Genomic DNA, 56783 nt, shown 5'->3' with positions numbered 1-56783 from the left:
CGGCAGCCTCTGCCCGATGGGCTGGATCTTGTCCATGTTCATCATGGCGACGGGAACGACGGGCGCGCCGGACTCGAGCGCGAGGCGGGCCACGCCGGTCTTGCCGCGGTACAGCCGCCCGTCGGGCGACCGGGTGCCCTCCGGGTAGATGCCGAAGATGCCGCCCTCCCGCAGGATCTTGAGGCCCACCTCGAGCGCCGCCCGGGCCGCCTTGCCGCCGGAGCGGTCGATGGGGACCTGGCCGGTGCCGGCGAAGAACAACTTGGTGAGCCGGCCCTTGATCCCCTTTCCGGTGAAATACTCGGCTTTGGCCGGGAAGGTGACGCGACGCTTGACGCTCAGCGGCATGAAGATCGAGTCGGCGAACGAGAGGTGGTTGCTGGCGATGATCACCGGCCCCTCGGCCGGGATGTACTCAGCCCCCTCCACCTTCGGGCGGAAGACCAGCTTCAGCAAAGGTCCGAGGACGATGTACTTGAGGAGCCAGTAGAGCACCGGCCGTCCTTTCGCCAGTCGCGCGACAATCGGTGATGACCGTCGCAAAGAGCCTACGAAGCAGTACGGCACACCACAACGCACTCCCGGAACGACGGCCGGGCATGTCAGGATTTCGGTCAGCGGTTTTTTCGCGGCGCACCGGACGCCGCGATGGCGGCCGCGGGGAGGGGCGAGCTGTGCCAGGGGGTGGGGCGCGGCGCGGCCGGCGGGACAACGGCCTGGTGGCGCAGGAGTACGCGGTGGTGGGCGACGTCGACCCGCGGGTCGGTGAGCATCTGCTGGAGATGCTGGCCGAGGGCGGCATCGCGGCGTACCTGCAGCCCGCCTCCGATCTGCATCCGCTGACCCGCACCACGACGCTGCCGGCCCGGCCGACCGACCGGCTCTACGCCGACCGGGAGCACCTGGCCACCGCGCGGGACTACTACGCGCAGCTCACGTCCCTGCCCGAGCAGCACACCCCGGCCGTCGGCACGCCGCTGCCGGCCCCGGTGGAGAGCAAGACCCCGGCCGCGCAGTCCGACGAGGACGCCTTCGCCGCGATCGTGGCCGGTTTCCACACCACCGTCGACCCGACCGCCGCGGTGCCGTGGCCGGCCGCCGAGAACGTGGACTCCTCCAGCACCGCCGCGGCGGACATGGACACCGAGCCGGCGCCGCGCGCGCCGCTGCGCCGGCCCTCCGAGGCGGTCGACCGGTCGCTGCTGGACAGCCTTGACACCTTCGGCAACGACCTGCCGGACGACGAGGAGACCGAGGAGGGGTACACGCCGCCTCCCCCGCCGCCGCTGCCGCGGATCGCGCCGGTCACGATCGCGGCAATCCTGGCCCTGGCCGCCGGGCTCGTCCTGCTGTTCTGGCCGGACGTGCTGCCGCTGGGCGCGCAGGCCACACTGTTCCTGGGCTTCGCGGGCGTGCTCGCCGGCTTCGTGACCCTCGTGCTGCGGCTACGCCCCGGCGACGAGGAAGACGACGACCCCGACAACGGCGCCCGCGTCTGACCCGTCGCGGAGCTAGGACGACACCTTCTCGAGCCAGTCGGCGATGGCGTCGATCGGCTCCTGCCAGCGGGCGTCGAGCATCAGGTCGTGCCCCATGCCGGGGAACAGCAGCGGCGAGCCGCCGTAGCGCCGCGCCACCCACTCCAGCGCCGAGCCGGACACCACCCGGTCGTGCGGGCTGCCCACCACGAGCACCGGCGGCGAGCCGACCGGCGCCTCCGGCTGGCGGCGGCGGATCAGCTGCCGCTGGGCGCCGCTCGGGACCCGCTGGAGGCGCTGGGTGTACGCCTGGGCCTGGTTGCCCGGCAGCGCCCGGCTGAACAGCTGCTCCCGGCGCAGGGACACCCGGCCGCCGAACAGCCCCGGCAGGGTGCCCGCCGGGTTGCGCCCCAGCAGGCCGAACGCGGTGCCGACGCCGCCGAAGACGGGGGCGAGCAGCACGCCCGCCCGCACCGGGTAGCGGGCCATCGCCATCGCCACCACCAGCGCGCCCGCGCCGTGCCCGACGAGCACCGCCTGCCGCGGCAGGGACGCCGCCACCTGGGTGACGTCGTGGACGTAGTCGCGCAGCCGGGCCTGCGGATCCGGGCCGCTGCCGCCGTGGCCGCGCAGGCTCATCGTGTACGCCGGGAAGCCGCGCTCCGCCGTGTGCTCCAGCCAGTGCTGCGCGAACGCCCAGGCGCCGTGGCCGTACCCGGGCACGAACAGCACCGGGGACGCGGTGCCGGCGTCCCCCGAGGGCTGCGCGTCGAGCACCTCGCGGCGCACCGGATTCGGCGGATCGGCCCACTCGCCGGAACGCATCACCCGCGTGGTCAACGGACCGCCTCCAGCTCGTGCAGGGTCTTCTCCAGCTCACGCAGGTACACGACGTGGCTCACCTCGAACCAGTGGCGGGTCGAGTCGGTGACCTTCCGGGAAGAGTAGCGGCGGTCGCCCTCGGCCCGCAGCCGCGCCCAGATCTCCTGTGCCCGGTTCGGCGACGCGTCGAGCACCCGCAGCCACTGCGCGATGAGCACGGTCTGCCAGTGCGACAGCGTGAACAGCGCCGAGTCGGGCTGCAGCAGGCCCGCCACCGCGAGCGTCGGGTGCGTGCGGGACAGCATCTGCAGGGCCAGCCGCGGCCGCCCCGCGGCGTCGGTGGACAGCAGCTCCGGGGCGAGGAACTCGAACTTCGGCAGATATCCGGTGGCCAGCACCACGAGGTCGGGGTCGATCACCCGGCCGTCGGCCAGCGCCACCCCGTGCGCCTCGAAGTGCTTCACATCCGGTACGGCGGTGATGTCGCCGTGCCCGAGGTAGTACGGCAACTGGCTGTTGATCAGCGGGTGCATCTCCAGGATGCCGTGCTCCGGCTTCGGCAGCCCGAACCGGGTCAGGTCCCCCACCGTCATGTTGATCGTGCGGTGCAGCAGCCATTGGCGCACCCGCACCGGCAGCCGCATCGCCAGGATCTTGTCGTTGACCTGGTCGGCCGGGCGGCCGAGGGCGAACTTCGGCGCGTACCAGTACCCGCGGCGGGTCGAGTGCCAGCACTTGGCCGCCTGCTGGGCCGCCTCGACGGCGATGTCGCAGCCGGAGTTGCCCGCCCCGACGACGAGCACGCGGCGCCCGCGCAGCTGGGCGGCGTCCTTGTACTGGCTGGCGTGGATGACCTTGCCGCGGTACTCCGCCAGGCCCTCGTACTCGGGCATCTTCGGCGACCAGTTGTGTCCGTTGGCGGCGACCACGGCCGCGTAGCGCATGGTGCGCGGCGCCCCGCCCCGCGACCCCTTGACCGTCACGTCCCACCGCGGCAGCGCGCCGTCGGCGCCCTCGGCCGGCTCGACCCGGGCCACCTCGGTGCCGAACCAGATGTGCTCCCGCAGCCCGAAGTGGTCCGCGTAGCGTTCGAAGTACGCCAGCATCTGCGAGTGGTGCGGATAGTCCGGCCAGTCGTCGGGCATCGGGAAGTCGGGGAACTGGGTGAAGGGCTTGGACGAGATCAGGTGCGTGCTGGCGTACACCGGACTGCGGTCGTGCCGCCAGTTCCACCCGCCGCCGACGCCGGTCTCCCGCTCGTAGCAGTCCACGCCGAACCCGGCCTCGCGCAGGTTCTTGATCGCCGTGAGCCCGGTCCCGCCGGCGCCGATGACGCAGACCGTGTCGCCGCGGTCGTACACCGGCTCGCCGTCCCGCCAGTGCGTCGCATTCCCGGCAAGATCGCCGAACTGGCCTTCAGTACTCACCGCGTCGTCTCCCCACTCCCCGGTGTACCCGGCGCAGATCTTCTCCGCGAAAGCCGCATTTGTCCAGTCGACCCCTTGCCTGAACCGGACCGGAATGATCACCCAAGGGCTGTTTCCATGATCAGCCGGGGTCGATGCCGACCCGTGGAGCGAACGTGCTGTTCCTTGTGCATTTTTGCTCCGTGATCACGGCGAACCTGAAGGTTGAAGCTCAAGCTAGGCGTCCAGCTCCAGGTCGGCGACGATCGGGAAGTGGTCGCTCGCGGCGCGGGTCTGCGGGGTGTCGATCACGTCGTACTGCAGGACGGTGAAGCGCCGGTCGACGAAGATCGCGTCCAGGCGATCGCGGGCCGCCGTCGCCGGGAAGGTCGGGCGCTCGTCGGGGCCCGCCGCGTCGGTGAGGCCGTCGGCGATCATGCGCCAGGCGGCGCCGCCGGAGTTCTCGTTCAGGTCGCCGGCGAAGAGCAGGGGCTCGGCCACCTCGTCCATGTGCTGCTTGAGCAGGGCCGCCTGGGCCGGACGCTCGGCCGCGTCGGTGGACAGGTGCGAGCCCGCCGCCACGAACGTGGACCGGCCGACGCGGCACCGCACGAAGGCGGCGCCGCGCATGTGCCGGCCGGGGGTCAGCGGGTAGCGCACATTCCACTCGGCGAACGCGTGCACCCGCAGGTTGGTGAGGATCAGGTTGCCCAGCGCCGGCAGCCCGCCCCCGCCGATGACGAGCTCGAAGCCGCGGGCGAGGTCCGCGGACTTCTGCCGCCACCGGAAGCGCCGGGGCGCCTCCTGCAGGATCGCCAGGTCGGGCGCGGCCTCCCGGACGGCCGACGCGAGCGCGCGCCGGTCGTCCTTGAGCCCGTGCAGGTTGTACGAGAGCACCCTGATCTTCGTCATTCGCCAACCCTCATGTCCGTGCCAGGTCCGCCGCTCCGACGACGCCCGCCAGGTTGCCCATCAGCGCCGGGCGCACCTCGGCCACCGGCAGCCGGCCGCGCTTGGCGAGCTGCTCCTCGTAGCTGGCCCGGGCGGGCTTGAGCAGCAGGTCACCGGCGTCGATCACGCCGCCGCCGACCACGATGACCTGCGGGTCGAGCGTCTGCACGAGGTCCGCGAACGCGACGCCGAGCCAGTGTCCGATCTGCTCGAAGGCGCCGATCGCAACCGGGTCGCCGAGCCGGGCCGCCTCGGTGACCGCCGGGCCCTTGATCGCGTCCGGGTCGCCGCCGGCCATCCGCAGGAGGCGCTCGGCGGCCTCGGGCCGGGCACGGGCGTCCGCGCGGGCGAAGCGGACCAGGGCGTTGCCGCTGGCGTACTGCTCCAGGCAGCCGTGCCGGCCGCAGCCGCACGGGTGGCCGTCCGGCACCATCGTCGTGTGGCCGAGCTCCCCGGCGACGCCGTGCGCACCGCGGATGAGCCGGCCGCCGATGATGATCCCGCCGCCGATGCCGGTGCCCACGGTGTACAGCACCATCGAGTCGTCGGCGTCGTGCGCCGCACCGAAGCCGAACTCGGCCCAGGCCGCCACGTTGCCGTCGTTCTCCACGACGACGGGCAGCCCGACGGCCTGCTGGATCCTGTCGCGCAGCGGCTCGTCGCGCCAGGCCAGGTTGGGCGCGAACTGCACGATCGAGCGGGTCTCGTCGACCCATCCAGCTGCGCCGATACCGATGGCCTGCACCTCGTACGCGGCCGTCAGCTCCTTGATCACCTCGATGATGCGGCCGGCGGTCTCGCCCGGGTCCTGCGCCGGTGTGTCCCGCCGCGTCTGGACGAGCACGTCGCCCGCGGAGTCGACGACACCGCCGAGCACCTTGGTACCGCCGATGTCGACGCCGATGGTCAGCCCCACTGCGGCAAGCTCCTCTCGTACCGGCTTACGCCTTGTCTGGGGTCAATCCGTTGCGACGTCGCTGTCGGTGGTTGACGTTTCCTGGGTGGCCGAGCGCCACACGTCCGGCTCCTCGCCGGGGCCGGGGCCTTCGGGGCGTCCACCCGGGGCTTTGAAATGCGGGGCCGCGCGCTCCCCGAACGCCCGCAGCACCGACGCGAGACCGGCGGCGAGGTCCCCGGCGCCGGTGGCCAGCCGCTCGGCGACGTCTGGGTCGGGCTCACGGGCGGCGGCGATCGCCTTGCACAGCGGGCACACGCAGCACTCGGCCGACCCGGTGGCGAAGCCGGCGGTGCTGCGCGCGGCCGTCGACATGGCGGCGAGCGCCGCGGCGACCAGGCGCTCCGCCTCCTCGCGGGGGTCTCTCATGGCCCGGCCTCGACCCGGCGCTTGAGCTCCTTGAGCGCATTGTCCATGATCATCTTTTCGGCCTTGCGTTTGAACATGCCGAGCATGCCGATCGCCAGCTCCACGGACAGCGAATAGGTCACCGTGGAAGTCCCGTCGGGGTTGGCGGTAATGTCATAGCTGCCGTCCTGCTGCTTCTGCATCTTCGACGGTGCCACGAGGCTCCACTCGATGCGACCCAGGTCTTCGGCGTACTCATACTGCAACGTGTATTGATCGGACACCGGGCCCGAATCGAGGACGAAGCGGACCTGACTGGCGTATCCGTCCTCGTATTCCTCGACCACCTCGACCGACTTCACGGCCGCGACCCACTCCGGGTAGCGGATGAAGTCGGCGATGACCGCGGCGACCCGTTCCGGGGGCGCGTCAATGACGATCGACTGCGTCGAAGTGTCGGCCATGCGTGGCAGGCTACCTCTGTCGCCACGGCCGCGGAGCGTCGGCTCGCCGCCTGGCGGGCGCTCGCCGGGCCCGGTATGCATACGGGTAGGTTCCCGATATGGAAACAGAGCCGAAATAAGGAGTCGGACGTGCGCGAGTTCTCCGTCCCTGCCGCGGTCGTCATCGCCGAGACAGCCACGCTGACCGACCCCGTCTGGGACAACGCCGCCGTCGCCCCTGGCGCGGTGCAGTTCCAGCGCCTGGTGGACGACGCGTGGCAGGACGTCACCTGCGCACAGTTCCTCGACCAGGTCGTGGCGCTGGCCCGGGGTCTGCTGGCGGCCGGCATCGAGCCGGGCGAGCGGGTGGCGCTGATGAGCAAGACCCGCTACGAGTGGACCCTCATCGACTACGCGATCTGGACCTGCGGCGCGGTGACCGTGCCGATCTACGAGACGTCCAGCCCCGAGCAGGTGGCGTGGATCCTGCAGGACTCCGGCGCGGTGGCCTGCTTCGTGGAGAGCGACGCGCACCGCGACGCCGTGGCGCAGATGCGCGGCCACGCCCCGGAGCTCGTGCACGTGTGGCAGATCGACGGGGCCCGCGGCGCGGTCGAGGAGCTCGCCGCCGACGGCGCCGGGGTGCCCCGCGAGGACGTGGACCGGCGGCGCACCGCGACGAAGGCGGACGACCTCGCCACGATCATCTACACCAGCGGTACCACCGGCCGCCCCAAAGGCTGCATGATCACGCACCGCAACATGCTCTCGGACATCGTCAACGCCGTCCCGGAGCTGCGCTCGCTGTTCAACGAGGGCGCCCGCACCCTGCTCTTCCTGCCCCTGGCGCACTCCTTCGCCCGGCTCATCCAGATCGGCGTGGTCCAGGCGCGGGCCACACTCGGGCACACGGCCGACACGAAAAACCTGGCCGACCTGCTGAAAAGCTTCCGGCCGACGTTCGTACTCTCCGTGCCGCGCGTGTTCGAGAAGGTCTACAACACCGCCAAGCAGCGCGCGCAGGCCGACGGCAAGGGCGCGATCTTCGACCGGGCCGAGCGCGTGGCGATCGACTACAGCGCGTCGCCGTCGCCCGGCCTGATGCTCAAGGCGCAGCACGCGTTGTTCAACCGGCTGGTGTACAGCAAGCTCCGCGCCGCGCTCGGCGGGCAGTGCACCCACGCGATCTCCGGCGGCGCCCCGCTCGGCGAGCGCCTGGCGCACTTCTACCGCGGCATCGGCGTGACCATCTACGAGGGGTACGGGCTGACCGAGACCTCCCCGGCCACCAACGCCAACCGTGACACCGGCGTGAGGATCGGCACCGTCGGCCGGCCGCTGCCCGGCGTCACGATCCGCATCGACGAGGACGGCGAGATCCTGGTCCAGGGCGACATCGTGTTCCAGGGGTACTGGAACAACCCCGAGGCCACCGCCGAGGCGATCGACGCCGACGGCTGGTTCCACACCGGCGACCTCGGCGAGCTCGACGACGACGGCTTCCTGCGTATCACCGGCCGCAAGAAGGAGATCATCGTCACCGCCAACGGCAAGAACGTGGCCCCGGCCGTGCTGGAGGACCGGGTCCGGGCGCACGCGCTGGTCAGCCAGTGCATGGTCATCGGCGATCGGGAGCCGTTCATCGCCGCGCTGGTCACCATCGACCCCGACGCCCTGCCGACCTGGAAGCGCAACAACGGCAAGCCCGAGGACGCCGGCGTCGAGGACCTCGTCGCCGACGAGCAGCTGCGCGCGGAGCTCCAGAAGGCGATCGACGAGGCCAACCAGGCGGTGTCGAAGGCCGAGGCGATCAAGGTCTTCCGCATCCTGCCGCGCGACTTCACCGAGGCGACCGGGGAGCTGACCCCGTCGTTGAAGGTGAAGCGGAACGTCGTGATGAAGGAGTACGCGGGCGACATCGCCGCGATCTACGAACGCTGACGAAGTGAAGGAATCGCTGTTGACGGACCTGCCGGACACGCCCGCGCACCCCGCGGGCCCCGACGACCGTTCTCCGACCGCCCCGACCCCGGGCACGCTCCCGCAACAGTCCGTGGTCGCCGTGCGCGCCATCATGCTCGCCCTCGTCGCGGTGTTGCTGCTCAGCGACGGCGTGCGCGGCGCCGAGCTGACCTGGCTCGCACTGCTGGTCGCCGCCGCGGTCATCGCGACGGCCGCGCCCCAGGGGCACCAGGTGGCCCGGCTGGGTCGCACCGCCGAGGTGCTGATCACCGCCTTCGCCGCCTCGACGCTCAACGGGGACGCCAGGGCCCTGCTGGTGTACCTCCCGGTGCCGATCGTCGCCGCCGCGCTCGGCGAGGGGCGCCGGATCGCCGGCGCGTACCTGGCCACCTCGGCGGCACTGCTGGTCGCCGGCGGGGCGGTCGCGGGCCGGCTCGACGAGCGGGAGTACCTGACCGCGGGCGTCGAGTGGCTGGTGATCGCCGGCGTCGCCGCGTTCACGGCCACGATCCTGCAGCGGATCCTGCTGGCCCGCCGCCCCGACGACGCCCCGCAGCCCTACGCCGAGGCGACCCGGCTGCTCACCCAGCTGCGCAGCGTGGCCCGCCAGCTGCCCGGCGCGACGCTCGACCCGGGCGGGCTCGCCGAGCACCTGCTCGACGAGGTCCGCGCGATGGTCCCCGCCACCCGCGGCGCCGTGCTGTCCGGCAGCGGCGGCGGCCGGCTCGTGGTGCTGGCCCAGGCCGGCGTCGAGCGGCTGGACTGGGAGACCGCGCTGGACACCGAGAGCGCCGTCGCCGACGCCTGGGCGACGCAGCAGCCGGTCGTCTCCGGCCGCTCCCAGGCCCGCTCGGTGACCGGCGGGCAGAGCATCTCCTCGATGGTGGTGCCGCTGATCGCCGGCGTGCGCACCGTCGGGCTGATCGTGCTGGAGAGCGACGGCGCCGGGGCATATCCGCCGTCGCTGGTCGTCAAGGTCCAGTCGGTCACCAGCGCGGCCGCGCTGCGCCTGGAGGCCGCGCTGCTCTTCGACGAGGTGCGCTCCCTGGCCACCACCGAGGAGCGGCAGCGGCTGGCCCGCGAGATCCACGACGGCGTCGCCCAGGAGCTCGTCATGGTCGGCTACGGCATCGACAACGCCGTCGCCGCGCTGCCCGACGCGGAGGCCGCCGAGGAGGAGCTGCGGATCCTGCGGGCCGAGGTCACCCGGGTCATCACCGAGCTACGGCTGTCGCTGTTCGAGCTGCGCAGCGAGGTCGACCGGTACGGCGGGCTGACCGCCGCGATCGCCGACTACGCGCGCACCGTCGGCGCCTCGGCGGGCCTTCGCGTCCACCTGTCGCTCGACGAGACCACCGCCCGGCTGCCCGCCGCCGTCGAGGCGGAATTGCTGCGCATCGCCCAGGAAGCCATCACGAACGCCCGCAAGCATGCCGGTGCGGAGAATCTTTGGGTAACGTGCGCGGTCGATCCACCCTTCGCACAGGTGGAAATCTCCGACGATGGCAGCGGCATCGGTGAGAACCGCCCTGATGGACGCTATGGTCTTGCGATCATGGCCGAGAGGGCGGAGCGTATCCGGGGCCGGTTGGAGATCACACCACGTGTGCCGAATGGGACCACAGTGGCGGTTGTGCTCGGAACCGCACCGCGTGCGCGGTAGCGTGAAGGCACCCAGAGGGAGAGAGCACCGGGAATGTCGACTACCGCGACCCCGACGACTCGCACGAAAGTGCTGCTCGTCGACGACCACGATCTCATTCGCCGAGGACTGCGGCACGCGTTCGAGCGCGACCGCCAGTTCGAGGTGGTGGGCGAGGCCGCCACGGCCGCCGAGGCGATCCGCCAGGCCGGCGCACTGCAGCCCGACGTCGTGATCATGGACCTACGCCTGCCCGACGGCAGCGGCCTGGAGGCGACTCGCGCCCTGCGCAAGACCAGCAACAGCATGGGCATCGTCGTGCTGACCATGTATGCCGGCGACGATCAGCTCTTCGGCGCCCTCGAGGCCGGTGCCTCGGCCTTCGTGCCGAAGACCGCGCCCGCCGACGAGGTGGTGGCCGCCGCCCGGCACGCCGCCTCGGCCCCCAGCGCCTTCACCGCGGCCGACCTGGCCGAGGCGATGAAGCGCCGCCTGGCCCCGAGCGGCCCGCAGCTGTCCCCCCGCGAGGGCCAGGTCCTGCGCCTGCTCGCCGACGGCATGAGCGTGGCCGGCATCGCCAAGCAGCTGTTCGTCTCGGAGTCCACGGCGAAGACCCACATCTCGAAGCTCTACGAGAAGCTCGGCGCCGCCAACCGCGCCCAGGCCCTCATGACGGCGCTGCGCCTGGGCCTGCTCGAGGCGCCCGACGCCCCGAGCTTCTGACGTCGCGTTTCCGATCCCTCGAATCGCACGGACGGCGCCCGGTCTGGGTCGGCCTCGTCAGGCCGCCGAACCAGACCGGCCGCGCCATTCCCCGAACGGGTTCGCCCGTTTGTCGCATTGCCCGCGCTGATCGGCTATTCGCGGGCAAGCAGCGCGTGCAGCCGGGCGGCCTGCGTTTCCCAGCGCCACTCGGATTCGACCCACGCGCGCCCGGCCGCTCCCATTCGGGCGGCCAGGTCACGGTCGCGCAACAGGGCGATCAGCCGGTCGGCGACGGCGTCGACGTCGCGCCCCGGCACCACGAACCCGGTCTCGCCCTCCCGGACCGCGTCCGGGGCGCCCCCGGAGTCGCCGGCGAGGACGGGCAGGCCGGTGGCCGAGGCCTCGAGGTACACGATGCCCAGCCCCTCGACGTCCAGCCCGCGCCGGCGGGTGCGGCACGGCATGGCGAACACGTCCCCGGCCGCGTAGTGCGCGGGCAGCTCGGCCCAGGACACCGACCCGGTGAACACGACGTCGCCGGCGACCCCCTGCTCGCGGGCCAGCCGTTCCAGCGCCGGCCGGTAGGGCCCGCCGCTCACGATCAGCAGGGCCGCGTCCGGGACCGCCCGCCGTACCTTCGGCAGCGCGCGGATGAGCACGTCCTGCCCCTTGCGCGGCACCAGCCGGGACACGCAGACCACCACCGGCCGCCCCGTCAGCCCGTGGCGGGCGCGCACCCCGGAGCCGTCCACGTGCGGCGTGTACGTGTCCACGTCGACGCCCGGCGCGAGCCGCTCCAGCGCGGTCAGGCCGCCGATCGCCCGGGCCAGCCGGATCCGGGTGTACTCCCCCAGGTACGTCACGACGTCGGCCCCCCGCGCGACGCGCCGCAGCAGCCCCCGGGCACCGGGTAGAGCGGCCCAGCCGACCTCGTGCCCGTGCGTGAGCGCGACGATCCGCTCCACCCCCGCCCGGCGGCGCAGCCCGGCCCCGAGCAGTCCGAGCGGCGCCGCGGCGCCGAACCAGACCCGATCACACCCGCGGCTCCGCGCGATCTCCGCGGCCCGGCGCGCGACCGCCGGCGTGGGCAGCAGCATGCCGGTGGACTCCCGCACCACCTCGAACGGCTGCTCGGCGTCGAACTTGTCCGCACCTTTCCACGTCGAGGCGTACACGACCACCTCGTCGCGCGGCTGGCGGACGGCCAGGTTGTGCACGAACTGCTGGATGCCCCCCGGCCGCGGCGGAAAATCATTGGTGATCAGCAGCGACGCGCCCATCCAGGGAACGCTACACAGTTACCGGCTGGCGCACGCCTTCGGCGCGGGCGCGGCGGGGGGGTCCCCACCCCGCACCCCCCATGCCGCGCTGCGCGCGGCACCGGCCTGCCTCCGGCGGCCGGATCACCGGCTCGATCGGCGGCTTTACCATGCCCTGCGCCCTGGCTGGACGAGCCACCGGCCGGGCCGTCCGGGAGCGCGAACCGTCCGCGGGTGCTCGCCTTCTCGCCGCGCTCTGTGCCCTACGCCCGGCCTTTGTTCTCGGTCGGCCCGCGATCCTGGACCCATTCGTCCCAGGCGGGCGCCACCAGATACGCGGGCGCCTCATAGCCGCCGGCCCCGGTGTGCGCCGTCACCCTCGCGTACCTCCCGCGCCCATCCCGCATCGCGGACCAGCCCGTCGCAGCCCGCGAGCAGCCGACGGGCTGGTCACCCGGCTTACCACCGCGCCGGCACGTCGCGCGAGGCAGCCCGCCCGATCCCCACGTCCGCCGGCACCGCCCCATTCCGGCAGATGATCGCGTGCCGTCCACGGTGGCGTCCGAGGCGCGTCGCACCTGCGGCTTCGAGGATCAGTGAATTGGACGCCGATCCTGCGAGGATCGGGGCCGGCAATCGAGCCGATCAGCACTCGCCCAGTCGCGTGCAGCGAGTCGCATACGCCCAACCCACCCGAGCCAGGGCAGCCTAGATCCGACCAAACGCACAGAACGCAGACCGGAGCGACGGCACGGCGCGGCCGGCACGGCGAGGTCAGCGGTGGGCTCGGGCCCAGGCTCGGGCGGCGGCCATGCGTTCCACGGCCGTCGGGTGGGAGCCGAACAGGAATTGTTCCACCGGGTTGGGGTCCGGGTCGCCCAGGTTGACGAGGGCCAGGCGGCCCTGCATGGCCTCGAACTCGGCAGGGTCGCCCGTCAGCCGCAACGCGTGTTCGTCGGCGCGGGCCTCGACGCGGCGCGAGACCAGGGACTGCACCGGGCCCGCGAAGAGGCCGGCGACCGTGGCCACGGCCAGGAGCAGGGCTATGGCTCGGGGCTCGGCGATCGACTCGACGCGAGCCAGGCGGAGCAGGGCGGACCACGAGCCCAGCAGGTAGAGCGCGCAGACCGCGGCGGCCGCGCCCAGCGCGCCGAGCAGGGTGCCGGTCAGCACGTCGCCGTCCTTGGCGTGGCCCAGCTCGTGGGCGACCACGGCCTCCACCTCGGCCGGCGGGGCCTTCTCGAGCAGGGTGTCGTAGACGACGATGCGGCGGGTCGGGCCCAGGCCCGACACATAGGCGTTGACGGACCTCGTGCGCCGGGACGCGTCGGCGATGAGCACGTCGCGGACCGGCACGCCGTCGCGGGCGGCCATCTCCATCAGCTGGGTGCGCTGCTCGCCCGCGGGCATCGGGGTGAACTTGTTGAAGACCGGCTCCACCAGCACCGGGAAGACGAAGCTGAACAGGATGGCGAGCGCCGCGGCGCCGGCCGCGGCCCACGCCCACCACCAGCGCGGGGCGAAGTGGGTGACGGTGAAGAAGCCGACGAGGACGATGGCGCCGATGACGGCCCCGACGGCGTAGCCCTTCAGCAGGTCGACGGTCCAGGCACCCCAGCCCTGGGTGGACAGCCCGTAGTGGCGCAGGATGGACTGCCGCCACGCCGCCAGCGGCAGGGCGACGATCTCGCCGACGAGGGTGACGGCGAACCCGCCGAGCAGGGCCCTGGCCAGCCAGTGGCCGCCGAACGGACGGCCGGCCTGCTCGACGATCCAGGAGCCGGCGGGGGTCAGGCCGAGCAGTAACGCGACGACCAGGCCCAGCGCCAGCGACAGGTAGGTGCCGGGCCGCAGCGCGGCGTGGAAGGCGCGCCCCTGGGCGACGGCGTCGCGCGGCAGCGAGTCGAGCGCGGCGATCTGGTCGGCCCGCGGCGCGGACGGCGCCGCCCACGGCACCCGCAGCAGCGCGACGACGGCCGCCGCGATGATCAGCGCGACGAGCGTGATCATGGCCCAGAAGCGAGGGGTCATCGGGTCAGCCTATGCGGCGCGCCCGCGACGGTGCCGGGGCGCGGGGACGGGGGTGACGGGCACGGTCTCGAAGTGGGTGGGATCCAGCACGGTGACCTCGAACCCGGCCAGCTCGAGGACCTCGATGGCGCGCACCTCCTCAGCGCCGAGCTGGTGGAAGATGCCGGACTGGGCATACGGTGAGGTGTCGAGCAGCAGGGTCACCACGCAGTCGCCGCAGGCGGTGCCGCGCACCGAGCAGCTTTCGCAGTCGACGAGCATCGCTCCTCCAATACCGATCCATCGGTGAACCCGATAGCACTAACGGTAACGGTGGGGTACGACAAAAATGGGAAACCCCAGGTCAGGAGCGTGACAGGCGGCGCAGCAGCGTGTCTGAGGACAGCGGGTACGCCCCGTGGCGGCGCACCCCGTCGATGACCTCCTTGTCGGAGGAGATCACCACGATCGGGCGGCCCGGCGGCTCGGCACGCACCAGGCGGCGGATGAGCTCGTCGGCGGTCTCACCCTTCTTGGAGAACAGCACGCGCACCCCGCGCGGCGCCGGCGGCAGCCCGTGCACCCGCTCGGCGCCGTCGAAGACGACCGTGACCTCGGCCCGCGTCTGCGCCACCAGCCCGCCCACACCGGCGATCAGCCGGTTGCGCTGCTGCTCGAGCGAGATCTCCGCGTATCCCTTCTTGGTCACGTTGTAGCCGTCCACGATCATGTGCGCCTTTGGCAGGCTCAGCAGCTGGTCGAGGCGGGCCGGGTCGTCGGCGTCCAGCGCGCGAGCCGCGCCGGCGCCGGAGGCGCTCTCGGGCCGGTCGGCGGCGGTGTCGGCGACGAAGTCGGCGGGGAGCTTGTCGGTCGGGTCGAGGGCCAGCTCGCGGCGCAGCCCGACGGCGGCCTGGCCGATGGTCTCCAGCAGCAGCCACAGCCGCGCGTCGTCGACGGCCCGGGCGTCCTTGGCGCTCTGCCGCTGCGCGCCCGCGGCGGTCTCGGCCTCGGCCAGCTTGGCCCGCAGCCTGCGCAGCTCCGCGTCGTGGTCGGCGGTGGACCGCGTCGCTCGGCCCTTCTCGGCCGCGAGCATATCGGTGGCCTTGCGCTCCTTCGCCTGCGACTCGCGCAGCGCCTTGCCCAGCGAGCGGACCTCCTCACGCAGGCCGGCGGCCTCGTCGCGCAGGCGCGCCAGCTCGTCGCGCAGCTTGTCGGCCTCGACACGGGCCACGGCCCGGTCGTGCTCGGCCCGGACGAGCCGCTGCTCCACGTCGCGGAAGCGCTCGGAGGCGATGGCGCCCTCGGCCTCCGCGCGCAGGGTCTCCGTGGCGTCGGTGACCAGCCCTCGCCAGCCGTCGGGGCGGGCGAGGTAGGCCAGCGCCGCCACCTCGACGGGGTCGGCGGCGGCCGGCGCGGTGCCCTCCAGGATGGCGGCGCCCAGGTCACCGGCCTCGTTGACGACCCGGGTGGCGAGCCGCTGGCGCAGGAGCGGGTCGCCGGAGAGCTGCATCGCGATCACGGGCCCGCCCAGGCGTGCGCGGCGGTTCGGGGCGAACTTCGCCACCCGCCGCAGTGGCATGGGCAGCTCCTCCAGCGGCAGGCCGGTCATGGCGCCCGCGGCCAGTGAGATCACCCGCTGCCGGACCGACTCGGGCAGGATCGGCTCCTGCTCGTCGGACGTCTGCGCTGAGTCGACCGCAGCCTCGACCGAGGCCTCGGCCTCGAGGTCGTCGGGAGCGTCGTGCGCAGACATCACTCCAGTGTCGCATTGTCGACCACATTCACCCGGGATGGTGCCCCGGAACGCCGCCTTCCCCCCAAAGACCAAAAGCTGACATATCCTTATTTCACCTGATTGGGTGTACGGCTTGGGAGGCGGGGATGGCGGCACCGGTACCCCAGAACGAGGCGGATCGACTCTCCGCCCTGCGCGCGATGGCCGTCCTGGACACGCCGCCAGAGGCCGATTTCGACGACATTGTCCGGATCGCCAGCGAGATCTGCGGCGCGCCGATCTCGCTCGTCACGCTCGTCGACGCCGAGCGGCAGTGGTTCAAGGCCAAGTTCGGCGACGTCGACGCCGACGAGACACCGCGCGAGGTGGCGTTCTGCGCCCACGCGATCATGGGCCGCGACCTGATGGTCGTGCCCGACGCCACCGCCGACGCGCGCTTCGCCGACAACCCGTTCGTGCTCGCCGACGACGGCATCCGCTTCTACGCCGGCGCGCCGCTGCTGACCAGCGGCGGCGCCGCGCTCGGCACGCTCTGCGTGGTCGACCACGCCCCGCACCGGCTCAACCTCGACCAGATGCGCGCGCTGCGAGCCCTGGCACGGCAGGTGACGGAGCTGCTGGAACTGCGCCGGCTGGTGGTCACCGACGAGCCGGAGCCGAGGCCGCAGCCGCGCTCGGTGGACCTGTCGTACCTGACCGAGGCCCGCATCCACGAGCTGCGCGGGATCGCCGACGCGCGCAACATCGCGATCACACTGGGCCTCACCGACCCGGCCTTCGTGCACGCGGACCCGGCCAAGCTCTCCCCCGCCCTCGACTACGTGATCTTCAGCGCGCTGAAGGTCGCCCCGGCCGGCGGGCGGATCGCGGCGCGGGTCCTCGGCACGCCGGTGCCCACGATCGAGATCGGCCACGCCGGTGGCAGCATCCGGCCCGAGTGGCACACCGATCTCGCCGGGCTCCGGGAGGCCGACGAGCCGGTACCGCGGGCGGTCGCCGGCATCCTGCGCGCGCACGACGCCACCGTCATGGACACGTCGGCGATCGTCAGCTCGCCCGACGTGCGTTTCGAGCTGCGTTTCCCGCCGCACTGACGATTTTTTGTCACACCCGGGTCGTAGTGTGCGGCCGTGTCCGATTATCACCAGGAAACGCTCGACGCGCTGTTCGGCGACCCGCGCGCCGCGACGCTCTTCTCGACCACGTTCGTCGTGGTCGACCTGGAGACGACCGGCGGAGCGCCCGACGGCGGCGGCATCACCGAGATCGGCGCGGTCAAGGTCCGCGGCGGCGAGGTCCTGGGCGAGTTCGGCACGCTGGTCAACCCCGAGGAGCGGCTCCCGGCGTTCATCACGGTGCTCACCGGCATCACCGAGATGATGCTGGTGGAGGCGCCGAAGCTCGACACGGTCCTGCCCAGTTTCCTCGAGTTCGCCAAGGGCGCCGTCTGGGTCGCGCACAACGCGCCCTATGACACCGGCTTTCTCAAGGCGGCCTGCGCCCGGCACGGCTACCCGTGGCCCAAGCCGATCGTGCTCGACACCGCCGCCATCGCCCGGCGCGCGCTCATCGCCGGCGAGGTGCCCAACCACAAGCTGTCGACCCTGGCCCGGCACTTCCGGGCGGCGACCCAGCCGATCCACCGCGCGCTCGACGACGCGCGCGCCACCGTGGACGTGCTGCACGGCCTGTTCGCCCGGCTCGGCAGCCTCAAGGTGCACACGGTCGGCGACACGATCGAGTTCGTCAAGGCGGTCAGCCCGGCCCAGCGGCGCAAGCGGCACCTCGCCGAGGGGCTGCCCGACGCCCCGGGGGTCTACGTGTTCCGGGGGCACAAGGACCGGCCGCTGTATATCGGGACGAGCTCCTCGATCGCGACCAGGGTGCGCAGCTACTTCACCGCCGCGGAGAAGCGCGCCCGCATCGACGAGATGCTCAACGCCGCCGAGCGGGTCGAGGCGATCCCGTGCTCGCACTCGCTGGAGGCCGAGGTCCGCGAGCTGCGGATGATCGCGGCGCACAAACCGCCGTACAACCGCCGCTCGAAGTTCCCCGAGCGCGTGATGTGGCTCAAGCTCACCACCGAGGCCTATCCGCGCCTGTCCGTGGTGCGCGAGCTGCACGCCGACGGCGCCGCCTATCTCGGGCCGTTCGGCTCGCGGCGCGGCGCCGAGCTCGCCGCGGCCGGCGTCTACGACGCGCTGCCCATCCGGCAGTGCACCCACAAGCTGTCGCCGCGCACGCCCACACCGGCGTGCGCGCTGGCTGAGCTCGGCCGTTGCCCGGCACCGTGCGAGCACCGCATCTCCGCCGAGGACTACGACGCGGCGGCCGCGACGCCGTTCCGGGCGGCGACCACCGGGGACCCGAGCCCGGTCGTGCGCGGGCTGATGGCCCGGATCGAGGCGCTCGCCGCCGCGGAGCGCTACGAGGACGCCGCGGCACTCCGGGGGCGGCTCATCGTGTTCCTGCGCACCGCGATCCGGATGCAGCGCCTCGCGTCGCTGTCCGCGCTGCCCGAGCTGATCGCCGCCCGTCCGTCCGCTGGCGGGGGCTGGGAAATCGCGGTGGTGCGACACGGGCGGCTCGCCGCGGCGGGCGTTTCACCCCCCAGAGTGCATCCACAGCCGACAGTGGATGTGGTCTTGGCCACAGCGGAGACCGTGGCACCCGGCCCGGGTCCGACGCCGCGCGCCACGCCGGAGGAGACCGAGCGCATCCTCGCGTGGCTCGAGCGGCCCGAGACCCGCCTGGTCAAGACCGACGTGGGCTGGTCATATCCGGCCGCCGGCGCCGCCCGGTGGCGGCCATTCCTGGCCCGTGCGGAGGCTGCGGCCACGGTTCAAAATAACCTGGACGGGTAGCACATCGGACGTTCGCACATACTCAAATGACCGATCGGATGCGCGAGAGGAAACTAGGCTGGAACCTACCCAAACCTAGGCCCCCCGGCCCGTCGGTGAGGAGGTGTCGCATGGAGCCCGGTCAGCAGTCCGGCGCGCCCTTCAGCGCGGGCCCCTCTCCGGCATCAGGCCCGGCGCCCGAGGGTCATGGCCCACAGCGCGGATCATCCGCCCAGCACGGTCCCGGCCAGCAGCACGGACCGAGCACACAGCACGGCCTGGTTGGGCCCAGTGCGCCGAACGGGCCCGATCTGCTCGGCGGCCCGGATGTCTCCGACCCTCCCGACCCTTCCAGTGGTGCGGATCTCCAGCGAGGATCGGGCGACGAACTCGATCCCGATGTCCACAATCCCAACGTTCACGGAGCCTCGCACGGACCGTGTTCGGGCCCGAACGCGACGCACAGCGAGTACATGGTGGACCCAGCGGCGTCGGACGGCAACCCCACGCAGTCGCCGAATTTTCGTGTCGGCCCGGCCCAGGCGTTCGCCTCCCCCACGACCAGCCACGATGCCCAGCAACTCGGCGACGGCGCGGTAGCGGCGCTCGGCCCGCTGACGATCCGGGTCGACCTGCCGCTGGGGACTGGAGGATTCGCGACCAGTCCCCCGGGAGGCGCGAATTCCTCTGGAAGCACGACGGCGTTCGGCGCGGGCGGCGGCGCCGGTGGTTTCGGGGCGATCGGCGCCGCGGGCGGTCCGGGCACCGCTACGGGAGCCGGCGGGACCGGGGGCGACCGGCTCCGGACCGGCGAGATGTTCCTCGGGCCCAAGGGGCTGCCGACCGCGGCCATCAACGCCCCGGAGGCTCCGGCGCGGCGGCGTCCGGCCCCGCCGGGCACCGCGGACCGCGCGCCGGCGGACAACGGCCGCCGGACCGAGCGAGCCGCGGGCGACCGCGGCCACCAGCACGACAGGGCGCTCAACGACCGCGCCCCGCAGCCCGACCGGGCACCCGCGGACCACACTCCGAACGACCGGGCACCCGCGGACCGGGCCGCGACCGACCGCACCGTGAACGACCGGACCTCAAACGACCGGGCACCCACGGACCGCGCCGCGACCGAGCGCCCCGTGAACGACCGGGCCCCAAACGACCGGGCCCCGAGCGACCGGATCTCGATCGACCGCGCACCGAACGAGCACGCGACGAACGAGCACGCGACGACGGAGCAGGGATCGCGCCCCGACCGCGTACGGCGGACGGAAGCGTCGCGGGGCGAGGCGGTGCGGGGCGAGAAGGCGGGCGCGGACCGGCCCGCCGACGAGCGGCCCGCGGCGCGCCAGGGGTCCGGCTGGCCCGCCAACGACCGCGCGATCGAGACGCGGCCGCGCCCGAGCGGTGACGAAGGCGCGGGCGACCAGGCAGACGCGGCGCCGCCAGGCCAGGCGGACACGGCCACCGACGAGCACACGATCACCAGCGAGTGCACGGCCGCCGACGGACACGCGGTCATCGACGGACGCCCGGCCGCCGGCGATCGGCAGGCCGGGCCGCACGACAAGCCCCGCGACACGCACCAGAGCAAGCAGCAGGACGAGCACCGCGACAAGCAGCAGGAACCGCACGACCGCGGCGCGCGGACCACCACCCGCCGCGACGAGCCCGGCCGTGAAGCGACCGGCCCGGGCGGACAGCCCCGGCAGAGCAAACAGCCCGAGCAGACCACGCAGCCCAAGCCGGCCGAGCCGGCCGCCAAGAAGCGCAGCGCGCTGCCGCGGCCCAAGACGCACGAGCCGCAGCTCGACGACCGATACGCGGCGCCCCGGCAGAAGCTCACCGCGCCCCCCACCGACGACTCGCCCGAGGTACCGCCGCCGCCGAACTACTCGGCGCTCGTGGGCGGGACCGTTCCAGGGGACCCGACGTCGACGTACACGGCCATCATCGGCTCGCGGCTGCGGGCCATGTTCCCGTGGCAGTCCAGCGACGACCCGATGGCGCCGATCCTGCGGGCGCACCGGCAGATCCACCCCGCTGCGGACATCGCGCTGCTGCGCCGGGCGTACGCGACCGCCGAGCAGATGCACCGCGGGCAGATGCGCAAGAGCGGCGAGCCGTTCATCACGCACCCGCTCGAGGTCACCGAGATCCTGGCCGACCTCGGCATGGACACCACGACCCTGGTCGCGTCGCTGCTGCACGACACCGTCGAGGACACCGACTACACCCTCGGCGCGCTGGAGCGGGACTTCGGCGGCGAGGTCGCGCTGCTGGTCGACGGCGTGACGAAGTTCGACAAGATGTTCTACGGCGCCGACGCCGAGGCCGAGACGATCCGCAAGATGATCGTCGCCGCCGGGCGCGACGTGCGGGTGCTGGTCATCAAGCTCGCGGACCGGCTGCACAACATGCGCACGATCGACGCGCGGTCGGTGAAGAGCCGGGTGCGCATCGCCACCGCCACCCGCGAGGTACTGATCCCGCTGTGCGAGCGGCTCGGCATCCAGGCGCTCAAGCGGGAGCTCGAGGACTGGGTGCTGCGCGCGGTCTCTCCCAGCGGCTACGCGGTCGTCGCCGAGTACGTGGGGCAGCGGGTCGGCTGGGACGGATACCTCGACAAGGTCATCTCGGCGGTGGGCGCCGACCTGAAGAGGTTCGGCATCGACGCCACGGTGTCACCCAGGCCCCGGCACCTGTACTCGATCTGGAAGGACACGGTCGACGGCAACCACGCCGAGCCGCACGACCTGCCGCGCGTGGTGATCGTCGTCGACGGGCCCGACACCGACTGCTACGCCGCGCTCGGCGCCGTGCACGGCAAGTGGCGCCCGGTGCCCGGACGGTTCAAGGACTTCATCGCCACACCGAAGAACAACAACTACAGGTCGCTGCACACCACGGTCCTCGGGCCGGAGGGGCGCTCGCTCGAGGTGCTCATCCGCACCGTCGAGATGCACCAGTCGGCGGAGTACGGCATCGTGGCGAACTTCCGCTACCCTTCCGCGGCCGCCCGGTTCGGCCCGGCAACCAAGGCCGAGCAGCTGGACTGGCTGCGCCGGCTGCTGGACTGGGAGGCCGCGGCATCCGACCCGGCGCAGTTCATCGCATCGCTGCGCTGCGACCTCGCCGAGGACCAGATCCTGGTGCTGACGGCCGGCGGCGGGCGGCCGGTGCTGCTGCCCTTCGACGCGACGCCGGTCGACCTGGCGTACATCCTCGGCGCCGACGTCGGTAACCGATGTATCGGCGCCCGGGTCAACGGCCGCCTGACCGCCGTGTCGTCGCCGCTCGCCGACGGCGACACCGTCGAGATCATCACCCGCGCCGGGCAGCGCGACGAGTTCGACTTCGACGCCGACGCGCCGGCGCGCGGCCCGTCCCCGGAGTGGCTCGACTTCGTCCGCACCCCGCACGCCCGGCTGCACATCAGCCGCTGGTTCGAGGCGCACGAGGCGCCCGCCATCACGGTCGCCAACAAGGTACGGCTGGGCCGCCTCGCGGTCGGCCTCGCGCTGCGCCAGCAGGGCCGCGGACTGGCCAGCGATCTGCCGCTGGTGCGCCTCGCGACGCGGCTGGGCTACCCCGACCTGGAGACGTTGCTCGTCGCCGTCGCCGACCACGCCCGCACTGCTGACGAGGTCGTGGCCGAATTGATCGCCCTGGTCGACCACTCCCCGCGATAGCTCATTAGCCTAGCCGGATGACCGACTTCCGTGGTCGCGTGCGCGGGCTGGTTTACCGCTCGTTCTACCGGCTCCCGGGCCGCTGGCGGCGGCGAATCGTACGGACCTTCCAGCCGACGTACACGATCGGCGCCGTCGCGATCGTCCGCGACCCGCAGCTGGCCCGGATCCTCCTGCTACGCCAGCCGCCCGGCGCGGGCTGGTCGCTCCCGGCCGGGCTGATGGACCGCGGCGAGACCCCCGTGCAGTGCGCGGCCCGCGAGCTCGGCGAGGAGACCGGCGTCAGGGTGCCGCCCGAGCGGATGCGCCCCGCCATGCCCAACGCGATCGTGCACACGAACGGCCAGTGGGTCGACGTGGTATTCGAGACCGAGGTCGAGCCGGGCGGCAAGCTGGTCGTCGACGCCGCCGAGGTCATCGAGGCGGCCTGGCACCGGCTGGACAACCTGCCGCCGCTGACGGTGTCCACGTCGAAGCTGCTCGCCCACTACGGCATCGGCCCGTACCGCGACTACCCGGAGGTCCTCGAGGCGTGAACGCGGACGTCTGCGCCGTCGTGCTCGCGGCCGGCGAGGGGCGCCGCCTACGACCGCTCACCGAGCACCTGCCGAAGGCGCTGTGCCCGGTCGGCAACGTGGCGCTGCTGGACCGGGCCCTGGCCCGCGTGCGGGCGCTCGGCTTCGACGGGCCGCACAGCGTCGCCGTGAACGCCTGCTACCTCGGCCACCTGGTCGTCGAGCACGTCGGTGACCGCGCGCACCTCTCCGTGGAGCCGGGCGACCCGCTCGGTACGGCGGGCGGCCTGGGCCTGCTGCGGGACTGGATCGGCGGACGGGGCGTGCTCGTCGGCAACGCCGACGCCTACCTGGCCTCGGACGAGGAGCCAGGGGCGGACATCGCCGCCCTGCTCGACGGGTGGGACGGGCACGAGGCGCGGCTGCTCGGCGTGCCCGGACCGCCGGACGAGTTCGGCACCCACCGCTTCGCCGGGTTCTCGCTGCTGCCGTGGGACCTGGTCGCCCCTCTGGAGCCGGAGCCGTCCGATCTGGTACGCCTGGCCTGGCGCCCCGCCGAGCGCCAGGGCCGGCTGCGCGTGGTGGGGTACCAGGGCCTCTACCTGGACACCGGCACCCCGGCGGACTACCTGCGGGCCAACCTGCACGCGGCCGGCGACGGCAGCCTCGTGGCCCCGGACGCCGAGGTCAGCGGGGCGCTGGAGCGGGCCGTGATCGGCTCGGGCGCCGTCGTGGCCGGGTCGGTCACGCGCGGGGTGGTGTGGCCGGGCGGCGTCGTGGCGGCGGGCGAAGCGCTCGCCGACGGGATCCGGGTCGGCCGGGGGCTGACCGTCGCCGCGCATTAGCATGGCGGGTGCAATCCGCTGGAAGGAGCACCGCCGGTGATCACCGCGATCGTCCTCATCGACTGCGCCACCGACTCGATCCCGGAGGTGGCCGAGAACATCGCCAACCTCGACGGTGTCAGCGAGGTGTACTCCGTCGCCGGCAACACCGACCTGATCGCGATCGTGCGGGTGCGGCAGTTCGAGGACATCGCCGAGGTGATCGCCAACCGGATCTCGAAGGTGCCCGGCGTGGTGGAGACCGACACGCACATCGCGTTCCAGGCGTACTCCCGCCACGATCTGGAAGAGGCGTTCGCGATCGGCCTGCCGGACGCTGATTAAATCCCGCGGTTTTTCCCTCGCGTGGCGAGAAGGCGTGCAGCTAGCGTTCCGCGCAGCCGTAAGAAGGGACCGTTTGCCCTGGTTGTGGCGCCGGGAGTGCGGCAAATCGCATCGAATGCGCGGTCCGCACCCGGTACCCTCGCGGCCATGAGGATCGGCATCGTAGGGGCCACCGGGCAGGTCGGCAGCGTCATGCGCCACATCCTGGCCGAACGGCGGTTCCCGGTAGACGAGTTGCGACTGTTCGCGTCCGCCCGCTCCGCCGGGCGGCCCATCGACTGGCAGGACACACAGGTCACGGTGGAGGACGCGGCGACCGCGGACTACGCCGGGCTCGACATCGTGCTGTTCTCGGCCGGCAAGGGCACGTCGAAGGAGCTCGCCCCGAAGGTGGCCGCCGCCGGCGCCGTCGTGATCGACAACTCCTCCGCGTGGCGGATGGACCCGGACGTGCCGCTGGTCGTCGCCGAGGTCAACCCGCACGCCGCGGCGCACCGGCCGAAGGGGATCATCGCGAACCCCAACTGCACCACCATGGCCGCGATGCCGGTCGTGCGTCCGCTCCACGACGAGGCCGAGCTGGTCGCCATGGTGGCCGCCACCTACCAGGCCGTCTCCGGCGCCGGGCTGGCCGGCGTCGCCGAGCTCGACGAGCAGGTGCGCAAGGTCGCCGACGGCGCCGCCGCGCTGGCCTTCGACGGCTCGGCGGTCGAGTTCCCGGAGCCGAAGCAGTTCGCCCGCTCGATCGCGTTCAACGTGCTGCCGATGGCCGGCTCGATCGTCGACGACGGCTCCTTCGAGACCGACGAGGAGCAGAAGCTGCGCAACGAGAGCCGGAAGATCCTCGAGATCCCCGGGCTCAAGGTGTCCGGCACCTGCGTGCGCGTGCCCGTCTTCACCGGCCACTCGCTGCAGCTCAACCTGCGCTTCGCCCGCCCGGTCGGGGTCGAGCGCGCCACCGAGCTGCTGGCCGCCGCGCCCGGCGTGGTGCTCAGCGACATCCCGACGCCGCTGCAGGCGGCGGGCGCCGACCCGTCGTACGTCGGGCGCATCCGCGTCGACGAGACCGTCGACAACGGCCTGGCGCTGTTCGTCGCCAACGACAACCTGCGCAAGGGCGCGGCGCTCAACGCCGTGCAGATCGCCGAGTTGCTGGCCGCCTGAGGACCCAGCCGGAAGGTGGGGCGGTGCCGGCCCCACCTTTCTCACATGTGGCCCTCGTGGCCCTACCCTACGAGCATGGATCCGACGCTGGAGACGGTGGAACGCGGGGCGGACCGGATCGCCCTGCACCTGTACGCGCCGCCCGGGGACGCGCCGACGCTCGCGGTGCTCTGGCCGGCGATGGGGGTGCCGGCCCGCTACTACCGCGCGTTCGCCACCGACCTGGCCGCCGCGGGTATGGCCGTGGTCGTCGCCGACCTGCGCGGCACCGGGGCGAGCACACCACCGCCGTCGCGGGCCTCGGCATACGGCCTGGCCGACCTGACCGACGACGTGGACGCCGTGCTGACCCACCTCAAGCCGCGCCGGGCCGGGCGCCGCACGATCCTCATCGGGCACTCCCTCGGCGGCCAGGCGTGCGCGCTGCACCTCGCCGCGGAGCCCGACTCCGACGTGGCCGGGCTGGCGCTGCTGGCGGTCGGCGTGCCGTACTGGCGCCGGTACCCTGCGGGCCGTCGCCTGCCGGTGCTGCTGCAGACCCAGACGCTCGCCGCGACCGCCGCGCTGTTGCGCGTGTGGCCGGGCTGGGGCTTCGGCGGCCGCCAGGCTCGTGGGGTGATCCGGGACTGGGCGCACACCGCGCGCACGGGCCGCTACCCGGCGATGCACGGCACGGATCTGGAGTCCGCCCTGGCGACGGTGACGACCCCGGTGCTGGCCGTCGACATGGCCGGCGACGCGTACACGCCGCCCGGCACGGTCTCCCACCTGCTGGAGAAGCTCTCCGCCGCCCCGGTGACCCGCGAGCACTACGCTCCGGGCCCGCCGATCGACCACTTCCGCTGGGCGAAGCAGGGCACCGTCCTGGCCCGCCGCGTGGCCGGCTGGGCCGCGTCCCTGCCGTGAAGAACCGAACGGCCCCCGGCGCGGTGCCGGGGGCCGTTCGATGTCGTGCGTGGGTGTCGCGCGGTGGGCTCAGCGGCCCGAGGTGACCTCTTCGCGGTCGGCCTCGGCGACCTGACGCGGCGCCTTCTCGACCGGGGCCGCCTTCTCGATCGGGTAGAAGAAGCCCTTCACCGTCGGGGCCAGCGCGCCGATGCGGTTCATCTTCTTCGGCACGACCCAGCCCGCGTACTCCAGGGCGTGGTGCCCGTCGCCCTCCGCCTCCTGGCCGTTCGGCGCCGGCAGCGGCTGGTGAACCTCGACGAAGCGGCCGTCCGGCATGCGCCGGATGATGCCGGTCTCGACGCCGTGCGCCAGCACCTCGCGGTCGTGCTGCTGCAGGCCCAGCGCGAGGCGGTAGGCGCAGTAGTACGCCAGCGGCGGCAGGACCAGCATGCCGATGCGGCCCGCCCAGGTCATCGCGTTGAGGCTGATGTGGAACTTGTCCGCCACCACGTCGTTGCCGCCGGAGATCAGCAGCACCACGTAGAACGTGATCGCCATGGCACCCAGCCCGGTGCGCAGCGGGTTGTCCCGCGGGCGCTGCAGCAGGTTGTGCACGGCCTTGTCCTTGCTGAACCGCGCCTCGATGAACGGATAGAAGATCGGCAGCATCGTGAGGATGCCGGGTAGCACCACCGTCGGCCAGAAGATCGGCGGGATGGTGTAACCATCGCCCCAGCCGAACAGGCCGAACCGGATCTCCCAGGCCGGGAAGAGACGGGTCGAGCCGTCGAGGAACATGACGTACCAGTCGGGCTGGCTCGCCGCCGAGACGACCGCGGCGTTGTAGGGGCCGAACAGCCAGAGCGGGTTGATCTGGAACAGACCGGCCAGCAAGGCGATCATGGCGAACACGACCATGAAGAAGCCGCCCGCCTTGGCCGCGAAGCCCGGGAACATCCGCACGCCGACCACGTTCTCGTTGGTGCGTCCGGGGCCGGGCCACTGGGTGTGCTTCTGCTTCACCAGCAGGCCCATGTGGACGCTGATGAGCGCGAGCAGCGCACCAGGGATCAGCAGGACGTGCGCGATGTACAGCCGGTCGAGAATGACCTCGCCCGGGAACTCGCCCCCGAACAGCGAGGTGGTCACCCAGGTGCCGACGATCGGGATCGACAGCATGATGGCGCTCGCGATGCGCAGGCCGGTGCCGGACAGCGCGTCGTCGGGCAGCGAGTAGCCGGCGAAGCCCTCCAGGAAGCCCATCCAGAACAGCAGGATGCCGACGATCCAGTTGGCCTCGCGCGGCTTGCGGAACGCGCCGGTGAAGAAGACCCGGAACATGTGGACCACGATCGCGGCCATGAACAGCAGCGCCGACCAGTGGTGCATCTGCCGCACGAAGAGACCGCCGCGCACGTCGAACGAGATGTGCAGCGCGGTGTTGTACGCCTGCGACATCTCCACGCCGCGCAGCGGGGCGTAGCTGCCCTCATACACGACCTCGCGCATCGACGGGTCGAAGAACAGCGCGAGGAAGATGCCGCTGAGCAGCAGCACGATGAACGAGTAGAGCGCGATCTCACCCAGCAGGAACGACCAGTGGTCAGGGAAGACCTTGTTCATCAGCCGCCGCAGCGGCGTCGCCGCCTGGAAGCGCTCGTCGAGCGCCGCGGCGGACTTACCCGGGAGAGCCCGGACGTCGATCTTGCGCCGTTTCATGGCCGCTCCCAGAAGGCCGGTCCGACCGCAACCTTGTAGTCGGACACCGCTACGAAGTATCCCTCATCGTCGACCGTGATCGGTAGCTGTGGAAGCGACCGGCTCGCAGGACCGAAGATCGGCCGCGCGTTGTCGGTGATCTGGAACTGCGACTGGTGACAGGGGCACAGCAGGCGGTTGGTCTGCTGCTCGTACAGGCTGGCCGGGCAGCCCGCGTGGGTGCAGATCTTCGAATACGCGACGTAGTTCTGCCACTGCGAGCCGACGTTGATCGGCTTGGCGTTCTGCGCCGTGAGCTGTGCGTCTGCCTCACGGAGGTGGATCAGCAGGGTGGACGAGTCGGCGTACTTGTTGCTCGCGCCGTGCGGGATGCCGGGGTAGACGGTGATCTGGCCGCCGACGCTGACGTCGGCCGGGCGGATCGGGGTGCCGTCCGCGTGCGTGAGGCGGATCGGCTTGCCGTCGTTCTTCTTCGGGTTCCACCCGGTGGTGAAGAACACGTTCTCGCCGTTCTGGGTCGGCGCCTTGATGAGCGAGCCGACCAGCACCGCGCCGGCGGCCGCGCCCAGCGGGGCGGCGCCGGCCAGGAACGCCAGGCCGATGAAGCGGCGGCGCTTGAGGCCCAGCTCGTCGCCCATGTTGACGATGGTGGCCGCGGTGAGCCGCTGCTCGGTGGGGTCCGACGGGCCGTCGTGGCGCGACTGGACCGAGACCTCCTCGGGCAGGAGCTTCTTCGACCACGTGACGATGCCCAGGCCCAAGGCCAGCAGCGCGAGGCCGAGCGTCGCGCCGAGCACCGGGGTGTAGTAGGGATACAGCCTCTGGTAGGTCTCGTCACCTTCGCCGTAGTGCCACGGCCACGCGATGTAGGCGACCACGAACGCGGTCCCCATGAGGCCGGTGAGCAGGAACAGCAGCGCGAGCACGCGCTCGATGCGCCTCTCGGCCTTGGTGCCCGGGATCGGGAACCGCGGCGCGTAGTGCACGATCTCGACGCCGTCCCGGCGGGCGCCCTCCTTGACGAGGTCGAACCGGGTGAGGCTGGGGTCACTCGCGTCGAACGGCTCCTCAGCAGAGGAGTGACCCTCGGCAGCGGTGTGCGTGGTCATGACTTCCCTGCAATCCACAGCGTGGCGAACACGAGCGCCGCGATCCCGACGAGGAAGATGACGATCCCCTCGGGGACCGGGCCGTAACGGCCGATGTTCCAGCCACCGGGGTCCGTCGCCGAGCTCTTGTTGAGGTTCTGGACGTAGGCGATGATCGCGGCCTTGTCGTCCGGGCTCAGCTGGTTGTTGCCGAACACGGGCATGTTCTGCGGACCGGTCAGCATGGCGCCGTAGATGTCGCGGTTGGTCGAGTGCTGCAGCGTCGGGGCGAACTTGCCGGAGGACAGCGCGCCGCCGCCGGTGGAGAACGCGTGGCACGACGAGCAGTTGACCCGGTACAGCTCGCCGCCGTGCGCGAGGGTCTTCGGGTCGGCCTGAGCCTTCTTCACGTCCGCGTCGAGGCTCGCCGCCGACGGCAGCTGCGGGCCACCGCCCAGCTCCTGGATGTACGCGCCGAGGTCGGCGGCCTGTTCCGGGCTGAGCGCCGGCGCCTTGCGCTCGGCCTGCGCCTCCTGGCGGGCCAGCGGCATGCGACCCGTGTTGACCTGGAACTCGACGGCGGCGGAGCCGACGCCGATCAGGCTGGGGCCGCGGTCCTGCACGCCCTGCGCATTGGTGCCGTGGCAGGTGATGCAGCTGGTCTGGTACAGCTCCTTGCCGCGCTTCGCCTGCTCCGACAGGGCCGTGGTGGCCTCCTCGGCGCGGCCGACGCCGGGGGCGTATGCGCTGTAGAGGCCCCCGACCAGCGTGAGCGCGGCGACCAGGCGCACGGCCGCCGACAACCGCCGGCGAAGCTTACCCCGGGCCGCGCGCGCACCACCCGGCACCAGCCGGGCAAGCGGCCGCTTGCTCTGCTCAGAAGTCATGGCCTCACCTTTGTCGTCATCACCTATGTGCCGTCTCGGTAGGGGTCCTGGAGGAGTGGTCCGGAGCGTGACGCGCGGCCCGAGCCTGCTACTGCAGGAAGTAGATCATCGCGAACAACGCGATCCAGACCACGTCGACGAAGTGCCAGTAGTACGACACGACGATCGCCGAGGTCGCCTGGGCGGGGGTGAAGCGGCCCATGGTCGTGCGGATCAGGTAGATGATGAAGGCGATGAGGCCACCGATGACGTGCAGGCCGTGGAACCCGGTGGTCAGGTAGAACATCGAGCCGTAACCGTCACCGTTGATCTTGACGCCCTCGCCGACCAGCGTGCGGTACTCGAACGCCTGCCCGAGCACGAAGATCAGGCCCATGACGAACGTCAGGGCGAACCAGCGCCGCAGCCCGTGGACGTCACCGCGCTCGGCGCGGAACACGCCGATCTGGCAGGTGATGGACGAGAGCACGAGGATGATCGTGAACGTCAGGGCATAGGGGATGTTCAGTGCATGGGTGTGCTTCGCCCAGAGCTCCGGCGCGGCGGCACGGATGGAGAAGTACATCGCGAACAGCGCCGCGAAGAACATCAGTTCGCTGGAGAGCCACACGATCGTCCCGACACTGACCATGTTGGGCCTGGTCAGTGAATGGATCTGGCTCTTGGCAATCGCTGGGGCCGCAGTCACGACGTCATTATTGCCCCCGATCATCGCAAGGTTTGCGCGGGGTCCACCAGACACGGACGATTCGTGCGACGGCATAGTCTGGTTCCGTGTTCCGCGCACTCGAAACCGCAGGTGAACCCGGTCCCGTCTCGGCCGCGACGCTGCTCGGCTCGTTCCACGCGTCGTGGCTGACGCTCGTGCTGCTCGCCGCCGTGGGGCTCTATCTGGCCGGCGTGGTGAAGCTGCGCCGGCGCGGCGACGACTGGCCCGTCGCGCGCACGGTGTTGTTCCTGGTCCCCGGCCTGGGCTCGATCGCCGCGGTCACCATGAGCGGGATCGAGCAGTACGACACGACGCTGCTGTCGGTGCACATGATCCAGCACATGATCCTGTCCATGATCGCGCCGATCTTCCTGGCCCTGGGCGCGCCGATGACGCTCGCGCTGCGCACGCTGCCCGCCGGCGGGCGCAAGGCGCTGCTGGCCGTCACGCACTCGCGCCCGGTGCGGATCCTGGCGTTCCCCCTGGTGGCGTTCGGCTTCTTCGTGGTGACGCCGTTCGTGCTCTATTTCACTGGCATCTACGGCCTGACCATGCGCCACGAGTGGATCCACGAGCTCACCCACGCGCACTTCATCGCGGTCGGCTGCCTGTTCTTCTGGCCGCTGGTCGGCCTCGACCCGCTGCCCGGGCGGTGGCCCTACCCGGCCCGCGCGCTGCTGATGTTCCTGTCCACGCCGTTCCACACGGTGCTCGGGCTGACCATCATGCAGAGCAAGACGCTGCTCGGCGGGGACTGGTATCCGTCGCTGCACCTGAGCTGGGCCGACCCCGCCGCCGACCAGGTCGTCGCGGGCGGGATCCTGTGGGCCGGCGGCGAGTTCGTCTCGGTGACGATGCTGGCGGTGCTGGTGGTGCAGTGGATGCGCCAGTCGGACCGGGAGGCCCGGCGGCTGGACCGCCGGCTGGACCGCGAGGAGCGGCTGCGGCGCGAGGAGGCGGAGTGGGCTGCCCGCACCGGAATCCTCATAACGCCCGACGGCGGCGAAACGCCGATCCGGCAGGACGGTACGATCCCGGAGGCAGACGCCACACGAGGAGCAGCACGCACATGAGCGAGCACATTGTCCTGCTGTACAGCGACGACGCCGAGGTCCGCGACCGCATGCGGCTGGCCATCGGCACCCGCCCGGCGACCGACCTGACGGTGAAGTTCGTCGACGCCTCGACCTATGCCGAGGTCGTCAAGCTCGTCGACGACACCGACGTCGACCTGCTGGTCCTCGACGGCGAGGCCACCCCCGGCGGCGGCCTGGGCATCGCCCGGCAGCTCAAGGACGAGATCCCCGACGCGCCGCCGGTCGTGCTCGCCATCGCCCGCGCCGCGGACCGCTGGCTGGCCTCCTACGCCCGCGTCGAGGGCACGGTCATGTATCCGCTCGACCCCGTCACCACCGGCGAGACCGTCTCCGCCCTGCTCCGCGCATACCCCGCCATTCGCCGGTGAACCTGCCCTAACTACGGTCCGAGCCGGTGACCATCCGCAGTAAGTAGGACCCCTCTGGAGGCCACCATGGGCGACCGCACCTGGCCGGCGCTGCTCACCGCCCTGCTGCGCGGGGAGGACCTGTCCACCGAGGACACGGGCTGGGCAATGCGCGAGATCTTCTCCGGATCGGCCACGCCCGCGCAGACGGCCGCGTTCGTCATCGCGCTGCGCGCCAAGGGCGAGACGCCGGCCGAGGTCGCCGGGTGCGCCGAGACGATGCTGGCCCTCGCGACCCGCGTCCCGATCTCCGACGAGCTGCGCGACGCCGCCGTCGACATCGTCGGCACCGGCGGCGACCGCGCCAACACCGTGAACATCTCGACCATGGCCGCGGTCGTCACGGCGGCCGCGGGCATCCCCGTGGTCAAGCACGGCAACCGGGCCGCGTCCTCCTCCACCGGCGCCGCCGACCTGCTCGAGCGGTTCGGGGTCACCATCGACCTGGGCCCCGAGGACGTCGCCCGCAGCGTGGCCGAGGTGGGCATCGCCTTCTGCTTCGCCGCGCGCTTCCACGCGGGCATGCGCCACGCCGGCGGCCCGCGCCGCGAGATGGGCGTGCCCACGGTGTTCAACTTCCTCGGCCCGCTGACCAACCCGGCCCAGCCCACCGCGGCCACCATCGGCTGCTTCGACTCGCGCATGGCGCCGGTCGTGGCCGCCGTGATGGCCGGCCGGGGCTACTCGGTGCTGGTGGTGCGCGGCGAGGACGGCCTGGACGAGTTCACCACCACCGCGCCGACCCGGGTGTGGGCGGCGACCGGCAACACGGTCACCGAGCTCGTCGTCGACAGCGCCGACCTTGGCCTGGCCCGCTCGGCGCCGGGCGACCTGCGCGGCGGCGACCCGGAGCACAACGCCGACGTCGCGCGGCGGATGTTCGCCGGCGAGGGCGGGCCGGTGCGCGACGCGGTGCTGCTCAACGCGGCCGCCGCGATCGCCGCGCGGGAAGGGCTGGTCCTGCAGGACCTGCACGGGCAGCTCAAGGCCGGCATCGAGCGCGCCGCCGCGGCCGTGGACTCGGGCGCCGCGACGGCCCTGATCGAGCGCTGGGCGGCGTTCAAGCCCGCGTGACGCGGCGCGAAGCAACTGTTCTTCGGCAAACCGCCGCATAACCGGCGGCGGCGAGCGGCGTTGGTCCAGGCATGGCCGAACTGCCGCGCAACAACCCCAAGAAGGCGCTGATCTCCGCCGTCGTGGCCGGCGCGCTGACGCTCGGCTTCGCCGGCATGATGGCGAAGTCGTGCGGCGCGCCGGTGAATCCGCGGACGGAGCCCGCCAACGAGGCGCTGGAGATGGTCGACTCGCTCGCGTCCCGGCTCGTGCTCGGCCTCGACGCGGACGCGACGCTGCAGTACGCCACCCCGTCCGGCGCGATCGTGACCGTGTCGCAGTCGGCGCCGCGCCGGGCGTACCGCAGCGCGGGCGTGACCTACATCTCGACGCCGGACGGCACCCTCCTGTGCGTCACCGGCCCGGCCCCGTCGCCCACCAAGGGCCCCAAGACGGCCGAACCGGCAAAGCCGCCCCAGCCGCCCGTGACGTGCCAGGAGGGCCCGGGGGCAGACACGATGTCCCCCACCGAGGCCAAGGCCATCAGCGTGGCGTTCGGGGGCGAATTCATGGCCCCTGAGGCGGCCGTGGGCCGGCTCGCGACCATCGCGCAGGGGCAGGGGGTGCGCGCCGGGGTCTCCAAGCGCGGCGAAGCGCAGTGCGTGTCGGTCACCGCGACCGGGATCCGCACCGAGATCGCGTGCGTCAACCCCGCCGGACTGCTCGCCTACTTCCAGGGCACCTCGGACGCGGGCAGTACGACGGAGCTGATCCTGCAGAACACCACCTCGAGCGTGAGCGACGAGGCCTTCCTGCCGCCGCGGACCACAACGGCCTCGCCGTCGCCGAAGGTCACCGCCAGGAAGTGACAGCCAAAACGTGACCCGACACGCGGGCCCAGGTCCGCGGCGGCCTGGCGCGGCGATGGCACGGTGACGGCATGGAGCTGCACTGCGACACCTGCGCCCGGGTGCGGACCTTCGAGCCACCGGTCCGCGCCGACGACCTCCGGGCGAGCTGCCCCGAACGGGCCTGCACGGCCTGCGGCGCGACGATCGTGATCGCTCCGGTGATCCTGCTCATGGACCGGCGCCCGCGGGTGCTGCTGCGCCGGGCCGCCTGAAGCTTCGGCGCCGCCCGTCCGGGCATGAAAAAGGGGCCCCCTCGAGGGGCCCCTTTTCAGCAGTACGCGCTCAGTGCTCGGCGCCGCGCCGGCTGCCGGTGTAGTACTCGAACATCAGCCCGCTCGTCGTGATCAGCACCGAGATCAGGCCGGCCGCGAGCAGCCACCACTGGCCGAATGCGAGGCCCAGGCTCGCGATCAGCGCCGAGAACGCCAGGCCGACCGGCCAGTAGCTGCCGGGGCTGAAGAAGCCCAGGTCACCCGCGCCCTCGGCGATCTCCGCGTCGCTGCGGTCCTCCGGGCGCGGCTCGATGCGCCGCGCGATGATCCACAGCGCGCCGCCGATCATCGTCAGCAGCAGGCCGGCCAGGATCAGCGCCACGACGCCGATCCACTCGATGCCCTGGTGCCCGGACTGCTCCGGCACCGCCACGCTGGTCCACCAGCCATACAGCCCGGCCATGGCGAACAGGAACAACGCCAGCACGAAGAAGAGACGGTTCTCTGCCTTCATCGCCGTTCGCCTCTCAGCTCGAGGACCGCTTGGTGCGGTCGGTGTCGAACGGGTGGGTCTTCGTCGCGTAGCCCTGGTTCGGGAAGCCCAGCGCGGCGAGCGCCTCGGGGGTGCTCTTGCCCGCCTTACGCAGCGAGAGGTACTCGGAATACTGCTCCGGCGTCGTGACCCGCAGCTCGAAGTTCATCATCGAGTGATACGTGCCGCACAACTCGGCGCAGCGGCCCACGTAGGCGCCTTCGGCGTTGTCCTTGAGCTTGATCTGGAACTTGTTCTCCACGCCCGGGATGACGTCCCGCTTGAACAGGATGTCCGGCACCCAGAACGAGTGGATGACGTCCCTCGAGACCTCGTTGAACTGGACCGTCTTGCCCGCGGGCAGCACCAGGACCGGGATGTAGTCGTCCGCGCCGACGGTGCTGATCGCCGCGCCGTCGGGGCCCTTGGTGTCCGTGTAGACGAACTGCCAGTTCCACTTGGAGGCGATCACCTCGACGGTGACGTCCGGGTTCTTCGAGAGCCGATCGACGTCGGTCTGGATGATCGCGGTGTAGAAGAACAGCACGGCGATGACGATGAACGGCGCCACCGTGTAGAGGATCTCGAACGGCATGTTGTAGCGCGTCTGCGGCGGCAGCTCCTCGCCCCGCTTCCGGTAGCGCACCACGCACCAGAAGATCAGGCCCCAGACGAAGACACCGACGGCGAGCGCCGCGACGACCGACCCGATCCACAGGTTGTACATCCGGTCGCCCTGCTCGGTGATGGCCTTCGGCCAGCCGAAACCGTTGAACGCGTCCCCGACGGAGCAACCGGCGAGCAGGGTCGTCACCCCGACGGCCGAGACGGCGAGCCCGATGGCGCGCGCGGGGCTCAAACCTCTTGAGACCACCTGCTCCTGCCTCCTTAGCAGCGCCGGGAACCACCCTGGGGTAGCTTCGCACGGCAAGCCTCACCAACGCTGGCGAGCGTACTCGACCATGCACGGTCCGCCCGGCTTGGGGTCGCCGTGTCCAGGTCGCGATAACGTTGCGGGGGTGGGCGTCTACCTCGATTCGGCCACCGCCGTTCCCCCGCATCCCGTTGCGCGGCAAGCGTTTCTGGCCGCCGCCGATGACGGCTGGGCCGACCCGGGCCGGCTCTACACGCCCTCGCGGCGGGCCCGGCAACTGCTCGACGCGGCCCGCGAGTCGGCCGCCGGCGTGCTCGGGGTGCGCCCCGACGAGCTGCACTTCACCGCCGGCGGGACCGACGCGGTCCGGCGCGCCGTGGCCGGCGTGCGCCGCTCCCGTGACCGCCGGGTCGTGGTGCACACCGCGGTCGAGCACTCCGCGGTCATCAAGGCCGCCGGGGACGACGCCGTGTCCGTGCCGGTGTCGCGCACCGGCGTCGTGGACCTGGCCGCGCTGGAATCCGCGCTGGATTCGCCGGAAGTGGCCCTGGCCGCGGTACAAAGCGCGAATCATGAGGTCGGGACGGTGCAGCCGGTCGCCGCGGCGGCCGAGCTGTGCGCCGCGGCCGGGGTGCCGCTGCTGGTCGACGCCGCCCAGTCGGTCGGCCGCGCGCCGCTGCCCGCGGGCTGGTCACTGCTGGCCGGCAGCGCCCGCAAGTGGGGCGGCCCGGCCGGCGTCGGCCTGCTCGCGGTCCGCAAGGGCACCCGATGGGAGTCGCCCTGGGACGAAGGCGCCACGGACGTGCCCGCGGTGGTCGCCGCCGCGGCGTCGCTGCGGGCCGTCGCCGAGGAGGCCCGTTCCGAGTCGGTACGTCAGCGAGCCCTCGTCGACGAGATCCGCCGCACGGTGGCCGCGACCGTGCCCGACGTGGAGGTCGTCGGCGAGCCGGACGAGCGACTGCCACACATCGTGACGTTCTCGTGCCTCTACGTCGATGGAGAGGTGCTGCTGCACGCCCTCGACCGCGCCGGGTTCGCGGTCTCCTCCGGCTCGGCGTGCACGTCGGACACCCTGCAGCCGTCGCACGTACTGTCCGCGATGGGCGTGCTCACCCACGGCAACGTGCGCGTCTCACTCCACGGTGGGGTCACCGCCGACGATGTCCGCCGCTTCCTCGCCGTGCTCCCGGGCCTGGTCGCCGACATCAGGGCGGAGGCGGGACTGTGAGCGGCCCGGAGCGAAGCGGAGGTTTCGGCGTGAGCGGTCCGGAGCGAAGCGGAGGTTTCGGCGTGAGCGGTCCGGAGCGCAGCGGAGGGGCCGCTCACCATGGGCGCAGGTTCAGCTCACGCCGCAGCCGGAGCGAAGCGGAGGTTTCGGCGTGAGCGGTCCGGAGCGCAGCGGAGGGGCCGCTCACCATGGGCGCAGGTTCAGCTCACGCCGCAGCCGGAGCGAAGCGGAGGTTTCGGCGTGAGCCTGGTCATCGACGCGCTGGGGAAGCGCTGCCCGCTGCCGGTGATCATGCTGGCCAAGCTCGCCGCGGGTCAGGAGCCCGGCACGGAGATCGCGGTGCTGGCCGACGACCCCGCCGCGGCCGTCGACATCCCCGCGTGGTGCCGGATGCGCGGCCACACCTTCGTGGCCACCGAGGGCGACCGCCACACCGTGCGCCTCTAGGGACTACGCCGCGGGGGACCCGGCGCCGCGCAGGCGGCGGATCAGCAGGTACGCCTCGCAGCCCAGGCACAGGCCGAAGAACCCGTTGAGGAACGCCGCGACCAGCGCGAACGCGGCGGAGACAACGCCCAGGACGGTTGCGCCGGACAGGTACCCGGCGACCGCGATTAGCGCGAAGACCAGGCCGACCGCCTGCGCGAAGCGAACCGGGGCGGGGTCCTCGCGCTCCAGCGGCGGGGCCAGGCGCGGGGCGACGAGGTAGCGGTAGAGCAGCCCGTACGGGGTGCGGCGCGGGTCGAAGGCGCCGATGGCGAATATCACAGCCTGGGCCAGGGCGAGCCAGCCGCTGCCGGTCAGCAACACAACGACGAAGACGACCGTGGTCAGCACGGCCGCGAAGCGGGGGCCGCGCGGGTCGAGGCCCACCGGGCCGGCAGCCGCGCCGGTACCACTGCTGGCCCTGCTCATGCCGTTACCTTCAATTCGCTCCGGACGACTCATGAGGCGAGCACCTCCGTGACGGTCCGCCGAAGGGCGGCACGATCGGGCACGCCGACGGTCCGGCGGGCCACCCGGCCGCGGCGGTCGACGACGAGCAGGGTGGGCAGGCGCCAGATCTCGAGCCGCCGGACGGCGTCGAGGTGCTCCTCGGCGTCGACCTCGACATGCCGGACGCCGTCGAGGTCGCCGACCACGTCGGCGCAGACCGCGCGGACCTGCCGGCAGGGCGCGCAGGTGGCCGAGGAGAAGTGCAGCAGGATGACCGAGTCGCCGGCGCCCCGGCCATCGCCGACGGGTGGCAGGAGGCCGGGCGGCAGATCGCCCCCGGACGCGCGAAGGCGACCGTAGCGGGCCCGATACACCAGGCCGGCCACGGTCGCCGCGGCGAGCACCGCCAGGACCACGTACGTCACGGCGGCAACGATACTCCCGAACCCTATTTACCCGATAGGGATAGCGAAAGCCACGTGGGTCATGCTGTGCCGATGGTGACCGGCCCCTCCGCTTCGCTCCGGACCGGCCACTAGGGCAGGTGGGCGCGGATCTCGTCGGCGGCGGTGTCGCCGTAGGTGTCCGCGACGCGCTTGGCGAACTCGTCGCGCTCGATGGTGTACTCCTGCGGGCCGACGGTCTCCAGGACCAGCGCCGCGACCATCGAGCCGACCTGGGCGGCGCGCTCCAGGCTCACGCCCCACGACAGCGCGGAGAAGAAGCCGGAGCGGAAGCCGTCGCCGACGCCGGTCGGGTCGACCGTCTGCACGCCGCGGATCGCCGGCACCCGGATCTCCTCGTCGAGGGCTCGGCCGCGGATGACCACGCCGTCCTTGCCCAGCGTGGTGACCAGGATGCCGACCTTGTCCAGCAGCAGCTCGGTGGTCAGGCCGGTCTTCGACTCGAGCAGCTCCTTCTCGTACTCGTTGGTGAGCAGGTAGGCCGCGTCGTCGACGAGCTTGCGGATCTCGTCGCCGGACATGCGGGCCAGCTGCTGGGAGCTGTCCGCGGCGAACGGGATGCCCAGCTCGCGGCACTCCTCGGTGTGGCGGACCATGGCGATTGGGTCGTTCGCGCCGATCAGCACCAGGTCGAGGCCGTCGAGGCGGTGCCGGACCGGCGAGATCTCGATGTTGCGCGCCTCGGCCATGGCGCCCGCGTAGAACGACGCGATCTGGTTCATGTCGTCATCGGTGGTGCACACGAACCGGGCCGTGTGCGCGATCTCGCTGACGTAGATGGACTCGCAGTCGACCCCGTGGCGGATCAGCCAGCTGCGGTAGTCCTCGAAGTCGGCGCCGACGGCCCCGACCAGGATCGGGCGCAGGCCGAGCAGGCCCATGCCGAAAGCGACATTGGCGGCGATCCCGCCACGCCGGACCGTGAGGTCGTCGACGAGGAACGACAGCGAGACCTTGTGCAACTGGTCGGCCAGGAGCTGCTCGGCGAAGCGGCCCGGGAAGTGCATCAGATGGTCGGTCGCGATCGAGCCGGTGACGGCGATCTTCATGGAGAACCTCGATGGGGGTCGGGCGGGTGGCTACGGGAAAGAGCCCCGACAGACTACCTCCGGCACACCGACCGGCCGCCCATGTTCACCTACGGGTGGCCGGTCGGGAAACGCACCGGCCCCCTCGCGGCCTGGCGGCGCGAGGGGGTCCGGGATGAGCGATCAGGCGATCAGTGGAACGAGTCGCCGCAGGCACAGGAGCCCTGGGCGTTCGGGTTGTCGATGGTGAAGCCCTGGGCGTCGATGCGGTCGGCGAAGTCGATCGTCGCGCCGGTCAGGTAGGGCACGCTCATGCGGTCGACGACGACCTCGAAGCCGTCATACGTGCTGACCTTGTCCCCGTCGAGCGCGCGCTCGTCGAAGAAGAGCTGGTAACGAAGGCCCGAGCAGCCGCCGGGTTGCACCGCGACACGCAGCCGCAGGTCATCCCGGCCTTCCTGCTCGAGCAGTGCCTTCACCTTGAGAGCGGCATCCGCGGTGAGGCCGATGCCGGCCGGGTTGTCCGTCTGAACGGGCTCGGCAAGCTGCGAAGCGGTCACGATCAAAGCTCCCTGCGGTGATGTCTACGGTTCCTCCGGGTGCCAACACCGCGGCGTCCGGTGGCATTCCCTCTCATAGTGACACGGTTTCCGCTAGTGGCTCCACTGCCGGGCGAGGCGTTGTCCGAGTTCACGCAGGCCGTCGGCGGGCCTGGCCAGCGCCGTGGCGACGCTGCCGAAGTGCTCGACCAGCGAGTGGGCCTCGGTGACGCCGATCGCGGCGGCCTCCCGGCGGCCGGCGTCGACCCGCCCGGCGACCACCACGCAGGGCAGGCCGAGGTCGCGTGCGGCGTTCGCCACACCCGCCACGACCTTCCCGCGCAGCGACTGCTCGTCGAAGGAGCCCTCGCCGGTGACGACCAGACCGGCCCGGTCGAGCTCCTCGTCGAACCGGGTGAGCCGCAGTACCAGGCCGATGCCCGACTCGACGCGCCCGCCGAGGGCCAGGACGGCGGCGCCGAGCCCGCCGGCCGCGCCCGCGCCAGGCAGGGCGGCCAGGCCGGTCGGCGCCCCCGGGAGCGTTTCCAGCACCTGCACGAACCGGGTCAGCGCGGCGTCGAGCAGAAAGACGTCCTCCCTGGTCGCTCCCTTCTGCGGGCCGAAGACGGCACTGGCGCCGTGCAGGCCGAGCAGCGGGCTGTCCACGTCGGTGGCCGCGACCAGGGTGGCCCCGCGCAGCCGCGGCACGCCGCCGAGGGAGGCGCAGGCGGACAGGGCCGCTCCCCCATACGGCAGGGCGTAGCCCGCGCCGTCCAGCGGCGCGCCGCCGAGCGCGGCGAGCAGCCCGGCGCCGCCGTCGTTCGTGGCGCTGCCGCCGAGGCCGACGACGACCCGCCGGGCCCCGGCCTCGATCGCGGCGAGGACCAGCGGGCCGAGACCGAAGGTCGTGGTGTGCTTCGGATCACGTTCTTGCGGTGCGAGCAGGTGCAGGCCACATGCCTCGGCGCACTCGATGTAGGCGGTCTCGCCGTCGAGCAGCACGTGCCCCTCGACGGGCCGGCCCAGCGGGTCGGTGGTCGGCACTGTGTGGCGCTTGGCGTCGGGCAGGGCCGCGGCCAGCACCTCGCCGAAGCCGGTGCCGCCGTCGGACAGGGGCCGCAGGACCAGCTCGTCGGCCGGCCGCTCGGCGTGCCAGCCGTCGGCGAATGCCTCGGCCGCGGCGACCGCGGGGATCGTTCCGGCGAACTTGTCCGGGCACACGAGCACGCGCATCCAGCCATTGTGCATCTCACGTTTCGCGGGGTGACACCGCGTGGGACGATCGAACGGTGACCTGGGCTGAACCGTCGTCAACCGCCACCGCACTGCTGCTGCTGGGCCGCGGCACCGACCCCGACACCGAGAAGGGCGTCGAGTGCCCGGGCGACCTGCCCGCCCCGAGCGACCCGGGCCTGGTCGAGCGCGCACGCGCCGCCAAGGCCGCCCTCGGTGACCGCGTCTTCGTGCTGGGCCACCACTACCAGCGCGACGAGGTGATCCAGTTCGCCGACGTGACCGGCGACTCCTTCAAGCTCGCCCGCGAGGCCGCCGCCCGGCCCGACGCCGAGTACATCGTCTTCTGCGGCGTGCACTTCATGGCCGAGAGCGCCGACATCCTCACCACCGACGCGCAGCGGGTCGTGCTGCCCGACCTCGCCGCCGGCTGCTCGATGGCCGACATGGCGGTGCTCTCGCAGGTCGAGAAGGCCTGGGACCGCTTCGTCGAGCTGGGCCTCGTGGGCACGGCCGAATCCGTCGTGCCGGTGACATACATGAACTCCTCCGCCGACATCAAGGGCTTCGTCGGGCGCAACAACGGCGTCGTGTGCACCTCGTCCAACGCCGAGACCGCGCTGCGCTGGTCCTTCGAGCAGGGCACCAAGGTCTTCTTCCTGCCCGACCAGCACCTCGGGCGCAACACCGCGGTGCTGAAGCTGGGCCTGGAACTGTCCGACTGCGTCCTCTACGATCCGCACAAGCCCGGCGGCGGCCTCACCGACGAGCAACTGCGCGGCGCGAAGATGATCCTCTGGCGCGGCCACTGCTCGGTGCACGGGCGCTTCACGCTCGACGCCGTCGAGGACGTCCGCGCCCGGGTGCCGGGGGTCAACGTGCTGGTCCACCCGGAGTGCCGGCACGACGTGGTCACCTCCGCCGACCACGTGGGCTCCACGGAGTACATCATCCGCATAATCGACAACGCCCCGGCCGGATCCGCCTGGGCGGTCGGCACGGAGCTCAACCTGGTCCGGCGCCTGGCTCTCGCCCACCCGGACAAGCAGATCATGTTCCTGGAGCGCAACGTCTGCTACTGCTCGACGATGAACCGCATCGACCTGCCGCACCTCGTGTGGGCGCTCGAGGAGCTCGTCGCCGGGCGGGTGCCGAACCAGATCACGGTCGACCCGGAGACGGCGCACTATGCGCGCGTCGCGCTCGACCGGATGCTCGCCCTGCCGTAAACAAGATCGAAATCCGTCCCGTAGCGCATAGGGGACGATCACCCTCTGTGGTGAACCGTGTCAGAGTCCTGTCTTCGTGCCAAGCCTGACGTGCGGGCGACTTTTGCATGCAGTAGATGTGGATATGCTGCGCGGGCGACGCGGCGCGTCTTTCGCGCCTCGGTCACGCTCTGTCAGCGTATTGCTTCTTTTGTTCCTGCCTGCGGGAGGGGTTCCGTGACCAACTACGACGCCGGTGACGTCCTCACCGTGCACGGCGGCACGCCGCTCAACGGCGAGCTCCGTGTGCGCGGTGCCAAGAACCTCGTCTCCAAGGCGATGGTCGCCGCGCTGCTCGGTGAGACTCCGAGCCGGCTGTACGACGTCCCCGCGATCCGCGACGTCGAGGTGGTCACCGGCCTGCTCGAGCTGCACGGCGTGAAGGTCACGCGGGGCCGGCTCGACGGAGAGCTCGTCTTCGACCCATCCAATGTCGAATCGGCCAACGTCGACGAGATCAACGTCCACGCCGGCTCGAGCCGCATCCCGATCCTGTTCTGCGGCCCGCTGCTGCACCGGCTGGGCCACGCGTTCATCCCGGACCTGGGCGGCTGCAACATCGGTGGCCGGCCGATCGACTTCCACATCCAGTCGCTGCGCGAGTTCGGCGCGGTGGTCCACAAGTCCGAGAAGGGCATGGACATCACCGCGCCCGACGGGCTCAAGGGCGCCAAGCTGGAGCTGCCGTATCCGTCGGTGGGTGCGACCGAGCAGATCCTGCTCACCGCGGTGCGGGCCGAGGGCGTCACCGAGCTGCGCAACGCCGCCGTCGAGCCGGAGATCATCGACCTCATCTGCGTGCTGCAGAAGATGGGCGCGATCATCAAGGTCCACACCGACCGCGTCATCGAGATCCAGGGCGTTCCCCGCCTGACCGGCTACAGCCACCGGCCGATCCCGGACCGCATCGAGGCCGCGAGCTGGGGCGCGGCCGCGCTGGCCACCCACGGCGACGTGTTCGTCCGCGGCGCCCGGCAGGCCGACATGATGACCTTCCTCAACCTGTTCACGTCGGTCGGCGGCGCCTTCGAGATCGACGACGCCCCGGGCGAGGGCGGCATCCGCTTCTGGCACCCGGGCGGCGAGCTCAAGGCCGTGGCCATGGAGACCGACGTCCACCCGGGCTTCATGACCGACTGGCAGCAGCCGATGGTCGTCGCGCTCACCCAGGCCCGCGGGCTGTCGATCGTGCACGAGACGGTGTACGAGCGGCGGCTGGGCTACACCGTGGCGCTCAACCAGATGGGCGCGACCATCCAGACCTACCGCGAGTGCCTCGGTGGCACCCCGTGCCGCTTCGGCCGGCGCAACTTCATGCACTCCGCGGTGATCGCCGGCCCGTCGAAGCTGCACGCGGCCGACCTGGTCATCCCCGACCTGCGGGCCGGGTTCAGCCACCTGATCGCGGCGCTCGCGGCGGAGGGCACCTCCAGGGTGTACGGCGTGAAGCTCATCCAGCGCGGCTACGAGGACTTCGAGGCCAAGCTCAACGCACTTGGCGCGCACATCGAGCTGGGTTAGCCCGAGCCGGCCCGAGCGGCCCCACGACCTGGCAGAGTTGAGAGAATTCGGCTGAGAGGTGGCCGACGCTGCTGATCCGGCGCAGCGTCGGCTACCCTTCGTGGCGTGCCGTCGCTGTTTCGCCGTAAGTCAGAAGAGCCCACCGCCTCGGTCGCCGTCTCCGAGCCCGAGTCGGAGCTGACGCCGAAGGGCCAAACCCAGAGCAAGCGCGACCTCGGCGTGAAGACCCCGAAGCGGGTCGTAGCGGGACGCCGGGTCGCCGAGCCGCCCGCGGCCAACCGCCGGGAGGCCGCCAAGCGCCTGCGCGAGAAACAGCGCCAGGAGCGCATCGAGGCCCGCGAGGGCATGGCCAACGGCGACGAGCGCTTCCTGCTGGCCCGCGACCGGGGCCCGGTCCGCAGGCTGGTCCGTGACATCGTCGACTCGCGCCGCACGATCGGCACCTGGTTCTTCGGCACCACCTTCCTGGTCATGATCGTCGGATTCAACCGCACGCTCAACCCGAGCATCTACCTGGCCGCTAATGCATTGTTCTTCGTCATGCTCCTGGCGACGGTCGTCGACGGGTTCATGATCTCGCGGACCGTGAAGAAACTGGTCAAGCAGCGATTCCCGGACGCCAAGGATCGGATGGGCTCGCTGTACCTCTACGCGGTCATGCGCTCGATCTCGTTCCGCTTCATCCGAAACCCGAAGCCGCAGGTCAAGGCCGGTCAGGCCATCTGATCCATTCCGCCTCCGCGCGACGGGTCCGCCGGGCCCCGGACACGTTTCGGCGGCGGCGGTGGCGGTGAAGGGCGCCAAGCCGTAATCTCCCTTCGCGACCGGACCACGATTTTCACCGGGTAGGCGCGTGGCGGGCGCCGGTGCATGAGGGTGCCCGAGTGCGGCGAGGAGAGCGAAGCTGTGAGCGACGAGTACCCGGGAGAAGAGCCGGGAACCGCCGCGCCCCCCTGGGCGGCCGTGCCTACCGTGTCGTGGGGACGGGTACCGGAACAGCGACGCGACGACGCCGAGCGGCACGGATATCCGCGCCCGGACCAGCGCGACCACGGCGACCGCGGCCGGGGCGACCACTGGGGCCAGGGTGACCACCGCGGCCGAAGCGACCAGCGCGGGCCGGGTGACCAGCGAGGCTACAGCGACCAACGGGGCCATGGCGACCAACGGGGCTACAGCGACCAACGGGGCTATGGCGACCAGCGCGGATACGCCGATCCGCGCGACCCCCGGGGTTACCGCGATCCACGCGACCGCGCCGATCCGGGCGACCCTCGCGGCTACGGCGACCCTCGCGGGCCCGAGCACGGCGGACACGGGCGGCCGCCGCAGGGCAACGCCTATGGGCGCCCGCGCAGCCGCGCGCTCGACGAGCCGACCGACGAGGTCCCGCGGGTGCGCCGCGGCTCGCCCGGTCACCCTCGCAACTCGCAGGCCGGCGCCCCGGACCGCTCGTCCGGCCGAGCCACCGTCGGCGGCAGCGGCGTCTACGGCGCACCCCGCAACGCACCGGTCAGCTCCGCGCCCGTGAGCAGCGCTCCAGTCAGCAGCGCACCAGTCAGCAGCGCACCGGTGAGCAGTGCTCCGGTGAGTAGCGCGCCCGTCAGCAGCGGCGTCTACGGCGCACCCCGCAACGCGCCCGTCAGCGGCGCGCCGGTCAGTAGTGCCCCGGTGAGTAGCGCGCCCGTCAGCAGCGGCCCCATGGGTGATCATGGCAACGCCCCGGTGAGCGGTGCTCCCGTCAGCTCCGCGCCCGTCAGCTCGGTGCCCGTGAGCCCCGCGCCTGCCGTGGCACCGCCATCCGGCATCCGCGTCGAGTTCGTCGAGGTCGCCGAGGCGCCCCCACCACCGCCCCCGCCCGCCGTGGCGTCGGGCACCGCGATGGGGTCCTACCGGTCGGCGGCGCTGACCGGGGCCGGCGTCGACGGGCTGCAGGCGACCGGGTACCTGCCGATCGTGCGGCCGGGAGCCGATGGGTTCCCGCCGGAGCTCGCCGCCATCGCGCCCACCTCGCCGCCGGGACCCCGGGCCGAGCCCGCCCATGCGCCGGGGCCCGACCCCGAGCAGGTGCTGGCGTCGTACGTGTGGCGCTTCGACCCCGACACGCTGCGCGAGCAGATCGAGGGCGACGAGGTCACCGAGCTCACCGAGATCCGCGACCAGCTGACCGCCAAGCTCACCGGCGTTGAGGACAACCCGACCCGGGCCCGGCTGCTGAGCCTGCGGGCGGTTGTGTCACGCATCCTCGGCGATCTGCCGAAGGCGTTCGCCGACGGCAAGCTCGCCCTGGCCCACGCCGAGGCGACCGGCGAGCTGCGGCGCGTCGCGATCGCCCAGGCACGGCTCGCGCACGTGCTGCAGTGGCGGGAGGAGTTCGACGAGGCCGACCGGCTCTTCACGCTGGCCAACTCCTCCGAGCTGCCGGACCGGCTGCGGGCCACCATGCACCAGCACGCGGGCAAGTGCGCGTACGACCAGGGCCGCTACATGGAGGCGTGCAACCACTTCGAGCGGGCGCTGGACCTGCGCAAGGAGCAGGACCCGGAGCTCATCGCGCAGACCGAGCTGGCGCTCGACGCGGTGTTCCGGCGGGTCGCCGAGAAGGGGTGGGGGCCCTACCCCCGCACCCGCGAGGAGATCCTGCAGATCCGCAAGCCCCCCGCCCCCGCGTTCGACGAGCAGACCCAGCGCTGGGGCTACATCGAGTCCGACGGCAACTTCGTCATAGGGCCCGGGTACCTCGACGTCCAGCCGTTCCGCGACGGCGTCGCCTGGGTTCACCGGCAGGGCGCGCAGAACTGGGAGCTCATCGACGACACCGGGCGGGTGCTCATCGAGCCGTCCGCCGGGTATGTCGGCGTGGGCAGCTTCTCCGACGGCGTCGCCTGGGTCTCGCGCGACGGCACCACCCGCTGGATCGCGATCGACAAGAACAACACCGTGCTCATCTCGACCGGCTACGACGACGTCCGGCCGTTCCGCCGGGGCGTCGCCGCGGTGCGCCGAGGGCCGCACTGGGGAGCGGTCGACGGGGTCGGCCGGGTCGTGGTGCAGTTCCAGTACGACGGCTTCGCCACCGCGCTGCTGGACGGGCGCTACATCGACGGGTTCAGCGACGAGGGCCTCGCCGTCGTGTCGCTGGACGGGCGCAAGGGCGTCGTGGACCGCTCCGGGCGGGTGCTGGTGCCGCCGGTGCACCACACGATCATGATCCACCCGGTGGCGTTCCTGATCGTCGACGACGCGCAGCGCTGGGGCGCGCTCGACCGGCGCGGGCGGACGATCATCCAGACGACGTTCTCCAGCCGCATCGGCGTCACCGACGAGATCGACCGGCTGCTCGCCGACACCCGCCCGGTGATGTGACCAGCCTTAGCCCGGCATAGGGTCACGGTATGGAGTTTCGTCACCTCGGCCATTCCGGCTTGCTCGTCAGTGAGATCTCATATGGCAACTGGATCACCCATGGCTCGCAGGTCGAGGCGGATCAGGCCACCGCTTGTGTGCACGCCGCCCTCGACCTCGGTATCACCACCTTCGACACCGCCGACGTCTACGCGAACACGCGGGCCGAGGTGGTGCTCGGCGACGCGCTGAAGGGCCAGAACCGCGACGGACTGGAGATCTTCACGAAGGTCTACTGGCGTTCCGGTCCAGGGCGCAACGACAGCGGGCTGTCGCGCAAGCACATCATGAAGTCGATCGACGGCTCGCTGCGCCGCCTGCAGACCGACCACGTCGACCTGTACCAGGCGCACCGATACGACCACCACACGCCGCTCGAGGAGACCATGCAGGCGTTCGCCGACGTGGTACGGGCCGGCAAGGCGCACTACATCGGCGTGTCGGAGTGGCGGGCCGAGGAGATCCGGGCCGCGGCGGCGCTGGCGAAGGAGCTCAAGATCCAGCTGGTGTCCAACCAGCCGCAGTACTCGGCGCTCTACCGGGTCATCGAGGCCGAGGTTGTCCCGGCCTCCGAGGAGCTCGGCATCGGCCAGATCGTGTGGTCGCCGCTGGCCCAGGGCGTGCTCACCGGCAAGTACAAGCCGGGCCAGCCGCCGCCGTCGGGCTCCCGGGCGACGGACGAGAAGTCGGGGGCCGGCTTCATCGCCCGGCTGCTGCAGGACGACGTGCTGGCGGCGGTACAACAGCTGCGTCCGCTGGCCGATCAGGCCGGCCTCACGATGGCGCAGCTCGGCGTGGCCTGGGTGCTGCAGAACCCCAACGTCTCGTCGGCGATCGTCGGCGCCTCCCGGCCCGAGCAGCTCGAGGACAACGTCAAGGCGTCCGGGGTGAAGCTCGACGCGGAGCTGATGAAGCGCATCGACGAGGTGCTCGATCCGGTCGTCCAGCGGGACCCCGCGCTCACGCAGAGCCCCGCCGAGCGCCCGTAAGGCCGGGTCAGAACGACCAGAACTTGAACAGGTCGTAGCCCGCGGCGACCTGGTAGGACGGCAGTCCTATCAGGTCGCCGATCCAGAACACGACGCTGAAGAACCAGGCGTTGATCTTCGGCGACCACAGCAGCGCGATGAGGATCAGCATGCCGTAGGGCGCCATGTGGCTGAAGCCGCGCTGCCACTGCGGCGAGAGCCAGGGGTAGAGCAGGTTGCCGCCGTCGACGCCGGGCATCGGCACGAAGTTGAGCACGCTGGCGGTGATCTGCAGGAAGGCCAGGAACGCCAGCCCGGCCCAGAACGCGGGGTTGCCGGCGCCGTCGAGGCCCATCGAGAAGGGCAACACCAGAACGATCGCCAGCACGAGGTTGGTCGCCGGCCCGGCGAAGCTGATCAGGCTGTCGACCAGCCGGCTGCGGATCGCGCCGTGGTTGACCCAGACCGCGCCGCCCGGCAGGCCGATGCCGCCGATGAGGACGAAGACCAGCGGAAGCACGATCGACAGCAGCGGATGGGTGTACTTGAGCGGGTCGAGCGTCAGGTAGCCGCGGTGCGCGACGTCGTCGTCGCCGCCCTTGAAGGCGACCAGCGCGTGCGAATACTCGTGCAGGCACAGCGAGATGGTCCAGCCCGCGGCCACGAACAGAAACACGTTGATCTTGCTGTTGCCGAATCCGGTCCACGCCATCCAGCCGCTGACGACGAGCAGCGCGACCAGCCCGAGGAACAGTGCGCTGGGACGGAACGCCTCCTTGGGCAGCCGGCCGACCCGGCTGCCGTATCGGCCGTAGGACACCTCAGCCCCCAGCCGGCAACAGGCTCATCTTGTACTCCGTGCGGTCGTCCTCGGTGAGGATCGCCGTCGCCGCGCCCTTGGCCACCAGCTCCCGCCAGGTCTGGCCGAGCCACGACTCCGCGTCGGACTGGCTGGAAAACGCCTCGTTCGGGCCATCGACGGGCCTGCTCTCAGCGTCTTCGAACTGCCACGTCCACGCCATGGTCACACTCCTGTCCACGGTTGAAGACTTCGAGCGTATCGGCCCCGTGGCCCTGAGCCGACTCCGGCCATGGGTGTCCCTCTAAAGTACGGGGCATGCGGTTGCTGGTGCTCGGAGGAATCCGGTCCGGAAAGTCGGAAGTGGCGGAGGCGCTCGTCGCCGGAGCCGCCGTGGTGCGATACGTCGCGACCGCACGGTCGAGCACCTCGGACGACGGCTGGGCGGCACGGGTCGCCGCGCATCGCGCGCGCAGGCCGGACGGCTGGCTGACCGAGGAGGTGGGCGACTCGCCCGACCGCCTCGCGGAGCTGCTGACCGGCGCCAAGCCCGAGGAGACGATCCTCGTCGACGATCTCGGCGGCTGGCTCAGCGCGGTGTACGACACCGCTGGGGACTGGTCGGACCCCGCGGCGGCCGACAGGCAGATCGGGGCGCTCGCCGACGCCGTGCGCTCGTGCGCGGCCGGGCTCCTGGTGCTCGTGGGACCCGAGGTGGGCCTGGGCGTGCTGCCGGCGACCGAGGCGGGCCGCACGTTCGCCGACGCCTCCGGGCTGCTCAACCAGCGGGTCGCGGCCGCCTGCGACGGCGTGGCCCTGGTCGTCGCGGGCGAGGTGACCTGGCTGCGCGGCGGCGAGCTGGTCGGCCACGCCGGCGTGCGCGACACGGCCCCCGCCGCGGCCGCCGCCCGGACCGCCGCCCCCGTCCCCGTCGAGCCGTTCGTGTTCGAGGCGGCCGGCGCCGGCTCGGTGCTGTCCACCGCGGACAGCGGCGAGACGCTGTCCTTCTCCCCGGGCATGGAGCTGCCGCTGCCGGACGAGTCGACGGCCCAGGAGGCCGTCGAGCGGCTGCTGACCCTGCGGCTCAACGGCGCCGGCCTGGGCGGCCTGATCCCGGTCGTGCGCTTCGCCGGCGGGGTGCAGGGCCGGCCCGACCCCCGCCCGTTCCAGCAGCCGCGCGTGCTGGTCCTGCGCGGCGACCGCTCCGGCGGGTTCGCCGCGGGCGACTCGGCGCAGGTCGCCGACCGCCGCCTCGACGAGGTCGTCGAGGGCACGGCCACCATCGCCATGCTCGCCGCGACCGCCGGTGCGAGTGTCCAGGCCATCGACTGCCCCGACGCCGGCTCGGCCGAGCTGCACGACGCGCTCGACGACGCGGGCGTGGACGCCGCGCTGACCCTGGGCTGGCGGCTCGCCGACGCGGCCGCCAACGAGGGCGTCGACATGCTGGTGCTGGCCTCCTGCGGGGCCGGCTCCGACGCCGCGGCGGCCGCGGTCGTGGCGGTGCTCACCGGCGCCGAGCCGGCCGCCCTGCTCGGCCGGGTCGTGGACGCGTCCGGCTTCGTCGACGACGCCGCCTGGATTCGCAGGGTGGGCGCGATCCGCGACGCGCGGCACCGCATCCGCAACCGCACCCGCGAGCCCCACGTCATGCTCTCGATGCTCGGCGGCGGCGACATCGCCGTGGCGACCGGCATCGTGCTCGGCGCCGCGTCCCGCCGCCTGCCGGTCATGATCGACGGCCCGGTCGCGATCGCGGCCGCGATCGTGGCGCGGGACTACGGCGCCCAGACCCGGCACTGGCTGCTCATGCCCGACGATGGCGACAATCCGACGGTCAGGCTCGCCGCGGACGTGCTCGGCGCCACCCCGTTCCTGCAGCTGCGCCTCGGCCTCGGCGAGGGCGCCACGGCGCTCACCGCGCTGCCGCTGGTCAACACGGCGCTCACCATCGCCGCCGCGACCCCGCCGCGCGAGGCGTCCCCGGCCGCGGCCGAGGACGGGCTGAGCGAGCAGGAGCGCATCGAGTCGGAGATCCAGCGCGTCGTGGCGGACTCGCCGACCGCCGAGATGCCGTACGTGAAGCCGCCGTGGGAGGACTGAGGCTCGCCCTGAGCCTGTTCACCGTCGCGCCGGTCCGTGCGGACCGGATGGATCGGCCGACGGTACGCCTGGCGATGCTCCTCGCGCCGCTGGCCGGTGCCCTGCTGGGCCTTGCGGTGGCGGCCGTGGCCGGGGCCCTGGCGGCCGCCGGCGCCGCCCCGCCGCTGGCCGGCGCGATCCTGGTCGCGCTGGCCCTGCTGCTGACCCGCGGCCTGCACGTGGACGGCCTGGCCGACACGGCCGACGGCCTTGGCTCGTACGCCACGGCGGACAAGGCCCTGGAAATCATGAAAAAGTCGGATATCGGGCCGTTCGGCGTGGCCGCGATCGCCGCGGTACTGCTGGTCGACGCCGCCGCCGCGGCCAGCCTGCTGTCGGCGCCGGCCCCGACCGCCCTGGCGACGGTGGCCGCGGCCTTCGCCGCGGGGCGCCTGGGCGCGACGGTGGCCTGCCGCAGGGGTCTGCCGGCGGCCCGCCCCGAGGGCCTGGGCACCCTGGTCGCGCAGACGGTGCCCGTCCCCCTGCTGGCCGCGGTCGTGGCGGTCACGGCGGCCGCGGCGGCCCTGACGGACGTCTGGCGCGGCCCCCTGGCGGTCGCGGCGGCGGTGGCGGTGTCGTGGGCGCTGACGGCACACGCGCGGCGCCGCCTCGGCGGTATGACGGGCGACGTGATCGGGGCCGCGATCGAACTGTCGACGGCGGCGGCCCTGGTGGTCCTGGCGACGCGCTGAGCGCCCGGCGGGGGCGGCGGGGCGGAACCGGGACGGGGCGGCTCAGCGGACCGACGACCTCACGAACGGCGGCTTCACCACGCGGACCGCCGAGCGGCGGCCGCGCACGTCCAGGGCCACCTCGTCGCCCTCGCCGACGCCCGACGCGGTGTCGATCAGGGCCAGGCCGATGCCCACCTTGCGGGTCGGCGAGAAGGTACCGCTCGTCACCTCGCCGATCGGGGCGTCGCCCGACAGCACCGTCATGTGGGCGCGCGGAATGCCCCGGTCCAGCGCCTCGATGCCCCACAGGACCCGGCGCGGGCCCGCGGCCTTCTCCGCCAGCAGCGCCTCGCGGCCCCAGAAGGCCGGCTTGTTCCAGCCCACGGCCCAGCCCGAGCGCGCCTGGACCGGCGTGATGTCGAGCGAGAGGTCCTGGCCGTGCAGCGGATAGCCCATCTCGGTGCGCAGGGTGTCCCGGGCCGCCAGGCCGCACGGGCGGGCGCCCGCCGCCACGATGGCGTCCCACAGGGTGTGCGCGTCGTGGGACGGCACGACGATCTCGTACCCGTGCTCGCCGGTGTACCCCGTCCGGCATACCACGACATCGGTGCCGTTGTAGGCCGATACGGTGAAGCTCATGTAGTCGTGGTCGGTGGGCAGGCCCAGGGCGGACAGCAGGTCCGCGGAGCGGGGGCCCTGCACCGCCAGGACCGCGAACAGCTCGTGCTGGTCGACCACGCTGAGGCCGTTGGGCGCCTCAGCGCCGAGCCGCCGGACGACTTCGGCGGTGTTGGCGGCGTTGGGGATGAGGAAGATGTCGTCGTCGCCGAACCGGTACGCGATGAGGTCGTCCACCACGCCCCCGTTCTCGGCCAGGCACAGGGTGTACTGGGCCTGGCCCGCGGTGATGCGGTCGAGGTCGTTGCTGAGGCAGGCGTTGACGAACGCGGCCGCGCCGCGACCACGTATCCTGGCCTTGCCCAGGTGCGACACGTCGAACACGCCGACGTCCTCGCGGACGGCCGCGTGTTCCTTGAGCACGCCACCACCGGCGTATTCGAGGGGCATCTCCCAGCCGCCGAACGCCGCGAACTTGGCACCGAGCGCCGCATGACGGTGATACAACGCGGGGTGCCGCAAGGGTTGCGTCATGCCCGCAACCTATCGCGTTGGTTATCGTGTCCTGCACCCGATTGGGCGGCATGCTGAAGCTGCGGAGAAGCCGCAGTGGATCCGCCGCACGAAGTATCAGCGATGTGGAGCACCAGTGACCTCCCTGACCCTGGTCGACACCGACCCAGCCGAGCTCGCCGCCGACGCCGTCGTCATCGGCGTCTACGCGACCGAGAGCGGCGACACGAAGCTGCCGATCGCCCCGGGCGCCGAAAGCATCGCGGCGGCGTTCAGCGACCGACCGGGCGGCGGGCTCGCCGAGACCCTGCGGGTGCTCGGGGCGACCGGCGCGCTCGGTGAGGTGACCAAGCTCGCCGCGTTCGGCGCGGTCGCGGCCCCGCTCGTGGTCGCCGTCGGCCTCGGCGCGCCGGTGGGCGGCGACGCCGGCCGGGCGCCCGCGACCGAGTCGCTGCGCCGCGCGGCCGGGGCCGCGGCCCGCGCGCTGGCCGGGTCGGCTTCGGTCGCGATCGTGCTGCCGCTGTCCGACCCGGACAAGCCGGGCGACGACGCGCTGAGCGCCGGGGTGCGCGCGGTCGCCGAGGGGGCGCTGCTGGGCTCCTACCGCTTCCTGGGATACAAGACGAAGCCCTCCGCCACCCGCCGTGACCCGGTGCGCAAGGTGTTGGTGCACGTGCCCGACGCGGGCGCGAAGGTCGCGAAGGTCGCCCTGAAGCGCTCCGGCGTGCTGGGCGGCGTGGTCGCCCGGACCCGCGACTGGATCAACGCCGCCCCCAACGAGCTGCGGCCGCCGCAGTTCGCCGAGCAGGCCGCGGCCGCCGCGGCCGAGGCGTCGCTGGAAGTGTCGGTACTCGACGAGAAGGCCCTGGCCAAGCAGGGGTTCGGCGGCATCCTGGCCGTCGGCCTGGGCTCGGCGGCCGCCCCGCGCCTGGTGCGCATCGCGTACGAGCCGGCCGGCGCCACCCGGCGGATCGCGCTCGTCGGCAAGGGCATCACGTTCGACACCGGCGGCGTGTCGATCAAGCCGAGCGCGGGCATGTGGGAGATGAAGTCCGACATGTCCGGCGCCGCCGCCGTGGTCGCCACCATGCTCGCGGTCGCGCAGCTCAAGCCGAAGGTCGCCGTGGTCGCCTACGCGCCGATGGCCGAGAACATGGTGTCCGGCAGCGCGTACCGGCCGGGCGACGTGGTGCGGATGTACAACGGCGCGCAGGTCGAGGTGCTCAACACCGACGCCGAGGGCCGGATGATCCTCGGCGACGCCATCGCCCGGGCCTGCGAGGACGAGCCGGACTACCTGTTCGAGGTGTCCACGCTCACCGGCGGGCAGGTCATCGCCCTCGGCAAGCGCATCGCCGGCGTCATGGGCACGCCGGAGCTGTGCGAACGGGTCCGCGACGCCGGCGAGCGCAGCGGCGAGCCCGCGTGGCCGATGCCGCTGCCCGAGGACGTGCGCAAGGGCATGGACTCCGAAGTGGCGGACATCTCACAGGTGAACGCGGGCATGGACCGGGCCGGGCACATGCTGCAGGGCGGCGTGTTCCTGTCGGAGTTCGTCACCGAGGGCGTGCAGTGGGCCCACATCGACATCGCGGGCCCCAGCTACCACTCCGGCGAGCCGTTCGGCTACTGGTCCAAGGGCGGCACGGGCGTGCCGGTCCGCACGCTCGTGGAGCTGATCGAGGAGATCGCCGCCGAGTAGAGCGGAAGAGATCAGCTCTTCTTGTTCCGCGCGTTGTAGTCGCGCCAGCGCTGCGGATAGCCGACCAGCGCGATGTCGTAGACGGGCATGCTCAGGCGGTGCGCGAACTGGCGCGCCGCCTGAGGGCTCTCCATCCGCCGCCGGGTCCACTCCCCGTCGTGCGCGATGAGCAGCAGTGTCGTCTCCGTCACGGTCGTGCGCGGTTCGATGAATCCCTCCACGCCGCGCCGCGAGCGCACGAACTCCTCCAGATACACCAAATCCTCACGGCTCGCGGTGCGTCCACCAGCTGCCGGCCTGCGTCGGCGGAACCACGCCACGATCCGCTCCCTCCCATCGAGTCCGAGCACAGGGTACGACGCCCCCGCGCGCGGAAAGACCCGCTACAGGGCACCTACCGTCGCAGGCGAGCAGCGCAAGTGACAAGATGGCCAAGGATCGTCATGCGAAGGGCGAACCCCGCATTCGCACCGCCACGAGCCGGCAGGCCCGTGCATCACCTGGGAGAATTCGTGAGCGACCCACACGCCAACTCCTTCGACCTCCTGATCCTGGGCGGCGGCAGCGGCGGCTACGCGGCCGCGTTCCGCGCCGCGCAGCTGGGCCTGTCCGTCGCGCTGGTGGAGAAGGACAAGATCGGCGGCACGTGCCTGCACCGCGGCTGCATCCCGACCAAGGCGCTGCTGCACGCGGGCGAGGTGGCCGACGCGGCCCGCGACGCCGACCAGTTCGGCATCCAGGCGTCGTTCAACGGCGTCGACATGAAGGCCGTCAACGCCTACAAGGACGGCGTGATCACCAAGCTCTACAAGGGCCTGCAGGGCCTGGCCAAGGCGCGCAAGGTGCGGCTGATCGAGGGCGAGGGGCGCCTGGTCGCGCCCGGCGCCGTCGAGGTCGCCGGCACGCGCTACACGGCGAAGAACGTCGTGCTGGCCACCGGCTCCTACTCCAAGACACTGCCCGGCCTGGCCGTGGACGGCGAGCGGGTCATCGCCAGCGAGCACGCGCTGGAGCTGGACCACGTGCCCGCGTCCGCGGTCATCCTCGGCGGCGGCGTGATCGGCTGCGAGTTCGCCAGCGCCTGGAAATCCTTCGGCGTCGACGTGACGATCGTCGAGGCGCTGCCGCGGCTGCTCGCGGTCGAGGACGAGGCCAGCTCGAAGGCGCTGGAGCGGGCGTTTCGCAAGCGGGGCATCAAGTTCAAGGTGGGCAAGCCCTTCGAGGGCGTCGAGCGCACCGACACCGGCGTGAAGGTGGCGATCCAGGGCGGCGAGACGATCGAGGCCGAGCTGCTGCTCGTGGCCGTCGGCCGCGGGCCGACCACCGCCGGCCTCGGCTACGAGGAGCAGGGCGTGCGGATGGAGCGCGGGTTCGTCCTCACCGACGAGCGGCTGCGCACCTCCGTGCCGGGCGTCTACGCGGTGGGCGACATCGTGCCCGGCGTACAGCTGGCGCACCGAGGCTTCCAGCAGGGCATCTTCGTCGCCGAGGAGATCGCCGGCCTGAGCCCGCAGGTCTTCGACGAGGCCGGCATCCCGCGCGTGACCTACTCCGAGCCGGAGGTCGCCTCGGTCGGGCTCAACGAGTCCCGGGCCCGCGAGCTGCACGGCGATGACAAGATCGAGACGTTGCAGTACGACCTCACCGGCAACGGCAAGAGCCAGATCCTCAAGACCGCGGGCTTCGTGAAGCTCATCCGGGTCAAGGACGGGCCTGTCGTCGGCGTCCACATGGTGGGCGCCCGGGTGAGCGAGCTCATCGGCGAGGCCCAGCTGATCTACAACTGGGAGGCGTTCCCTGGCGACGTCGCCCCGCTGGTGCACATGCATCCGACGCAGAACGAGGCTCTCGGCGAGGCGCACCTGGCGCTGGCCGGCAAGCCGTTGCACGTCCACTGAATCAACTGGCACCCGACCGTCACCACCGCAAAGTACGAGGAGTCGTTTCATATGCCGGTATCGGTCACCATGCCCCGGCTGGGCGAGAGCGTCACCGAGGGCACCGTCACCCGCTGGTTGAAGCAGGAGGGCGAACGCGTCGAGGCCGACGAGCCGCTGCTCGAGGTCTCCACCGACAAGGTCGACACGGAGATCCCGTCGCCGGCGGCCGGGGTGCTGACGCGCATCGTCGTGCAGGAGGACGAGACCGCCGAGGTCGGCGCGGAGCTGGCCGTCATCGGTGACGGCGCGGAGGGCGGGGCCGCGCCCGCCGCCGTGAGCGCGCCCGCGGCCGCCGAGCCCGAGGCGGTCGAGCCCGCCGAGGAGCCCGCGCCGGT

The 56783-nt window shown here is 72.1% G+C and carries 56 protein-coding genes (1 of these 56 running past the window's edge); 29 read left to right on the top strand and 27 right to left on the bottom strand.

Annotated elements, in window-relative coordinates; genetic code table 11:
- A protein-coding gene (locus tag ABT297_RS22080) for a lysophospholipid acyltransferase family protein (protein ID WP_350552571.1) crosses the window boundary here: on the bottom strand, positions 1–495 show its 5' portion. The gene continues 213 nt to the left of window position 1, outside the view; 495 of the gene's 708 nt are visible here — the first part of the coding sequence; the start codon lies at positions 493–495; its stop codon lies beyond the left edge, outside the window.
- 179 nt (positions 496–674) lie between these two features.
- On the opposite strand from ABT297_RS22080, the gene ABT297_RS22075 reads away from it, so the two are divergent.
- Positions 675–1499, top strand: a complete 825-nt coding sequence (locus ABT297_RS22075; RefSeq protein WP_350552568.1) for a DUF308 domain-containing protein — start codon at positions 675–677, stop codon at positions 1497–1499.
- A 12-nt stretch (positions 1500–1511) separates the two neighbouring features.
- Here the strand turns inward: ABT297_RS22075 and ABT297_RS22070 are convergent, their stop codons facing one another.
- The 6 genes from ABT297_RS22070 to ABT297_RS22045 all read right to left on the bottom strand — a co-directional run bounded on the left by ABT297_RS22070 (position 1512) and on the right by ABT297_RS22045 (position 6424).
- Entirely contained in the window at positions 1512–2303 is a 792-nt protein-coding gene (locus tag ABT297_RS22070; RefSeq protein WP_350552631.1) for an alpha/beta hydrolase, read from the bottom strand.
- A gap of 11 nt (positions 2304–2314) precedes the next feature.
- A complete protein-coding gene (locus tag ABT297_RS22065; RefSeq protein ID WP_350552565.1) occupies positions 2315–3727 on the bottom strand; it encodes a flavin-containing monooxygenase in 1413 nt (470 codons plus the stop codon).
- Positions 3728–3943: 216 nt separating this feature from the next.
- Positions 3944–4618, bottom strand: a complete 675-nt coding sequence (locus ABT297_RS22060) for an endonuclease/exonuclease/phosphatase family protein (protein ID WP_350552563.1) — start codon at positions 4616–4618, stop codon at positions 3944–3946.
- A gap of 10 nt (positions 4619–4628) precedes the next feature.
- Complete coding sequence (locus tag ABT297_RS22055; protein ID WP_350552560.1) at positions 4629–5573, bottom strand: ROK family glucokinase; 945 nt, start codon at positions 5571–5573, stop codon at positions 4629–4631.
- A 42-nt stretch (positions 5574–5615) separates the two neighbouring features.
- A complete protein-coding gene (locus ABT297_RS43185) occupies positions 5616–5981 on the bottom strand; it encodes a hypothetical protein (protein WP_502885623.1) in 366 nt (121 codons plus the stop codon).
- Entirely contained in the window at positions 5978–6424 is a 447-nt protein-coding gene (locus ABT297_RS22045) for an SRPBCC family protein (RefSeq protein ID WP_350552557.1), read from the bottom strand. The genes ABT297_RS43185 and ABT297_RS22045 overlap by 4 nt, the downstream gene beginning before the upstream one ends.
- 129 nt (positions 6425–6553) lie before the next feature.
- Between ABT297_RS22045 and ABT297_RS22040 the strand changes: the two genes are divergently transcribed.
- From ABT297_RS22040 to ABT297_RS22030, 3 genes are all read left to right on the top strand, one after another.
- Positions 6554–8344: an AMP-dependent synthetase/ligase gene (locus ABT297_RS22040; protein WP_350552554.1), complete on the top strand. Its 1791-nt coding sequence runs from the start codon at positions 6554–6556 to the stop codon at positions 8342–8344.
- A 133-nt stretch (positions 8345–8477) separates the two neighbouring features.
- A complete protein-coding gene (locus ABT297_RS22035; RefSeq protein ID WP_350552628.1) occupies positions 8478–10028 on the top strand; it encodes a sensor histidine kinase in 1551 nt (516 codons plus the stop codon).
- Between the two features lie 33 nt (positions 10029–10061).
- Complete coding sequence (locus tag ABT297_RS22030) at positions 10062–10730, top strand: response regulator transcription factor (protein ID WP_344610478.1); 669 nt, start codon at positions 10062–10064, stop codon at positions 10728–10730.
- Between the two features lie 134 nt (positions 10731–10864).
- On the opposite strand, the gene ABT297_RS22025 is transcribed toward ABT297_RS22030, so the two are convergent.
- The 4 genes from ABT297_RS22025 to ABT297_RS22010 form a co-directional block, all read right to left on the bottom strand.
- Positions 10865–11992, bottom strand: coding sequence for a glycosyltransferase family 4 protein (locus tag ABT297_RS22025; RefSeq protein WP_350552550.1), 1128 nt, complete (start codon positions 11990–11992; stop codon positions 10865–10867).
- 753 nt (positions 11993–12745) lie between these two features.
- Positions 12746–14002 (bottom strand): M48 family metallopeptidase, encoded by a 1257-nt coding sequence (locus ABT297_RS22020; protein WP_350552548.1) that lies wholly within the window; start codon positions 14000–14002, stop codon positions 12746–12748.
- Between the two features lie 9 nt (positions 14003–14011).
- A complete protein-coding gene (locus tag ABT297_RS22015; RefSeq protein ID WP_350552545.1) occupies positions 14012–14263 on the bottom strand; it encodes a hypothetical protein in 252 nt (83 codons plus the stop codon).
- An 82-nt stretch (positions 14264–14345) separates the two neighbouring features.
- Positions 14346–15734 carry an NYN domain-containing protein gene (locus ABT297_RS22010; RefSeq protein ID WP_350552542.1) on the bottom strand — a complete coding sequence of 463 codons (1389 nt, stop codon included), beginning with the start codon at positions 15732–15734 and terminating at the stop codon, positions 14346–14348.
- 128 nt (positions 15735–15862) lie between these two features.
- Here ABT297_RS22010 and ABT297_RS22005 point away from each other — a divergent pair, with 128 nt between their 5' ends.
- A complete protein-coding gene (locus ABT297_RS22005) occupies positions 15863–16810 on the top strand; it encodes a GAF domain-containing protein (protein ID WP_350552540.1) in 948 nt (315 codons plus the stop codon).
- 36 nt (positions 16811–16846) lie between these two features.
- Positions 16847–18580: a DEDD exonuclease domain-containing protein gene (locus tag ABT297_RS22000; RefSeq protein WP_350552537.1), complete on the top strand. Its 1734-nt coding sequence runs from the start codon at positions 16847–16849 to the stop codon at positions 18578–18580.
- 203 nt (positions 18581–18783) lie between these two features.
- Here the strand turns inward: ABT297_RS22000 and ABT297_RS21995 are convergent, their stop codons facing one another.
- The gene (locus ABT297_RS21995; protein WP_350552534.1) at positions 18784–18981 is read right to left on the bottom strand and encodes a hypothetical protein; all 198 of its coding nucleotides are present in this window, start codon (positions 18979–18981) and stop codon (positions 18784–18786) included.
- 1476 nt (positions 18982–20457) lie between these two features.
- On the opposite strand from ABT297_RS21995, the gene ABT297_RS21990 reads away from it, so the two are divergent.
- The 6 genes from ABT297_RS21990 to ABT297_RS21965 all read left to right on the top strand — a co-directional run bounded on the left by ABT297_RS21990 (position 20458) and on the right by ABT297_RS21965 (position 25999).
- A complete protein-coding gene (locus tag ABT297_RS21990) occupies positions 20458–22245 on the top strand; it encodes a RelA/SpoT family protein (protein ID WP_502885625.1) in 1788 nt (595 codons plus the stop codon).
- A gap of 17 nt (positions 22246–22262) precedes the next feature.
- Positions 22263–22781, top strand: a complete 519-nt coding sequence (locus ABT297_RS21985; RefSeq protein WP_350552531.1) for an NUDIX hydrolase — start codon at positions 22263–22265, stop codon at positions 22779–22781.
- Positions 22778–23605 (top strand): nucleotidyltransferase family protein, encoded by an 828-nt coding sequence (locus tag ABT297_RS21980; protein WP_350552528.1) that lies wholly within the window; start codon positions 22778–22780, stop codon positions 23603–23605. The genes ABT297_RS21985 and ABT297_RS21980 overlap by 4 nt, the downstream gene beginning before the upstream one ends.
- Before the next feature lie 36 nt (positions 23606–23641).
- Positions 23642–23929: an Lrp/AsnC family transcriptional regulator gene (locus tag ABT297_RS21975; RefSeq protein ID WP_350552525.1), complete on the top strand. Its 288-nt coding sequence runs from the start codon at positions 23642–23644 to the stop codon at positions 23927–23929.
- 147 nt (positions 23930–24076) lie between these two features.
- Positions 24077–25093: an aspartate-semialdehyde dehydrogenase gene (locus ABT297_RS21970; protein WP_350552523.1), complete on the top strand. Its 1017-nt coding sequence runs from the start codon at positions 24077–24079 to the stop codon at positions 25091–25093.
- 75 nt (positions 25094–25168) lie between these two features.
- Complete coding sequence (locus ABT297_RS21965; protein ID WP_350552521.1) at positions 25169–25999, top strand: alpha/beta hydrolase family protein; 831 nt, start codon at positions 25169–25171, stop codon at positions 25997–25999.
- Between the two features lie 69 nt (positions 26000–26068).
- Here the strand turns inward: ABT297_RS21965 and qcrB are convergent, their stop codons facing one another.
- The 4 genes from qcrB to ctaE form a co-directional block, all read right to left on the bottom strand.
- Positions 26069–27700: a cytochrome bc1 complex cytochrome b subunit gene (qcrB, locus tag ABT297_RS21960; protein WP_350552518.1), complete on the bottom strand. Its 1632-nt coding sequence runs from the start codon at positions 27698–27700 to the stop codon at positions 26069–26071.
- A complete protein-coding gene (qcrA, locus tag ABT297_RS21955; protein ID WP_350552515.1) occupies positions 27697–28809 on the bottom strand; it encodes a cytochrome bc1 complex Rieske iron-sulfur subunit in 1113 nt (370 codons plus the stop codon). Before qcrA ends, qcrB begins: the two co-directional genes overlap by 4 nt.
- Entirely contained in the window at positions 28806–29675 is an 870-nt protein-coding gene (gene qcrC, locus ABT297_RS21950; RefSeq protein ID WP_350552512.1) for a cytochrome bc1 complex diheme cytochrome c subunit, read from the bottom strand. The genes qcrA and qcrC overlap by 4 nt, the downstream gene beginning before the upstream one ends.
- Positions 29676–29763: 88 nt before the next feature.
- Entirely contained in the window at positions 29764–30363 is a 600-nt protein-coding gene (ctaE, locus tag ABT297_RS21945; RefSeq protein WP_350552510.1) for an aa3-type cytochrome oxidase subunit III, read from the bottom strand.
- 140 nt (positions 30364–30503) lie between these two features.
- Here ctaE and ABT297_RS21940 point away from each other — a divergent pair, with 140 nt between their 5' ends.
- The 5 genes from ABT297_RS21940 to ABT297_RS21920 all read left to right on the top strand — a co-directional run bounded on the left by ABT297_RS21940 (position 30504) and on the right by ABT297_RS21920 (position 34064).
- Complete coding sequence (locus tag ABT297_RS21940; protein ID WP_350552625.1) at positions 30504–31457, top strand: cytochrome c oxidase assembly protein; 954 nt, start codon at positions 30504–30506, stop codon at positions 31455–31457.
- A complete protein-coding gene (locus ABT297_RS21935; protein WP_350552507.1) occupies positions 31454–31849 on the top strand; it encodes a response regulator in 396 nt (131 codons plus the stop codon). The genes ABT297_RS21940 and ABT297_RS21935 overlap by 4 nt, the downstream gene beginning before the upstream one ends.
- Positions 31850–31915: 66 nt before the next feature.
- On the top strand, positions 31916–32962 hold the full coding sequence (gene trpD / locus ABT297_RS21930) for an anthranilate phosphoribosyltransferase (protein WP_350552504.1): 1047 nt from the start codon (positions 31916–31918) through the stop codon (positions 32960–32962).
- 71 nt (positions 32963–33033) lie between these two features.
- On the top strand, positions 33034–33810 hold the full coding sequence (locus tag ABT297_RS21925) for a hypothetical protein (RefSeq protein ID WP_350552502.1): 777 nt from the start codon (positions 33034–33036) through the stop codon (positions 33808–33810).
- A gap of 71 nt (positions 33811–33881) precedes the next feature.
- Positions 33882–34064, top strand: a complete 183-nt coding sequence (locus ABT297_RS21920) for a hypothetical protein (RefSeq protein WP_350552499.1) — start codon at positions 33882–33884, stop codon at positions 34062–34064.
- A 70-nt stretch (positions 34065–34134) separates the two neighbouring features.
- Here ABT297_RS21920 and ABT297_RS21915 read toward each other — a convergent pair whose 3' ends face one another.
- Both ABT297_RS21915 and ctaC read right to left on the bottom strand, forming a co-directional pair.
- The gene (locus tag ABT297_RS21915; RefSeq protein ID WP_350552497.1) at positions 34135–34578 is read right to left on the bottom strand and encodes a cytochrome c oxidase subunit 4; all 444 of its coding nucleotides are present in this window, start codon (positions 34576–34578) and stop codon (positions 34135–34137) included.
- A gap of 13 nt (positions 34579–34591) precedes the next feature.
- Positions 34592–35470: an aa3-type cytochrome oxidase subunit II gene (ctaC, locus tag ABT297_RS21910; RefSeq protein WP_502885622.1), complete on the bottom strand. Its 879-nt coding sequence runs from the start codon at positions 35468–35470 to the stop codon at positions 34592–34594.
- A 145-nt stretch (positions 35471–35615) separates the two neighbouring features.
- On the opposite strand from ctaC, the gene ABT297_RS21905 reads away from it, so the two are divergent.
- Positions 35616–36698, top strand: coding sequence for a cysteine desulfurase family protein (locus ABT297_RS21905; RefSeq protein WP_502885621.1), 1083 nt, complete (start codon positions 35616–35618; stop codon positions 36696–36698).
- Between the two features lie 240 nt (positions 36699–36938).
- The gene (locus tag ABT297_RS21900; RefSeq protein WP_350552492.1) at positions 36939–37145 is read left to right on the top strand and encodes a sulfurtransferase TusA family protein; all 207 of its coding nucleotides are present in this window, start codon (positions 36939–36941) and stop codon (positions 37143–37145) included.
- A gap of 3 nt (positions 37146–37148) precedes the next feature.
- Here the strand turns inward: ABT297_RS21900 and ABT297_RS21895 are convergent, their stop codons facing one another.
- From ABT297_RS21895 to ABT297_RS21875, 5 genes are all read right to left on the bottom strand, one after another.
- A complete protein-coding gene (locus ABT297_RS21895) occupies positions 37149–37613 on the bottom strand; it encodes a DUF4395 domain-containing protein (protein ID WP_350552489.1) in 465 nt (154 codons plus the stop codon).
- Positions 37614–37642: 29 nt separating this feature from the next.
- A complete protein-coding gene (locus ABT297_RS21890) occupies positions 37643–38059 on the bottom strand; it encodes a thioredoxin family protein (RefSeq protein ID WP_350552487.1) in 417 nt (138 codons plus the stop codon).
- Positions 38060–38169: 110 nt separating this feature from the next.
- A complete protein-coding gene (locus ABT297_RS21885) occupies positions 38170–39147 on the bottom strand; it encodes a carbohydrate kinase family protein (protein WP_350552484.1) in 978 nt (325 codons plus the stop codon).
- A gap of 170 nt (positions 39148–39317) precedes the next feature.
- Positions 39318–39686 (bottom strand): HesB/IscA family protein, encoded by a 369-nt coding sequence (locus tag ABT297_RS21880; RefSeq protein WP_350552481.1) that lies wholly within the window; start codon positions 39684–39686, stop codon positions 39318–39320.
- A 93-nt stretch (positions 39687–39779) separates the two neighbouring features.
- Positions 39780–40898: a glycerate kinase family protein gene (locus tag ABT297_RS21875; protein WP_350552478.1), complete on the bottom strand. Its 1119-nt coding sequence runs from the start codon at positions 40896–40898 to the stop codon at positions 39780–39782.
- A gap of 56 nt (positions 40899–40954) precedes the next feature.
- Here ABT297_RS21875 and nadA point away from each other — a divergent pair, with 56 nt between their 5' ends.
- The 5 genes from nadA to ABT297_RS21845 all read left to right on the top strand — a co-directional run bounded on the left by nadA (position 40955) and on the right by ABT297_RS21845 (position 48081).
- Positions 40955–42127, top strand: coding sequence for a quinolinate synthase NadA (nadA, locus tag ABT297_RS21870; RefSeq protein ID WP_350552475.1), 1173 nt, complete (start codon positions 40955–40957; stop codon positions 42125–42127).
- 216 nt (positions 42128–42343) lie between these two features.
- A complete protein-coding gene (murA, locus tag ABT297_RS21865; RefSeq protein ID WP_350552472.1) occupies positions 42344–43687 on the top strand; it encodes a UDP-N-acetylglucosamine 1-carboxyvinyltransferase in 1344 nt (447 codons plus the stop codon).
- Between the two features lie 105 nt (positions 43688–43792).
- Positions 43793–44413 (top strand): DUF3043 domain-containing protein, encoded by a 621-nt coding sequence (locus tag ABT297_RS21860; protein ID WP_350552469.1) that lies wholly within the window; start codon positions 43793–43795, stop codon positions 44411–44413.
- A 180-nt stretch (positions 44414–44593) separates the two neighbouring features.
- Complete coding sequence (locus tag ABT297_RS21850; RefSeq protein WP_502885620.1) at positions 44594–47053, top strand: WG repeat-containing protein; 2460 nt, start codon at positions 44594–44596, stop codon at positions 47051–47053.
- A gap of 29 nt (positions 47054–47082) precedes the next feature.
- A complete protein-coding gene (locus tag ABT297_RS21845; RefSeq protein ID WP_350552466.1) occupies positions 47083–48081 on the top strand; it encodes an aldo/keto reductase family protein in 999 nt (332 codons plus the stop codon).
- 7 nt (positions 48082–48088) lie between these two features.
- Here the strand turns inward: ABT297_RS21845 and ABT297_RS21840 are convergent, their stop codons facing one another.
- Positions 48089–48880 (bottom strand): site-2 protease family protein, encoded by a 792-nt coding sequence (locus ABT297_RS21840; RefSeq protein ID WP_350552463.1) that lies wholly within the window; start codon positions 48878–48880, stop codon positions 48089–48091.
- A gap of 1 nt (position 48881) precedes the next feature.
- Complete coding sequence (locus ABT297_RS21835; protein ID WP_350552614.1) at positions 48882–49082, bottom strand: hypothetical protein; 201 nt, start codon at positions 49080–49082, stop codon at positions 48882–48884.
- 95 nt (positions 49083–49177) lie between these two features.
- Here ABT297_RS21835 and ABT297_RS21830 point away from each other — a divergent pair, with 95 nt between their 5' ends.
- Together ABT297_RS21830 and ABT297_RS21825 are read left to right on the top strand one after the other, a co-directional pair.
- The gene (locus tag ABT297_RS21830) at positions 49178–50962 is read left to right on the top strand and encodes a bifunctional adenosylcobinamide kinase/adenosylcobinamide-phosphate guanylyltransferase (RefSeq protein ID WP_350552460.1); all 1785 of its coding nucleotides are present in this window, start codon (positions 49178–49180) and stop codon (positions 50960–50962) included.
- Positions 50963–51009: 47 nt separating this feature from the next.
- Positions 51010–51693, top strand: a complete 684-nt coding sequence (locus ABT297_RS21825; protein ID WP_502885624.1) for an adenosylcobinamide-GDP ribazoletransferase — start codon at positions 51010–51012, stop codon at positions 51691–51693.
- 42 nt (positions 51694–51735) lie between these two features.
- Here the strand turns inward: ABT297_RS21825 and gcvT are convergent, their stop codons facing one another.
- Positions 51736–52827 carry a glycine cleavage system aminomethyltransferase GcvT gene (gene gcvT, locus ABT297_RS21820; RefSeq protein WP_350552454.1) on the bottom strand — a complete coding sequence of 364 codons (1092 nt, stop codon included), beginning with the start codon at positions 52825–52827 and terminating at the stop codon, positions 51736–51738.
- Between the two features lie 115 nt (positions 52828–52942).
- Between gcvT and ABT297_RS21815 the strand changes: the two genes are divergently transcribed.
- The gene (locus ABT297_RS21815; RefSeq protein WP_350552451.1) at positions 52943–54508 is read left to right on the top strand and encodes a leucyl aminopeptidase; all 1566 of its coding nucleotides are present in this window, start codon (positions 52943–52945) and stop codon (positions 54506–54508) included.
- An 11-nt stretch (positions 54509–54519) separates the two neighbouring features.
- Here ABT297_RS21815 and ABT297_RS21810 read toward each other — a convergent pair whose 3' ends face one another.
- A complete protein-coding gene (locus ABT297_RS21810) occupies positions 54520–54828 on the bottom strand; it encodes a hypothetical protein (RefSeq protein WP_502885619.1) in 309 nt (102 codons plus the stop codon).
- A 123-nt stretch (positions 54829–54951) separates the two neighbouring features.
- Here ABT297_RS21810 and lpdA point away from each other — a divergent pair, with 123 nt between their 5' ends.
- A complete protein-coding gene (gene lpdA, locus ABT297_RS21805) occupies positions 54952–56406 on the top strand; it encodes a dihydrolipoyl dehydrogenase (protein ID WP_502885618.1) in 1455 nt (484 codons plus the stop codon).
- A 51-nt stretch (positions 56407–56457) separates the two neighbouring features.
- Positions 56458–56783: biotin/lipoyl-containing protein (locus ABT297_RS21800; protein ID WP_350552445.1), on the top strand; the 326-nt coding region annotated here is incomplete at its 3' end.

The sequence above is a fragment of the Dactylosporangium sp. NPDC000555 genome, from assembly GCF_040300025.1.
GTDB lineage: Bacteria > Actinomycetota > Actinomycetes > Mycobacteriales > Micromonosporaceae > Dactylosporangium.
This window is presented reverse-complemented; position numbering and strand designations above follow the sequence as displayed.

Coding starts and splice junctions, on each gene's coding strand:
- ABT297_RS21970 (WP_350552523.1), top strand. CDS start 24,077: ATGAGGATCGGCATCGTAGGGGCCACCGGGCAGGTCGGCAGCGTCATG.
- ABT297_RS22070 (WP_350552631.1), bottom strand. CDS start 2,303: ATGCGTTCCGGCGAGTGGGCCGATCCGCCGAATCCGGTGCGCCGCGAG.
- ABT297_RS22030 (WP_344610478.1), top strand. CDS start 10,062: ATGTCGACTACCGCGACCCCGACGACTCGCACGAAAGTGCTGCTCGTC.
- ABT297_RS21965 (WP_350552521.1), top strand. CDS start 25,169: ATGGATCCGACGCTGGAGACGGTGGAACGCGGGGCGGACCGGATCGCC.
- trpD (WP_350552504.1), top strand. CDS start 31,916: ATGGGCGACCGCACCTGGCCGGCGCTGCTCACCGCCCTGCTGCGCGGG.
- ABT297_RS43185 (WP_502885623.1), bottom strand. CDS start 5,981: ATGAGAGACCCCCGCGAGGAGGCGGAGCGCCTGGTCGCCGCGGCGCTC.
- ABT297_RS22015 (WP_350552545.1), bottom strand. CDS start 14,263: ATGCTCGTCGACTGCGAAAGCTGCTCGGTGCGCGGCACCGCCTGCGGC.
- ABT297_RS21985 (WP_350552531.1), top strand. CDS start 22,263: ATGACCGACTTCCGTGGTCGCGTGCGCGGGCTGGTTTACCGCTCGTTC.
- ABT297_RS21845 (WP_350552466.1), top strand. CDS start 47,083: ATGGAGTTTCGTCACCTCGGCCATTCCGGCTTGCTCGTCAGTGAGATC.
- gcvT (WP_350552454.1), bottom strand. CDS start 52,827: ATGACGCAACCCTTGCGGCACCCCGCGTTGTATCACCGTCATGCGGCG.
- qcrB (WP_350552518.1), bottom strand. CDS start 27,700: ATGAAACGGCGCAAGATCGACGTCCGGGCTCTCCCGGGTAAGTCCGCC.
- ABT297_RS22025 (WP_350552550.1), bottom strand. CDS start 11,992: ATGGGCGCGTCGCTGCTGATCACCAATGATTTTCCGCCGCGGCCGGGG.
- ABT297_RS21885 (WP_350552484.1), bottom strand. CDS start 39,147: ATGAAGATCGCCGTCACCGGCTCGATCGCGACCGACCATCTGATGCAC.
- ABT297_RS21835 (WP_350552614.1), bottom strand. CDS start 49,082: ATGGCGTGGACGTGGCAGTTCGAAGACGCTGAGAGCAGGCCCGTCGAT.
- ABT297_RS21875 (WP_350552478.1), bottom strand. CDS start 40,898: ATGCGCGTGCTCGTGTGCCCGGACAAGTTCGCCGGAACGATCCCCGCG.
- ABT297_RS21830 (WP_350552460.1), top strand. CDS start 49,178: ATGCGGTTGCTGGTGCTCGGAGGAATCCGGTCCGGAAAGTCGGAAGTG.
- qcrC (WP_350552512.1), bottom strand. CDS start 29,675: ATGACTTCTGAGCAGAGCAAGCGGCCGCTTGCCCGGCTGGTGCCGGGT.
- ABT297_RS21925 (WP_350552502.1), top strand. CDS start 33,034: ATGGCCGAACTGCCGCGCAACAACCCCAAGAAGGCGCTGATCTCCGCC.
- ABT297_RS21825 (WP_502885624.1), top strand. CDS start 51,010: ATGGATCGGCCGACGGTACGCCTGGCGATGCTCCTCGCGCCGCTGGCC.
- ABT297_RS21935 (WP_350552507.1), top strand. CDS start 31,454: ATGAGCGAGCACATTGTCCTGCTGTACAGCGACGACGCCGAGGTCCGC.
- lpdA (WP_502885618.1), top strand. CDS start 54,952: ATGCGAAGGGCGAACCCCGCATTCGCACCGCCACGAGCCGGCAGGCCC.
- ABT297_RS22020 (WP_350552548.1), bottom strand. CDS start 14,002: ATGACCCCTCGCTTCTGGGCCATGATCACGCTCGTCGCGCTGATCATC.
- ABT297_RS22010 (WP_350552542.1), bottom strand. CDS start 15,734: ATGTCTGCGCACGACGCTCCCGACGACCTCGAGGCCGAGGCCTCGGTC.
- ABT297_RS22060 (WP_350552563.1), bottom strand. CDS start 4,618: ATGACGAAGATCAGGGTGCTCTCGTACAACCTGCACGGGCTCAAGGAC.
- ABT297_RS22005 (WP_350552540.1), top strand. CDS start 15,863: ATGGCGGCACCGGTACCCCAGAACGAGGCGGATCGACTCTCCGCCCTG.
- ABT297_RS22035 (WP_350552628.1), top strand. CDS start 8,478: ATGCTCGCCCTCGTCGCGGTGTTGCTGCTCAGCGACGGCGTGCGCGGC.
- ABT297_RS22045 (WP_350552557.1), bottom strand. CDS start 6,424: ATGGCCGACACTTCGACGCAGTCGATCGTCATTGACGCGCCCCCGGAA.
- ABT297_RS21895 (WP_350552489.1), bottom strand. CDS start 37,613: ATGAGCAGGGCCAGCAGTGGTACCGGCGCGGCTGCCGGCCCGGTGGGC.
- ABT297_RS21920 (WP_350552499.1), top strand. CDS start 33,882: ATGGAGCTGCACTGCGACACCTGCGCCCGGGTGCGGACCTTCGAGCCA.
- ABT297_RS21915 (WP_350552497.1), bottom strand. CDS start 34,578: ATGAAGGCAGAGAACCGTCTCTTCTTCGTGCTGGCGTTGTTCCTGTTC.
- qcrA (WP_350552515.1), bottom strand. CDS start 28,809: ATGACCACGCACACCGCTGCCGAGGGTCACTCCTCTGCTGAGGAGCCG.